The sequence below is a fragment of the Trichocoleus sp. AS-A1 genome (assembly GCF_039962015.1).
In the GTDB taxonomy this organism is placed as follows: Bacteria; Cyanobacteriota; Cyanobacteriia; order Cyanobacteriales; family FACHB-T130; genus FACHB-T130.
This window is the reverse complement of sequence record NZ_JAMPKG010000002.1, coordinates 115,344-173,014: the sequence shown is the minus strand read 5'-3', so window position 1 is coordinate 173,014 and position 57,671 is coordinate 115,344. Positions and strand designations below refer to the sequence as shown.

Below are 57,671 nucleotides of genomic sequence, written 5' to 3'. Positions count from 1 at the left end.
CATCAGTTTAGCAAATTATTATAAATATTGGCAGTGCTACACCAGTAATGATAGCCATCTCTATTAATTAACCCTTGCCCATGCAAATTTGCCCACCCTGTTCCTCTTCTCAAACTGCCAAAAATTGTCGCATTCGCAACGATAAACAACGGTTCAATTGTCATCAAAACCAGCGATCGCTCCGCAACTGATAGCACCCCACTCCACAACCAAAGTGCCGCAATAGCTAATCGCTTTAGCCATTAGTCTTCGATATCAAGCTTATTTACACCCACCCCTGTAATGATATGAACGGCAAGCTAGACGGCACAAGGCATCAGAGAAAGGTCAGTTCTGATCCTTCGGGTGGGAGCGCAACTCCCACCCGAATTTGCATTCTCGGTGGGGGCTTTGGCGGTCTTTACACTGCTTTGTACCTACGCCGTTTTTCCTTACTGAAATCAAATAAATGCGAAATTACTCTGGTTGAGCAAAAAGATCGCTTTCTTTTTACCCCCTTGCTGTACGAACTGGTGACAGACGAACTGCAAGCGTGGGAAATTGCTCCTTCTTATCAGAAGTTGTTAAAAAACACAGATATACGGTTCTGTCAAGAGATTATTCAGGAGGTTGATTTAAAAACGCGCCATGTAAAGCTTCAAGGGGGTGAAGTACTCGCTTATGACTACCTAGTTTTGGCAGTAGGGGGACAGACGCACTTGGGAGGCGTTCCCGGAGCTGACACTTATGCCCAAACCTTTCGCAGTTTGGCGGATGCGGAGCTTCTTAAACAACAGCTAGGGGAGTTTGAGATTTCCGACCGGGAACGAATGCAGATTGCGATCGCTGGCGCTGGTCCCAATGGCGTAGAACTAGCTTGCAAAATAGCCGACCGGCTACTGAAACGAGGGCAGGTGCTGCTGATTGACCGGGGCAATCAAATTCTTAAAACCTTTTCCGCTCATACTCAAGCTGCTGCTCGCCGTGCTTTATCCGCTCGTGGCGTGCGGGTGGAACTAGAGACGAGCATCAACCAGATTGAACCTGACCAAATCACCCTGGTTCGGGATGGTCAGACGGATACTTTGCCTGTAGATTTGGTCTTTTGGACGGCTGGAACCCAACAGATCAATTGGGTGCGCGAACTCGATTGCCAGCATAATCCCCAGGGACAACTGATTTCTTGCCCTACCTTACAATTAGTTGACTATCCAGAAGTGTTTGCCTTGGGGGATTTGGCGGAGATTTACAATCCCCGTGGCGCACGGGTGCCCGCAACCGCCCAAGCCGCTTTTCAACAGGCAGATTGTGCTGCCCGTAACATTTGGGCAGCGATCGCAGGCAGACGTTTACGGCGCTTCCGTTATTTGCATTTGGGAGAGATGGTGACGTTGGGAAAGGGTGCGGCTGCGGTCTCTAGCTTTGGTCTGAATCTAGAAGGACGCTTGGCATCTATTACCAGACAAGTCGTCTATCTCCAGCGACTGCCAACGGTGCCTCACCGCGTCCAAGTGGTGAGAAATTGGCTTCACCAAGCGATTCGGTGGGTTATTCTAACAGTCTGGAAGTTTCTGGCGGCGATCCAGCGGCAGTTAGTCAGGCTAGGGTTCAAGCGTTTGGGAAGGCGGTGATTAAAAGTGCATTTGGTTGTTTATCTTGACGATGCTTGGAGTTACCGCGATCGCTCACCATACCAAAATTGCCGCTAACCTAGCATCGTCGTGTTGTGCAATTGCCTTGCCTATGGTGGGAATCTGCCTGAGCTACCCTAGAGTTGTAGGCTTCGGCTTCTTACCCAAAGAAGCGGAAATTTTTCCAACCTTTACCTTGTCTTGCTCTAAAAGTATTTTGATTTGCCAAAACCGCAGCTGCCGCAAGCAGGGTGCAGCTAAAGTTTTGGCAGCTTTCCAGGCGTCTGAAGTTCCCGACGTCACTGTAACAGGGAGCCAATGTTTAGGACAATGTGGCAATGGCCCGATGGTATTGGTGATGCCAGAAGAAGTGTGGTACAACCAGGTTCATCCCGATGAAGTGCCAACAGTGATAGAACGACATTTGCGGGGCGGAAAACCTGTTGCAGCAATGCTTTATGGCAAATTTCACCAGCGTTCGTAGCGTATTGCCCCTAAACGTAGTCGTGTGTCACGAATGGCACCGCGACGAGTTCACCCTCGCTTTCTCCTACTTGTACTTTCAGCCCTTCACCACCGGCTTTGGTGCGGACGTAGCCGAGTCCAAAGGAACCTTGGTCGGTTTCAGTATAGCTGGTAAGTTTGCCGACTTTTTCTTCTCCGATAGAAATTACACTTCCTGGATCGGCGGGTGCGTTGAGTCGGACGCCCCAAAGGTGTTGTTTGACTCCTTTATAAGTGTTTAAACGGGCAATCGTCTCCTGTCCGATGTAACAGCCTTTTTCAAAGGAGATTGTTTGCCACAAGCCTGCTTCTAGCGGATTGTAATCCTCTGTTAGCTCAAGGTCAGGTGCGGGGCGTCCTTGTTCGATTCGCAGATGTTCCCAGACGCGATCGCTCATCGGGACTGCCCCAGATGCCGCTAGAGTATTCCACAGCGTTTCCTTATCAGCAGCGGAGAGGAGCAGAGTGTATCCTGGTGATGCCAAACCGCTGCCCACAGCTACCCGCACTTCGATATCCCCCACCGTCAATTGCTGATGAGAACCATCAGGTTGACCAATCATGGCACCCGCACCCAACTGTTCTAAGAGGGCATCACTCCCTGGCCCAATCAAGCTGAAGCTTGCAGTATTATCAGTTACATCGGTTAACTGCACCTTGTCGGCGAAAAAAATGTATTGGTCTAGCCATTTCATCAGCTTCTCGCGCCGATTGGGTGAAACCAGCAGCAGGACTGCATCTTCCATCACATAGGCGGTGGTTAAGTCAATCGTTCGCGCTGTTGATGTGACAAAAACCGTATCGCAGCCTTGTCCTGGCTTGAGTCGCTGGAAATCGTTTGTACTCTGGTTGTGCAAAAATCGGATGCGATCGCCTTCGGAAACTTGAATCCGTCCCCAATGAGAGCGATCGCATACAGCAACCCCCTCCCGCGCCGCTTGGATAGCTGCTGCACTCTTGTCGTCAAAATTGCCGTCAATTGCAGATGTAGGCATGGTGATTGTTGCTAATCGTTTCAATTTTTACCTAGCATTTCTGCTAGTTTCTCTGACTTGAAAATCTTATCAAATAAGACTAATCAGCTTCAATCCGGTATTCAATATGAAGCTAACATACTGTGCAAATCGCTCTGAGTAAGGATATCAGGCAATAGTTACTGCTGAAATTGGGATAATAACCAAGCACCCACTAAGCTTTGATTTTCTTGGCGACTGCGCTGCAAAGCTTCTACTAGCACCGAAATCGCTAATCCCGACAACACCTGAGACTCAGTAATTCTTTGACTTCCCCCAGCAGAGGTGATGGTAAAAGCAATAATTCTGATATTCACAACATCTACTACCCAATATTCCGCTACTCCTAAATCTTCGTATAGTAGACGTTTTTGCCCGATATCATCAGATAGTGAAGTATTCGCAATTTCAATCACTAAATCTGGCGCTGGATATTGGTCTAAGTTGATGATTGATGTTCCCCAAGGAATTATATCGACATTTTTGCCAATATAATAAGACACATCAGGTTGACTTTCTTGAACGCCTATTTTTCTATATGTACAGTTATCCCGTCCATGTATAGGAATGCCTTTGACGGTAGCGAACAGGTTAACGGCAAAGATAATAATAGTGTGATCGCTGGCGTGGTCAGAACCGATAGGTGATATTTCTATCCTCAATTGTCCATTTTGGTAATAGCCTTTCGCTTTTTCTAGTTGCGGATCTTCAATCGCCTGGATATATTCATCCCAAGTTGCTACAACCCAAGTTTCTGTCGGTATTTTTGTTTGTAGCTTACTCATAGTTAAGGCGTTTAGGGCGCGATCACTTCTACTGTGTAGTGTAATTTCTGGGAGAGTGAGCGTGCTTGGTTGTAGGGATGCGATCGCTTCTACTGTGTAGTGTAAGCTCTGAGAAAGCGATTGCGCTTGGTTGTGGGGATGCGATCGCTTCTACTATGTAGTGTAATTTCTGGGTGAGCGATCGCTATTTCTGGAGTTGATGCGGGAGCGATCGCCTACAGGAAACCATTAAAGATGCCTAAATCAAAACTAGGGTCTTAGTATTGCCCCAATTGCATCAATCCAATCATCCTGTCCTTTATATACATTTCTATAGGTTCTTAAAATTTGCGCCGCATTATAATTTCTGGTACCAACCCTATTGCCAGGACGGATAAATCTATTTATCCGCTCATGAATTCCATTGCTGCCAATCCTTCTGGTATGCTGCCCTCTAGTCAGGAGTACAGCAGGCATATCATTTTCATTCATCCCAAATAGACGAGCAAAACGCTTCTCTATTAAATGGTGAGCTTGAACTTTTTGCCCATTTAATTTCCAACTTATCCAAGCATGTCGTCGTGGATCATTCGCAAGCAAACCATAAGGGCCAATAATACTACCTCTGTTGGAACGATAAATTCCCTTTGATTGATCTAGCCATTGACCTCTACTTCTTGCAGGCACTCTACTCACCCATCTTGGCAAGGCTTTGGGAAGTCTTTTATCTAGCAAAGTCTTCGAGTCTTTAAGCGACTCGGATTCTGGATGGGTTGCGTTTGGAAGAATACTGGATTTAGCAACTCCTACTCCAGCGTCAAACAACAGACACGAAGCCGCTATAAGGATGACTGCACTAGAGCCAAAAATAGACTTTTTCATCACTATTTCCTCAAGCAAATTTAACTTGAACGGTGATATCTCGGCGGGGTTGACCGCCAGCTTCAACTATAAGCTGAACTTCACCACGCCCACCACGACCGGGTTGGATGAGGTCATAGCGAGAAGTAACTTCGCCTAAAAGTGTGCGGTAGCTTGTGAACCCTACACCATAACTTGCACCGATAGATGGATCGTTGTCTCCTTCCCACGTTCCCCAATCATCAAACTGCGATCGCACTGGCATAAGCGATCCTGCTACCTCACTAGGTGAAAGTCCTTGTTTCGCTAGAAATTGAGAAGCAACGTGAATTCCTGTCATCGTAGGACCGGAAATTTTAGCGGTGCTGATTTCACCCTGATATTCCTGAACAAAGCCAAACCCGACATTTGGCCCCCATTTATCTTGCTTTTGCTGACCCCAGAAAATAGTAGTTTCAGCTTGTGCAATTTGGGTTTTGTCTTGAGTAAATCGGCGTTCGATAAAATCTTTGTCAGCTAGTTGGATCTGTAGAAGTTCTTCTTCTGAAGGGCCAGATGCGCCGGATAATGCACGTCTAATTACTCTACCAGCACCAAAGCGTACCAAACTGCCAAAAACTCCACGAGCTGTTAATCCCCTAAGCAGAAAGCCTAAGATAAATGCTTCAGATGGTTTTGGGAAGAAAATACCAGAACTAGCTGCAAAAGAAGCCCCGCCTATAAGTGCAATGCGAGTAAACTTGCGTCGGTTAAGTATCATGACTATCTTCTGCTACCTGGAGATGAGGAAATAGGCTCAAGCAAGGCTTGAATTAACGAAACTCCAGTACTATAGCCATCATGATTGTCGGGAATTTCTATGGCGACACTGCTTGCTTTACTAACATCTAGCAACAACAAGGCTTTTTCACTCGGAGAAATCAACCGAGAAGCGGCTAGATTTCCATCAAGATACACTTTTACTTCTACAGGTTCATAACCCTGTAGAGTATCGTCACTACCAAATGCCAGACGCAGAGTTTTATACCTGGGTGCAGAGCCTGCGGGCCTAATTCGACAGCTAATTAATGAATTGTCCCGTATATAAAATATTTCTGTAAATACTTCTCTATTTATAGACACATCCCGTAAACTGCTACGTATCCTTACTCTCGGAACACAGCTACTTGAAAAGAGGAAAGTAGTGCGCTGTTGTGCTTGTGCTAGTTGCCCAGCTAATCCTGCAAAAGCTAGACATATTGTGCCAGATGCAGCAATTTTACGGAGCAACTTCATTTTATTCATGGTTACTGCGGCTCGTAAATTTTGGCTCAAGATACGGCATTGTATCTACGTGAGCCTAAAGTAACACTCAAAAATTGGTTTAAGTTCAGTAATATTACGTATTTTTAATATCTCCAGTTACAAATAGATTTATAGATTTGCTGATGCGCGATCGCGTCCTTTCCTCGCCTTTTAACGTGCGGACTTTTTAACTAGCGGGTAAGTCCGCAAACACCTTCTCCACTAGCTGTCGCGCTTTAGCGTCCAAGAGGTTCCAGTCTACATCGCCAGTGTCCTCTTCAATTAAGCTAGTATCAATTTCAATTTCCTGATTTTCGGGGTGAGCGCTCGCTCGATCGTAATTGCGAAAACAGACTTGATAACAAAGTTCCCATAAATCAACAGTAACTTGCTGATCTTGATGCTTCAAACAAAGGAGATAACCAGGGTAGGGATTAGGCATCGCCATTAAAGCTTGTTCTATCTCCGCAGCTTCCTCTGGAGAAGCAGATGCAAGCTGTTCTCTTAATAATGTAAAAGTGGTTTTAGTTTCCTCCGGTGTCCCTTCAGGCCAAATCAATACATCTTGGTAAGTTCCCTTCCAGTTTGATTGGTCTAGCTGTTTGCGAATCTGGTCGATGATTCGGATGAAAGCTGGTTGCATGAGCAATTCAGCTTGCTCCCAACTGGTAATATTTGTGAACTTTGGCATCATTCTTATCTTATAAAATTGAAAAAATGTGATAGAAAAAACTTAAGGTTGAGGTGAAGATGGTGACGAGACTGGAGTTTCTCGCTGTACAGTTTCGACTTGACTAACTTGAAAAATCAAGGTAAAAGGTTGACCCATCTTTTTGGCAACAAATTCTTCCAACAATCGCACTTGTTTAGGAGTTAAAACTTGCTCAGCGCGAACAGTAAGATAAACTTTAGGGGGGTTTGTTAACCAGTTGGACTCAGTTTTAACCAGTTCTACTCGCTGAAAAGTAATCGTATTCTTCAGTAGCGCCTGCTTCAAACTCGCTTCTAGTCGGGCTTGCCGGAGTAATTCTACAAAACTGATCCCTAAAGGAATCAAAAGAATCGCCGTCAAGGCAAGCGTCCAACTTAGGGCTTTCCTTGCTTTCGCTAGAGGGGTGTAGCCGGACAATAAAAAAGTCAGCATACAGGCAAGGGTAATCCCCAGCAAGTTCGTCATGTACAGCAGCGCTGCACCTTGACTCAGCGACCAATTCGCTTGGGCAATCCCCAACCCGATGACGCAAATCGGGGGCATCAGTGCGACAGCGATCGCAGTCCCCGCCAAAGTCCCAGAAATTTTGGGCTGCACTTTCGCAAAGCCACTAATGCCTCCAGCGACCACAGCAATTCCCAAATCGAGTAGAGTCGGTCTAGAGCGAGACAGCACTTCGCTGCCAAATTCTGGGAGTCCGACAAAGGAACCCAGAAGCATCGCTAAAACAATCGCCAGACACGTCCCCACGACGACCGCAACCAACCCTTTGCGAAACAGAATCACGTCGCCTTCTAAAGCGGCAAAGGCTAATCCGCGAATAGGGAACATCAACGGGGCAACGATCATCGCACCAATAATGACAGCCGCACTGTTAGTTAACAATCCCAAAGTAGCGATCGCGCAGGAACCAATAATCAACACGATGTAGTTCAAATCCATCGTAGATTCTTCCAACAGCCCCTCTCGCTGCACGCCTAACTCCTGCTGTGCCTTTCGTCGCCATCGCCGATATTTCGACCACTTCCAATGAATATTTTTTAGCAAATGAAAATAATACCCTAAAATTCTATCTGAAGCCTGATAAAAGCTCCGCTTGATGCTCAATATTCACAATGATCGCAATCCCTCCGCAAAATTTAGCTACTTCTCTGGGTGGAAATCAGCAGTGAATTATCGGTGTTTACAGGCAAGCTTCCTGAACCCTTCACACCCCAATCTGAAAAAATTAGTGAAATCTTTGACAAACTCTGCGGATTCGTTGGGTTTATCCGAGTGGTATTAATATTGAGCGTACATTCTTTTTTCGGCAGGTCGCACCATGATCGGGCGTTTATTAGACCAGCGTTACCAAGTTGTCCAAGCCTTAGGTGCCGGTGGATTCGGAAAAACCTACATCGCCAAAGACACCCGCCGTCCTGGTGCCCCAACTTGTGTTGTCAAGCACCTCAAGCCTGCTAGTAGCGACCCTCATTTTTTGGAAACGGCTAGACGGTTATTCACTAGCGAAGCCGAAACTCTAGAACAACTGGGAAATCACGACCAAATTCCTAGATTATTAGCCAACTTTGAAGAAAACCAAGAATTTTACTTGGTACAAGAGTTCATCGATGGGCATCCCCTCAGCGCCGAACTCTCACCCAGTTATCGTTGGGAAGAAGGTCAAGTCATCCAGATGCTGCAACAAGTCTTAAGCGTTTTGGAATTTGTCCACTACAACGGCGTCATCCACCGCGACATCAAACCAGACAACTTAATCCGACGCAACTCAGATAGCAAGCTAGTTTTAGTTGACTTTGGCGCAGTCAAGCTACTGCGAACTCAAACACTCATCAATCAAGCACAAGCCAGTGCCACCGTTGCCATTGGCACTCCCGGCTATATGCCAACCGAACAAGCGCAAGGGAGACCCCGCCCCAATAGCGATATTTATGCTTTGGGTATGATTGGCATCCAGGCGCTGACGGGGCTAATGCCACTGCAATTGCACGAAGATCCCCAGACAGGCGAGATTCTCTGGCAGCATCTAGTGGCGGTCAGTCCAGGGTTAGCAGGTGTTTTAACAAAAATGACCCGCTACCACTTCAAAGACCGCTATCAGTCAGCAACAGAAGCACTACAAAACTTGCAACAGCTAATCTATGGGGGTGGACAGCCAGGAGTGGGGGTTGGATATCCACCCATCGAGTACACATCCGCTCCGCCTCCGCCCCCAACTCCACCGTCTGAACAGAAAACCTTTGCAGTCGTTCCTCCACAACCAACAGCACAACCTACTCCAAAACCAATCAGTCACGAGTACAATCCTCCTGTTGTTGCTCCCTCGTCTAATAAATTTCCCCTAGCGATGGGGATCGGGGTAGCTATTTTGGTATTTGCGGTAGGGGGGGCTATTGCTCTTTATCAATCCCAACCCAAGAGTAATGGAGGGTCTAAGAGCAATCCGAATGAAGTGGTAGACAAAGTACAAGAGACTTGCAAAGTTTCGGATGGGCCATTAAATGTACGTTCTAGTCCTAACGCTTCGGTAGTAGGTAGCGTCAAACAAGGGACGATTTTATCTGTTACCGGCACTGCACGAAATGGTTGGGTGCCGATTAGTTCGCCGCTCAAGGGATGGGTATTTAGAAAATATATCGATTGTGGCTCATCGGCCTCAACGCCTACCAAGCCTTCTCCCACAACAACTCCCAAACCTTCTCCAGAAACGCCGAAACCTGTCGTCGATCGAGGACGGGAGATTATCGCACAAGCAACAGAAAAATTTCAGGCAGGAGATTTAGGCGGCGCGATCGCTCTCGTTAGATCCATTCCTGCTAACAGTCCTGCTTTCGGACAAGCGAGGGAAGCGCTACAAGAGTGGCCCCTGAATTGGTCAGTTGCAGAAGGGATATATAAGGATGCCCAAAGAGCTTTCGAGCAAGGTCGTTGGCAAGACGTTATTGCTGCTGCAAACGACCCTGGACTTCCCCAAATCCGGTATTGGCAAGATCGGTTACGCCAATTAGCTGCACAAGCCGAGCAAAAACAGAACGAACAAACACCGTCTCCCAGCCCCAGCGAAAGCCCCACCGAGAGTCCTAGTCCCACTGAAAGCCCTAGCCCGATTCAGAGTCCGAGTGAAAGCCCTAGCCCCACGGAGAGTCCGGCAACTGAGCCTTCCTTGTGACGACACTCAGATAAGTGCTAAGCGATCGCTTTCCGCTCAAATCGGGCACATTTCCCTACTTGCTCTCATCGGGAGGTGGAGGGAAAGGCACCAGCGCCGCTTGGAAGAAATAAACGCGACCGCAATATTGCGACCTGTTAGAACAGATCGTTTCTATCGCCACATTATTGACATTAGTAACATCAAATGACAAGGAATCTTTCTGCCCAGGAGCAATCGTGCGAGAATGCTTACGCTGTCCATCTAAATAAATATTGACCGTGGTGGGAGGACTACCGCTGTCGTTATCCCGCATTCCATATTCCAAATTCAGAGTTTGGAAGTAAGTGTCATAACCCTCCGGCATGATTCTACAGGTCATCGACACAAAAGCATTGCCTGGGGCCAGACTGAGACGGCTGGTGTAGACGGCTCTACCCACAGCAACATCTGACTTATAAGGACGCCAACGACCAGGGCCAGTACTCACGCATTTAGTCTCTGGGAGAGAGACCGTACGCCGTGCCTGTACAGCTTGATTGCCCAGAGTCGCCAAGACAAAGGACAGCAGCCCGCCAACAAGAAGTTGACTGATCAACTTGGTTTTTTGCATGGAGAGATCGCCAAGTTAAAAGGTAACAATCTTTACTAATGATACCGAATCCCCAGCCCCTGAATTAGCACCGACTCCAATAATAATCAGAATGGGAGCGCTTGAGTTAGAGAGAGCGCGATCGCAATGGGCTGACTGACAAATCAGATCGGACTAAAGGCGAAATCCCGGACTTCTTAGAAGTCCGGGATCTAAACCGCTGGCATCTCACCACTCAAATAAGACTGCAATATAAAATGCCTGCAACGCTCCAAACCCCTAAGAGATAGCGCTAGTGGGTGCTAAATACCCTAGCGGCAGCGGCAACACCAGCTCCGGGAGTAAAGCCTTCGTATCCGACTTCTCGCAGTGTCGCTTCCAGAGCAGCAACGGCAGCGAGGATATCGCGATCGCTCACAAAACCCAAGTGACCAATCCGGAAGATTTTTCCTTTGAGATGGTCTTGTCCGCCAGCCAGGACAATGTCGAACCGCTTTTTCATCACGCTACGGATTTGTTCTGAATCCACCCCAGTCGGTGCCACAGCGGTAATCGCCGGACTGCCTGCCCCTTCAGGCGCAAACAGCGGCAACGAGAGCGCATTCATCGCGTCGCGGGTGGCAGTCATCAGCCGCTGGTGACGGGCAAAAATCGACTCCAAACCCTCAGCTTTCATCATTTTCAGGGCAACGTGCAGCCCCACAAATAAGTTCACCGGAGGGGTAAAGGGAGTGGTGTTTTTGGCGGCATCTTTGCGGTACTTGCCCAAATCCAAGTAGTAGCGGGGCAACTTAGCCGTTTTGTAAGCTTCCCAAGCTTTCGGGCTGACAGAGACAAACGCGAGTCCTGGGGGAATCATGTAACCTTTTTGGGAGCCAGACCCCACCACATCAATGCCCCATTCATCAATCGGCAGATTCACCGCTCCCAAGCTGGTAACAGCGTCAACGATCATTAAAGCTTCACCGTGGGCTTTAACATGACGATTGATCGTTTCCAGGTCGTTGAGAACGCCAGTGGATGTCTCGCTATGGGTGACAATGACCGCTTTGATTTGTTTATCTGTATCGGCTTCGAGTTTTTCCCGGAATTGTTCTGGGTCGAGGGCTTGACCCCACTCAGCTTTTACCGTATCAACATTCAGACCAAAAGCTTGGCTAAGTTCTGCCCAGCGATCGCCAAATTTGCCATTACAGCCAACCAAAACGCGATCGCCTGGACTCAGGAAGTTAATGATGCCAGCTTCCATCGCCCCCGTGCCACTGGCAGTTAACATCAGCACGTCATTCTCGGTTTGGTGCAACCATTTCAGGTTTTGCGTCACCTCAGCCATCAGTTTGCTAAATTCACTGCTGCGGTGCCCAAATGGATGCTTGGCTAAGGCGAGTAATACCTGTTCCGGCACTGGTGTTGGGCCGGGAATCATCAACATTAACTTATCGTCCATCGATCTGTCCTTAAACTTGAAGAGCGCATACTCCAGAATCGCATATCTTTTCCAATCCATTCACCAATTAGCAATCAGCTTTTTAGCTTTTCGGAGTAATTGAGTAATCGATAGTCAGTAGTGGGTAATCGGTTTACAGTCTCTTTACGAGCTAGTACTGACAAGTAAGGAGTTAATAACTACTAAAACATTGACAAAAAGCCAAATCTTTACTCTAATTTCTCCGGTGGAATTTTCCTTAAAAAAGCGGGAAGGTCTACCTGTAAATGTTTGTTAGGTTGAGGGGACGGTAAAGGAGTTCGGTTGATTGGCTGAGGAATCTCAGCCGTCGTTGGGGGTTCTATTGCCATCAGCAGTTCTTCCAGATCCTCAGGGCTATCTGCTAGCACTCGTTGCAAGAAATCCTTCAGTTTTTGAGCGCTGCGAAGGCTAGCATTGCAACGGTCTTTCCAATACTGGATGGCGGCTTCGTACTCATTTGCTTGCTGGGCTTGCCTGAGAATTTGCTCTTGCAGCGTCGCAGTGTGAGTTTCTAATTCGGTTGTCTGGGCTTGATAGCGATCGCGCGACTCTGCCAAGTCGTGGCAAGCTTGTTGTAATCGAGCCTGAATTTTAGCTTGCTTGTCTAGCTGGTTTTCTAGGTCTTTAATCTGTCCGTGGAGAGCTTGAATGGTTGCATCCTGTTCACCAACCAAGTCTTCAGTCTCGGAAAGGTTTGCCAACAGTTGTTGCTGTTCTTCCAAAGTTTCGTTGGCTTCTTGGAGTTGATCTTCTAGCTGATTGATAACTGTAGCGCGATCGCTACATCGACTATAAAGCGCCTGCATTTGCTGCTCTTGCTCTAGCGCCTGCACCTCCAAACGCCTCACTACAGTTCGAGCTTCCAGAATTTGAAATTCTAGCTCCTGCACTCGTTGTTGCTGTGCTTCTAAGGCTGTTTGTCGGTTCGCTAGCTCTTGTTCCAGCAGCGTTTGACTGTTTTGGCTAGTCTGACGGCTCTGAGCTAGCTGCCTTCGCAAACGTCCTACTTCTCCTTGCTGCGCCTCAGCTAAAGTTTCAATCGTCGCTAACAATTCTTGAACCGTTTCCTCTTTGAGAACCGCTTGCGATTGATGATTCTCTAGCGCTTGCTGCTGCTCGAACAGCTGTTGCTTGAATTGATCGAGCGCCCGCTGTTGAAGATTCGCGGCTTCCTCTGTCGATGCTAGCTGAGTTTCTAAAAGATGTTGCTCGCTTAGTTGGAGCCTCAACTCACTGACACAAGCCTGGGATTCCTCCAACGCCTGCTCTAACTGATGAATGCGAGCTAACTGCTGCTGTTCTTGCGAAGGCGATCGCGCCAATTCCAGCGGTTCTGGAGGCTCCAGTTCACAGCATTGCCCTTGTGAGTCTTCTAACGAGGGTAATTTGCTGGGATGAGGCTGTGGAGTAGCAAGAGCATCCTTTGCCTCTGCGTCTGCTGAAGCTTCCTTTGAATTTAACCAAAAACGATCGGCTGAATCTGGTTCAGTCACTCCGAACCTCCCAGAAGTCAATAACGGTCTTGGAGCATCCAACAGCCATCTCGCATTTCCGAGTGATGAGTTAGCAGTTAGCAGTTCTCGGAGCGTTTATCACTGTTTATCACTTAAGTAAGTAGAAAGCATTGACCCTAATTTTAGGGCTTTCCGGCGATTTTTCTGTATTGAGGACGAAGCATCAGTGCCAGCATCTAGGCACAGAATTCAGGTATTTAACAATTCTGGCTTCGCCCCACACCCTTTCTAATCTCAATACCTTTTATACCTTGGGTTCTCGGTGTCCGGTGACAATATCTGGCGAAGGTGGTTGATCGAAGGCAATGTTATTCAGAGACCAACGGTAATCAATTGGTAAATTTGCTCGTTCGCAAGTTTGTTCGAGTTGCTTCTGTTGAGCCATTGCTTTGCGGAGAGTACCGATCAGCTGGTGAACTTGCTCCCGCACTGCCGGTTTTTGACTAACGGCGAACGAGGTGTGGCGTTCCAACACTTGCAGGAGTAATTCGTAGTGGATACGAGAGGGAAGAGGAATTGGCTCCATGAAACCTAATTTACCTATAGGGGTCAAGATATTGGGCAAGGATGAAGGCGGAAGGGGGAATGAAAAAGTTCTTTATTCAATCTTTCATCCTTCCTCCTCCCTCCTTTATCCTGCAAAAGGGTTTTCATTCTAGGAAAACAGCTTGGCGATGCCAACAGCAGGGTCGGACTGTTTCACCAAGGACTCACCAATCAGCACCGCATCAGCACCCGCTTGCACAACTAAGCGAAGGTCAGATGGCGTGTGCAGACCCGATTCGCTAACGACAGCGATCGCCCGATCGCGCAACTCGCTACCTCGCGCCGCTAAAATCTGGCAGGTTGTTTGCAAGTCTACGGAAAAATCTTCCAGATTGCGATTATTTATACCAACTAGGGTAACGCCTTCTAAGGATAATACTCGGTCTAATTCGTCCAGAGTATGCACCTCAATCAGCGGTGTCATCCCTAAAGCATTAGTAATTTTGACAAAGTATTGGAGGTCTTGATCGCTCAGAATTGCTGCAATCAAGAGAACGGCATCGGCTCCGTGGCGTCGGGCGAGATAAATTTGGTAAGGATAGATTAGAAAATCCTTACATAAAACGGGCAAGTCTAGGGCAGCGCGAACAGCCGTCAGATTTTCAAAACTCCCTTGAAAAAATTTTCGATCGGTCAAGACTGATAAACAGCTGGCTCCTCCTTGCTGGTAAGCAGTCGCGATCGCCACTGGGTCGAAATCTTCCCGAATCACACCTTTACTGGGAGAAGCCTTTTTGACTTCTGCAATCAAGGCAGGTTTTGTCTTCCCTTGCCGCAAAGCACCGATAAAATCACGAGGTGCAGGTGCAGACTGCACTTGACGCCGCAACTCCACTAAGGGCAGGCGTTCTCGCATCTGGTCAACTTCCGTTTCTTTTTGCCAGACAATTTCCTCCAGAATGTGGCGGGGTTTGGCATCAGGTACGGCAACCTGATAGCGTAAAGTGCTGATGGCAATCGATGGATTTGGAGGACGGCGGCGAATTTGCATATTTCCTAGTTTGGCACAATTATTCATGGGGAATGGGGGCTTAGTAGGGGTCATTTGTCAACGGTGATTCGTCATTCGTCACCAGCAATCGACGAATGACAAATCACGAATGACTCTTCTCCCTAATGAGAACCTACAGCCCGTTTGTAAGCTTCATCCAATACTTCTGAGAGGGTAGGATGTGCGTGGACAAAATATGCCAGAGTCTGGACAGAATTGCGTTGAGCGATCGCGTTTGCGGCTTCGTGAATCAAATCCGCTGCATGCATTCCGATGATGTGGACGCCCAGCACTTCGCCTGTATCTTTGCGGTAGATGACTTTTGCCATCCCGTCGGCTTCCCCTTCTGCGATCGCTTTCGAGTTTCCTTTGAAATAACTCTTCGCCACTGCAACTTCAAATCCCTCCTCTTTCCCCATTTCTTTCGCCGCCAGTTCCGTCTTGCCGACAAAGCTAATTTCTGGGTGAGTAAAGGCGGCGGCGGGGATGCTGTGATAATCGATCAAACGGTGACGCCCGCAGATATTCTCTACCGCCACAACGCCTTGAGCCGACGCCGCATGAGCCAGCTGCATCTTGCCCGTCGCATCTCCAATTGCCCACAGGTGGGGCACGGGTTCGCCACTTGACAAGACTGCCATCCGGTCATCGACGGGGATAAAGCCTCTATTTGTCTCAACGCCGATAGCATCCAGCCCCAAGTCCTTAGTATCCGGAATGCGACCTGTAGCAACCAAGCAAGCGTCTACTTCTAGCACGTCCACAACTTCTTTCGTTTTGGCGTCGGCTAGCTCAATGACCACGGGAGAACCCGGTTTAACACTCTTCGCCAACGTGCCTACTTTCGTTTCAATGTCACGCGGCTTAATCAGCACTCTTTCGGCAATCGTGGCAATGTCCCGGTCAAACCCAGGCATCAGCTGGGGTAACGCTTCAATCATGGTGACTTCAGCGCCTAATGCGGTGTAAACATCTGAAAATTCTAGACCAATGTAACCGCTGCCAATAATCGCAATCCAGGAAGGTAGCGACTCCAATCTCACGCCGTCATCGCTGGTAAAAACAGTTTTGCCATCAATTTCAATTCCTGGTGGAACCCAAGGAATTGACCCAGATGCAATGATAATGTCTTTTGCCGTAACGGTTTTTTCACCCGATCCCGTGCTGATGGTGACTTTTTGCGGTCCCGCAATTTTCCCCCGACCTTGGAGAATTTCAACGTCCAGCCGTTTCAAACTGTTTGTCAAATCGCCGCGAAGCTTGGAGACAAGGTTGTTCGCATGGTCTGCGATTGCTTGTCGGTCAAACTCAACGCCTGCAACTTGAATCCCCAGCGATTTCAGATGGTGGGCATTGCGTAACTCTCGCACTCGACCGGATGCTGCCAACAAAGCTTTAGAAGGAATGCAGCCCCGATTCACGCAGGTGCCGCCCATATCGGCTGCTTCCACAATGGCGGTTTTGAGACCGCAGGAAACGGCGTGTAGGGCAGCGCCATGTCCGCCGACACCGGCTCCAATAATCACTAAATCGTAATCAAATCCTTGAGTCACGTTACTCTCCCCTAGACGACGATGCCCTCCTCATTTTCAGCTTGACCAACGGTGAGCGCAAGTCCCCAATCGGTTGTGGAGTGAAAGAGTGCAAGTTGTTCTCCTTACAATTTTCTCTAAAAAAATTACGAATGAGTCATCCCTTCAGCGGCGTGTTATATCTTAGAAACTAAAAGAAATCCAGCGATCGCTCGAATTGAGCGATCGCTGTTAATTACTAGGGTGCCCTGCCATCAAAAGCAGTGTTTGTGGAACCAGCGTAATGAATCAGAGTGACCAAGACCATCGTCGCGCCGCTGATAAAGCATTTAGCGAATCGCTTGAGCAATTGCAGGATTTATTGGAATTGCCGGACAATCAGACGGCTCGATCCCAGTCAGACTCGGACAGCGGTAATCATCAAAAAGAATTGACTGAAGCAGATGAGCTAGAACAAGCCGCTGCTGACATTGAGGAATATATGCAGAAAAAGACTAAATCATCGGAGAATGAGTGATTGATTGGGAAAAGCGAAAAAAAGCCTAACCATTGTTGACCCATAACTACTGATTAGCGCCTACTTCCTAACTTTTGCCATTCTGACGCTTTACTTCGTACAACATCAAAGCAGCTGCTACAGCTACGTTTAGCGACTCGACTCCTGGACTCAGGGGGATGGTCACTTGCACCTGTGCCAGTGAAACTAACTCTGAAGACAATCCAGCACCTTCATTGCCCATCAAAATCAGCGTGGGACGGCGTAAGTCTACCTCCCAGTAGGTTAAAGTCGCACTAGGCACAGTTGCCACGACTTGCATTCCTCGTTCCCGACACTGAGAGATATCTGCGGTCAAATCGGAACTGATCCGCATCGGTAGCCGAAACCATTGTCCAGCAGAGGCTCGCAGCACCTTCGGATTGTCCAGATCCACGCTATCTTCACTGACACACAACCAATCCGCACCCGCAGCGGCGGCAGTACGAATCATCGTGCCGAGGTTGCCCGGATCTTGCACGGTTTCCAAAATTAGCCCCAAACCCGTAACTGGCAATGGGGACACCTGGCGGCTCATCCGGGGTGCCGTAGCGATGACACCATCGGGTTGAATCGTGGTAGCGATCGCTTTCAGAACTTCCTCGCTCACCACTTCAGCCCTTTGACATTGATTACAAGCTTGCTCCCACAATTGCTGGTGACGTTCTTCCCATTGGGGCGTACAGCATACGGTTTCTAAGGGATAATCAGCCGCACAAGCTTCCTCCAGCAAATGGGTTCCTTCCAACAAAAATATTTGCTGCTCCCGCCGTTCTTTCGAGCGGTGTAACTTACGAATTTGCTTGACCAGAGGATTCTGGAGACTCGTCAACATCAACAAGAATTAGGACTGAGGACTGAGGACTGTAGGACTGAGAAAGTGTCAAAAGCCAAGAAAGAACTTTTTCCCAATCTGGCAAAGGATTGAGTTCTGAGTGTTACTAAGTGACGAAATTCTTTATTAGCGTCTAACTACATTAGCGTCTGACTACCCTATCTCGATCGCCACTTTTTTCTACTCAGTCCTCAGTCCTGATACCTCAGTCCTAAAAATGCGGAACCCGGGACTTGAACCCGGAAGTCCTTGCGAACACTAGAACCTGAATCTAGCGCGTCTGCCAATTCCGCCAGTTCCGCTGACGTCTTGATTTATACCACCGATTTACTATCTTGCAACAAATCCTAGAATTTGTCAATACCTTTTATCCGGAAAAGCGAACCGATACAAGGTACAATGCTTCATCGACTGACAATGAAGCGGGATTGCTAATCTAGACATTTAAAATCTTTCCTGTAGAATCAAAACCAAATTTAAAAAAAAGCCACCCTATTCCGTGAAATTTGGAGGACAGACCTATTAACCCCCCTCTCAGCCTGACCGATACTTACTCTCTGCCCGAAGAAGACAAGTCCGTTTTGCACATTTGGGGTAGAGCTTCCTTGCAAGGGCACGTCAAGATTAGCGGCGCAAAGAACGCGGCACTAGCGATCATGGCAGGAGCCTTGCTGTGTCCTGAAGATTGCAGAATCCGTAACGTTCCCTCGCTTGTCGATGTCAAGCGTATGGGTCAAATTCTGTCGTCCCTAGACCTGAAGCTGGAATGGAATGGCGACATTCTCGACATCAACGCTAGCCACATTGGGCAATCAAAAGCGCCCTACGAGTTAGTTTCTCAGCTACGAGCTAGTTTCTTTATCGTTGGACCGATGCTGGCGCGGCTGGGTGTAGCAAAAGTGCCACTACCTGGCGGTTGTGCTATCGGTGCCAGACCCGTCGATCTTCACGTCCGAGGTTTGCGGGACATGGGGGCAGATGTCCAAATTGATCATGGGATGGTCAATGCCCATGTAACTGGCAGCAATCGAAGATTAAAGGGAGCCAAAATTTATCTGGACTATCCCAGTGTTGGTGCGACAGAGACACTGATGATGGCGGCAACCCTAGCAGAGGGAGAAACAATCCTAGAAAACGCCGCCCAAGAACCAGAAGTCGTGGATCTCGCTAATTTCTGCATTGCAATGGGAGCCAAGATTCGCGGTGCAGGTACCAATACAATTGTGATTTCTGGTGTTCCCAGCTTACATTCTGTAGATTACAGCATCATTCCCGACCGGATTGAGGCGGGGACATTGCTCGTTGCAGGAGCAATTACCCATTCAGAACTAAGTCTGTCCCCAATTATTCCAGACCATCTCACGGCTGTGATTGCCAAGCTGCGGGAAATTGGAGCGACGGTACTCGAAGAAGCGCCCGACTGCCTGCGGATTATCGGAGGACAAACACACACGGCAACAGATATTGAAACATTGCCATATCCTGGATTCCCCACGGATATGCAGGCACAATTTATGGCATTGCTGACCCTCAGTGAAGGGGACAGCGTGATTAGCGAAACGGTTTTTGAAAACCGATTGCGTCATGTGGCAGAGTTGAATCGCATGGGTGCAGATATTCGCGTGAAAGGCAATCATGCAATTGTGCGGGGTGTGCCAATGTTATCGGGGGCACCTGTACTAGCTACTGATTTGCGTGCTTCGGCGGCGTTGGTTTTGGCATCGCTGGCGGCAGAAGGAAAAACAATCATTCGAGGATTGCAGCATCTAGATCGGGGTTACGAAAAGCTGGAGGATAAACTACGGCAGCTGGGAGCTAAACTACAGCGGGTGCAGGATGATGACAGTTTGCCAGTTGAAAATTTGAAGGTTGAAGGTGACAGCCTGCCGGTTGAAGGTTTAAAGGTTGAAAGTTGAAGGAAGAATAATCGGTAATAGGTAGAGTGATGAGTGATGAGGTATTCATTCAAAACTCATAACTCAACACTCATAACAATTACCTTTTACCGAATTGTCTATTCCTTCACAATTTCTGTCAGCGCTGGTTTTAGGGTTGAATACTGATATTCAAATCTTTGGGACAAGGTGCGTTTTGGAAGAACTTGTTGCCCTTCCAAAACGACTTGGGCACCATCTCCTAAGAGACCTTCTAAAACAAAGCTGGGAACTGGTAGCCAGGAGGGTCGATTTAAAACTTCTCCCAAAGTTTGAGCCAATTCGTTCATCCGGACTGGATTCGGAGCTGTACCGTTTAGAACACCTTCAATTTCTGGGTGGCTGAGTGCAAATAGAATTAAATTCACTAAATCGTCCCGGTGAATCCAGGAGAACCACTGACGCCCTGAACCAATGGGGCCACCAGCAAACATTTTGAAGGGGGGAAGCATTTTGGCAAGTGCCCCTCCCATTCCTAAGACAATTCCAGTTCGCACAATTACTAGTCGCGTGCCACTGTCTTTGACTTTTTGGGCTTCTGTTTCCCATTCTTTACAGACAGTGCTGAGAAAATCATTACCGGCTGAGCTAGTTTCATCAAAGGCAGCCGTTTCGCTGGTGCCGTAGTAGCCAATTGCAGAAGAATTAACTAAGACAGCGGGCTTAGAATTCGCTTGATTAATCGCTTCTACAATTTTTTTCGTCCCTAGCTTTCGGCTATTTAGGATCGTCTGCTTTTGTTCTGGAGTCCAGCGTTTTTCCGCAATCGGTTCTCCCGATAGATTCACCACAGCATCGCATCCAGCAATGGACTGTTGCCAGGAGCCTGATTCAGTGGGTGTATATGCAATGATTTCGAGATTGGGATAGGTGTTGGCAGGAAAGACTTGCTTCGCTTTCGCAGGGTTACGACTGAAAACCAAGATTTGATTTCCTTGAGCGTGTAGTCGTTCTACCAGACGAGAGCCGACAAATCCAGTTGCTCCTGTAATGGCTACTTTCATGCTTCTCTGGTTGCCTCGCTATCGGGGGTTTTTTTCGTGTCGCTGTAAGCCATACCATTGACCTCAGCATAGCGATTCATAAACCGCATAAATCTCTCCCAGTGGTCTTCTCGCTGAATTTCAAATTCGCAGTCCAACCGCTGAAAATCATCCCCTTCTGGTCCGCTGAAAACAAATTTTACAGAAGAAGGCTCAACGCTTATTTCACCTTCTTCATCCGTTAATCGCAGCCCATTAGAAAACTTATTTTTAAAGCTGTTGAATTTTTCTATGGCTTTCAGCTCGTTAAATGTCATCAATACCGTGCGGACTCCAGAACTGCGATTCCGCCGTAAGCTGACGTTACCGATTTCTTCAGGAATCCCTTCAAAAAATTGAATTAAGGGTGTATTAGAAGTCATGCACAAAATTAATGAAACTCATAAAGTAGTATACAAAAGTCAAATGCCCTCCGAGCGCTGACTCGGTGAGCTAGAGAGTTTAGAGGCGATCGCCTAAAATATTTTTGACAAGTTGTCGGTAAATGCGTCCTAAAACCGACATCCAAGGTAGGGAGATTTTTAACTCAACTTTTCCCTAACCAGATTCTGAGCAAGTAGCTTTAAATTTATTAATTACAGGGGTTGACTCCCCAAACTCGTCTTAGAAGCTCGAAGGAGCCTTGAAGATGGCTCTCCTTCACTCTATAGGGAAGGGGCTGGAGGTTGGGTCTGTATTGGACTCAACTGCAAACCGTTATCGTTGCTCAATCTTCGTCTTTCCTGTTCATCCTCCCATTCTTAACCATCCAAACACATCCCCTACCGTTAGCCGCAGTTCTGTTAACAAGTCTGGAACAGGTAGCACGTCGAATGCTTCCGGCAACAATTCCGGTTGCTGTCCGCGAGGATAAACTAGCACGGAGCGTTCGTCTGGATCGAGTAGCCAGCCTAATTTGCTACCGTGTTTGAGGCAGTGCAGGATATTTCCGGTTACTTTGGTTTGACTTTGTTCTGGAGAGAGAACTTCAATTGTCCAATCTGGAGCAGCCTGAAATACATTGGCAATATCCCCATTTTCATCAAGAGGGATTCTATCCCAAGCAAACACCGCCACATCTGGCACGATTGACCGTCCGCCGAAGGTACACCGCAATTCCGGAAAAGCTAGGGCAATTCGCTTAGCCTCGACCACCTCATTAATAACAGTGACTAGCTTTCCCTGTAACTTGCTGTGCTTCCCTTGCGGCATTGGCTTTTGGATGCTTTGACCCTTGATGTATTCGCTGGCTGGCTTAGTTTCTGGCAGCTTCAGAAACTCCTCTAGAGTCAAGGTTTGAGGAGGTGTATGTACCATAAGCGCTCGCATAAATGCCGCTACTATTACCCTACTCGTGCAGTTTCACTCCTCGAATTGACAAATCCAACAACTCTACCGGATGCATGATCGGAATTGCCTTCTCTTGAAGTTCTAAATGCTTGCTAATTTGGATCGTACAGCCAGGATTTGCAGAAGCAATTAGTTCAGCACCCGTATTCAGAAGATTTTCAACTTTTTGCTTACCCAATTCTCCAGCAACTTCAGGTTGCAGCATATTGTAAACCCCAGCACTGCCACAACATAACGCTGCATCAATCGGTTCCCGAAGTTGAACGCCTGGAATTTGTCGCAATAATTGGCGCGGTTGTACGCTAATTTTTTGCCCGTGTAATAAATGACAGGCATCTTGATAAACCAAAGTCAATGGTTGATCGGAAATTGGGGAAAGTTTCGCCGTTATTCCGGCTTCGTATAGAAACTCTTGAGCGTCTTTTACTTTAGCGGCAAATTTTACAGCTTTCTCTCGATAATCGGAGTCATCTTGTAGCAGGTGTCCGTATTCTTTTAGAGTATGACCGCAACCAGCAGCATTGATGATGATGGCATCAACGTTTGTACCTTCAAAACTATCAATCATTTGGCGCGCGATCGCTTTTGCTTGTTCTTCCTGTCCTTGGTGATGTGGCAATGCAGCACAACACCCCTGAGCCTTTGGAATCACGACTTCACAGCCATTGGCAGTTAATACCCGTACCGTTGCTTCATTGACCTTTGAGAAGAATAGACGTTGCACGCAGCCCAAAATAACGCCCACTCGATAGCGTTTCTCACCCTCAGCCGAAATCACCTCTGGTAGGGTATCTACAAAGGTTCTGGGAGTAATTTCTTGCAGATTTGATTCCATCGCTGCTAAGCGGGGAGAAAGGCGTTGGAGTAATCCAGTCGAACGAACTAATTTCTGCAAGCCTAATTTCTGATAGACCATCAGAGGCGCTAGCAAAACCCGCAACCGATTAGGATAAGGAAATAGGGAAAAAATTAGTTTTCGATACAACTTGTCTGGCAAACTGCGCGAATAATTGCGTTCAATTTGGGGACGCATGGCAGTAATTAACTTGTCATACTGCACGCCAGAAGGACAGGTTGTGACACAGGCAAGACATCCTAAACAAGAGTCAAAATGCTGTACTGTTGCAGTATTTAGAGAAATCTCACCTTTATTGATAGCATCCATGAGATAAATTCTGCCTCTAGGAGAATCCATCTCTTTGCCAATCACCCGATAGCTGGGACAAGTAGATAGACAAAAACCGCAGTGAACGCAGCTATCAATTAACTTGGGATTGGGGGGATGATCGTTATCAAATCCGTTAATATTAATCGGGTTTGAGTCATCTAAATTTGTTAAAGAATTTTCTGATGTTTGCATGGATGAGTGTAATCTTCCCTACTTTTTAGACGGTGTTTTCTGCGATGAAAGCGCTTTGTTCACATTCCACCGATAAACCGACTTGGACTTAAAATATTTTCTGGATCAAATTGCGTTTTGATTTTCTGCATTAAATCCAGGGCGTTGCCGGTATAACCCCAGACATCTAGTTGCTGCTTCAAGAAAATCGGCGCTTCTAGAATTGTCAGAAACCCGCCGTGAGATTCACAGAGCGATCGCATCTGTTGTAAAAACGCGATCGCTGTTGTTTCTACAACGTCACTATTGCACCGCAATAGTCCCAACCCACTTCCAGCATGGATCAGACACATCACCGATGGGACGTGGATTTGCAGATGAGCCAAAATGGTCGCGGCGGCAGTTGGTAATACTCCTATTTTGCAAGCGATCGCTGCCTCTGTGTGGGATGCCCACATTTGTTCTTGTAACTTCTGCCATAACTCAGCCTCATCGGCATCTGAATACAAGACACCCTGTAAACCGAGATGTTGCCCCACTTCCAACCATCGAGCGCACTGTTCCTTCACGCTCGGCGATACACTTTGAAAGCGAGCGATCGCACCAATGCCCTCCCCTAACCCTAAACTAGCCACAATTTGAGTGGATAGCAGGTCAACAGCCGTGGGCGTTAAGGCTGAAGCGAGCAAAGTTTTGGTGGCTGCGGCAATTTTTTCGGCTGTGCCAGTCAGCACTACGGTTGCAGATGCCTCAGGCAGGGGATAAACCCGAAACGTCACTTGACTGATAATCCCTAACGTTCCAAAAGAGCCGGTAAATAGCTTCATCATGTCGTAACCGGCAACATTTTTTACCACCCGACCCCCAGCTTTGGCAATCTGACCATCGCTGCGGACGAAAGAAAGACCCAGTAGCATATCCCTCACCCCACCATAGCGTTGTCGCAAAGAACCGCCCCCCGCAGTCGCAACAATACCACCAACCGTGGCGTCTTTTGGATAGGCTGGATCGAGGGCGAAAAATTGACCTTGTTGCGCTAGAATCTTTTGCAGTTCGGCAAATTTCATGCCTGCTTCGACCGTAACGGTTAAATCGCCAACCGCATGAGCGATTAAGCGATTCAGACGTTCGGTACTGACAACCAAATTGACCCCATCGACTAATCCGCCCCAACCTAGTTTGCTAGCGCTGCCACAGGGTAAGATGCCCCACCGATGCTGGTAGGCATAAGCCATAACCTGAGCGAGTTCTTCCTCGGTGCGGGGAGAAACAATGCAATCAAGGGTCGTTCCTGGTGCAATTGCTTGAGAGATTTGTGCTTTTCGAGTGGCTTCTATCTGTTCCCACGGCACAATACCAGAGCTGGGGAGGAGACTTTCAAGTTTTTGGGCTACGCTATTCATTGCTTAAAAAAACATCTGTGCGATCGCACTCAGGTGGACATGAACACTAGCAAAACATAAGCACGGTACGCAAGTAACACTCAGTTCTCGACGTAACATCATTTAATTATTTAGTTATAAATTTATTTCTTTATATCTCAAGATAGATGCAGCACTTCATACTGGTATTTGTGGGGTCTATTTCTCTCTTTAGACAGGTTTAATTGAATGGTTCGACGAAAGAATATACCGGCATTACAGCAAGCAAGAAGGGCAGGGACAACCCGATCTTACGATAGGGAAAGCTTGCTAAATCGAATTACAACCCGAATTCGCCAATCTTTAGAGCTACAAGAGATTTTGGCGACAACAGCGCGGGAAATTCGCTCATTTTTAGACATGGATCGGGTCAAAATTTACCGATTTCACCCAGATGCCAGTGGCGAAGTAATTGCCGAATCTATAAATGGCGATTGTTTACCCTCTATGATGGGGCTGCGGTTTCCAGCGGAGGACATTCCGCCCAATGCTCGTGAGTTGTTTGTCAAAGTCCGCCAGCGAGTCATTGTCGATGTCATTTCTAGGCAGAAAACTCAAGAACAGTTAGATTGTCTATCAACCGGCAAAAATTTAGTAACTAGAGACATCCGCTATTCCCCAGTCGATCCTTGCCACGTCGAATATCTGACGACGATGGGGGTGAGTGCTTCTCTCGCCGTGCCAATCCTACATCAAAACAGCTTGTGGGGGTTGTTGGTGTGTCACCACGCATCCCGGCGCAAATTTAGCGAACAAGAATTACAAATTGTTCAACTGCTCGTGGATCAGGTGTCGATTGCGATCGCGCAGTCCAATCTTCTTCAAACCGCACGCGAACAAGCTCAGCATGAATCAACAATCAACCAAATTAGTAGTCTACTCCACTCTCCGCTAAAAATTTCAGAAATTCGGCAGACCGTTTTAGAAGAAACCGTTAGCGCCTTACACGGTGCTGCTGGCAGATTGTACATTACAGCAGATACAACAGGTCAGCCTGCTCAACTTTATACGACTGGCGAGCAGCCACTCCAAGCTTGGATTGAAGAAACTCCCTTTTGGCAACAAATTATCTCCGGGAAACCGAACAGCGTCGGTATCCCAGACAGTCCTTCTGAAAACAAATCCAAAGATAACCATCAAGATTTCAGTCATCAGAATCTCATTAATCACGCTTCTGACTCTTGGTTTTTACAGTCGGAATTTAATCCTCAAAATCATTTCCTTGAGTCTTCGCATAACAGCTACGGAGTAGCTAGGGAAATATCAAATTTTAAAAGTCAAAATTTTCTCTACACCATCCCCGATTTATATCAAGAACCACAACTAAAATATGCAGTCCCTGCTTTTGAGACAACGCCTATTCGCTCTATTCTGATCGTGCCTCTCAGTTATCATCAGCAATGCGTGGGGTGTCTTACCATCTTCCGGCATGAGATGAATACAGAAACCCTATGGGCAGGTCGTCAGAATCCCGACGAACGGAATGTCCGCCCCCGCCAGTCATTTGAAGCATGGCGAGAAATCACCCAAGGACAGGCTAAAGAGTGGACACAAGAAGAACTCAAGCTGGCTCAATCGGTGGGAATCCACCTCTACATGGCAGTAATGCAAAGGCGAGTAGAGGATACAATCCGACATCAGGCGTCTCATGACCTCTTAACGGGTTTGCCCAACCGGCTGTTATTCAATGACCGGCTCTCTCTAGCGCTGGCAAGCACTCATCTGAATTGCGGCGATATGCTGGCAGTGGTGTTTCTCGACCTGGATGGCTTCAAAACGATTAACGACACGCTCGGTCATGCCGTAGGCGATCTACTGCTGCAATGTGCGGCTCGACGCCTCACAGATTGCCTGCGAGAAACCGACATTGTTGCCCGTTGGGGTGGGGATGAATTCACCATTATGCTCTCCCCCATCACTTGTTTGGACGATGTTACCAAGATTGCGACAAGAATTCTGGGTGCCCTAAACGTTCCTTTTCATTTTGAAGATGTAGAGACTTATCACGATACCTCTTTACACATCAAAGCGAGTTTGGGGATTGCTTTAGCTCCTTATGATGGGGAAGACGCAGAAACGCTGTTAAAAAACGCCGATGCTGCGATGTACAGAGCCAAGCAACAAGGGCGCAATAATTATCAGCTATATACACCAGCCCTAGGGGCAAAAGCACTGGAACGGCTGAAATTAGAAAACCGACTTTACAAAGCCTTAGAGCGTGAGGAATTTCTGTTGCACTACCAGCCGCAGGTAGACTTAAAAACAGGTCAAATCGTGGGCATGGAAGCGCTGATTCGCTGGCAATCTCCCGAACTAGGCTTAATTCCTCCTTATCAATTTATTCCTCTGGCAGAAGAAACGGGTTTGATCTCTCCGATTGGAGAATGGGTTTTGCGGACAGCTTGCAGGCAAAATCGTCTTTGGCAATCACTTGGAGTGCCGCCAATCCGGATTGCCGTGAATCTTTCAGGTCGTCAAGTTCAGCAACCCACTTTAGTAAAAGTTGTTGAGCAAATTCTAGCTGAAACTGAGTTGGAACCTCGTTATCTGGAACTCGAAATTACTGAGAGCATTGCAATGCAAGATGTGGAATGGACAATTTCTGTGTTGCAGAAGTTGCAGGAACTGGAAATTCACATTTCAATGGATGATTTTGGGACGGGTTATTCTTCACTGAGCTATCTAAAACACTTTCCGCTCAATACGCTAAAAATTGACCGCTCATTTATTCGCGATCTCATGACGAATACTCATGATGCTGCGATTATTAAGGCAGTCATGGCACTGGGTCACGGACTCAATTTAAAAGTGATTGCTGAGGGTGTTGAAACAGTAGAACAATTGGATTTTTTGTACTCAGTTCAGTGTGATGGTTTGCAGGGTTATCTGTTTAGTCCCCCGGTTCCGGCGGAAGCGGCAACAGAGATCCTTAAATCTAAAAGGTTAAAAAATCAAAGTTAGAGATTCTCAGTTTGTAGGACGGGGCGATGCTCTCAATGATTTTGGTGTACTCTAACGCGAAGAGCTGCGTCTAGCAGTATCCCTTGACGCGATCGCGTCCCTCTTTTTTCGCTTGATATAGCGCTTCATCGGCTGCTGCAATCAGTGCTGCCGGTGAAGACGTTAAACTGGGAACTATGCTGGCAACACCCAGACTCAGCGTGACGTAGGGGCTAACTGGAGAGTGGACGTGGACAATCTCTAAGCTTTTCACCATTGAGCGGATCGACTCGGCGATGTAACTGGCACCCGCAGAGGGAGTGTTGGGCAAAATTAAGGCAAACTCCTCGCCTCCATAACGAGCAACTAAATCGTTTGAGCGCTTCAGCATCAACCGAATCGCACCAGCAACCTGTCGCAAACAGCTATCTCCAGCTTGATGACCGTAGGTATCGTTGTAAATTTTAAAACAGTCGATATCGCAGAAAATTAGCGATATTGGCGCTTGTTCTCGTCCCAGCCGCCGCCACTCTTGGGCAAGATATTCGTCAAACCTGCGCCGATTTGCCACCTGAGTTAAGCCATCCAGAGAAGCGATGCACTGCAACTCCCGGTTGGCTTCCTCCAGCTGTTTGAAGAGGGAAGACTGCTGAATTGCGATCGCTAACCCGACGGACAATTGTTGCAACAACTTAATTTCATAAGGCTCCCAGTGACGAGATCCAGAGCATTGATGGACGCAGAGTATGCCCCACAAATGAATTTTGGCGGCTGGATTGGATAAAGAGGGACGGAGTGGGGCGGGACTGTTGCTATTCGATTCATTATTCGCTTCTCGGTTACCTCCCTGTTCCCGAATCAAGATTGGCACCATCAAATTTGCCCGAATTCCTGCCCCTGCGAGTAACTTCACGTAACTCGCAGGCAGATCCGCTTGGTAAATATCATCCACCGCTGACACATACCCGGTGGTTTGAAATTTTTGGATATATTCCGCCTCAAAGCAGGGGTCATACAGCGAGACATCCAGAATCGATTCACAACCGGGTGCGACAGATTCGACAACAAAGCAGGCACCGCGAGCATCGAGCCGATAAAGAGCAACTCGTTCGGCTGGCAGAAAGTTTCGCACCTCTGCAACCGCTGTGTTAAGGATTTCGTTTAAATGCAACGATTGGCGGATGCGCCCTTGTATTCTTCCCAGCAAGCGCTCTCGCTCAATAGAAGAGCGTAATGCCTCCTCAGTTCGCGTCCGTTCTGTAATGTCAAGAAAACTCCAAACCCTGCCAATGATTTGTTCGCCGAGTCGGTACGGTGTGGAGTAGCGCTCAAAGATTTTCCCATTTTTTAATTCCAGAATGTCGTATGCCTTAGCTTCTGGTTGCCTGGAAAGTTCCCAAACCAGCTTTAGAAAGGCTTCCGGCTCTTTCAACTGGTCTTTAAGAAAGAGGATTTGTTCGTTAGCGCGAGGCGAGCCGATTAGGTCTTCGGGAACCTCCCACATCTGAAGAAACTTCTGATTGTAGCTGACAATATCTCCTTCTAGGCTGACTGCAACAATGCCGTCAGCAGTTGATTCAAGCGTGGCGCGCAGCAGAGAAAGCGATTTCTCAACTTTTTCCTCTGCGGTTTTACGCTCTGTAATCTCAATGTAAGCGATCGCAACGCCATAATCTTTGAGAGGAATGGGAATTGCAGTGACGTTAAGCCAGGTGATTTCATCCTGGTCATTTACAATCCCGATTTCTCGATTTTCAATCACTTGATTTTCTTTTAACGCCCGAACGCTAGCAAATTCTTCCGGTGGCATCGAGCTACCATCCGGTCGAACGATTCGCCATTCTTTGCTGTCGCACCTTCTATTTTTATGGTTTTCAATAGATAACTTTAGAATTCTTTCTGAAGCTTGGTTGGCTTCAACAATATTGCCGTTATTATCGGTAATGGAAATGCCAATTGGGAAGCATTGAAAAAGAATTTTATATTTTTCTTGACTTTCTCTTAACTCAGCTTCTGCTTGCTGGCGTTGGCTAATATCGCACGAAACAGCGATGATTTCTTGCACTGCTCCCGTATCCGGATGGCGGATAGTTCGGAGCGTAGTTTTAAACCAAATGTAATAACCTTGCCGATGACGAATTCGGTAGCTAACTGTGTTGATTTCTTGAAAATTTAGTTGAGTTGGATGTTCTCTTAAAGCAACCGTGTCATTCTGAGCAAATTCCTCTATCAGGACTAAATCTTGCGGGTGGCAAAATTCAAGCACCGAGCGTCCCAGAAGTTCATCCGGCTTATATCCCAGTAAAATACTGCATACAGGTGAAACGTAGAGGTAAACACCTTCCGGAGTATGAGTGGAAATCATGTCGGTGCAGTCTGATGCCAGCAATCGGTCACGAGTTTCCCGCTTAGACAATTCTAAGTTTGAATAGCCGAACAAGTTTTCCGGTTTTGGGTTATGGCGATCGCTAACGACTGGCATCAGACTGGTTGGCGTCATGATTCCGACCAGTTGACCGGATTCATCCTCTACAATCAACAGATGGCGAATCTGATGGTGGTAAAATAGTCGGCTGATGGTTTGAATATCTTGTACTTGGGATTCGTTCAGGGTAATCAGCGGCTGGTTCATTAGTGCAGCGATCGCTACACCTTTAATGTCTCTACCTAGAGCCGTGACTCGAACCAAATCCCGTTCTGTAAAAATCCCGATGGGGGTTTGTTTCGCTAGTTGTGTTGGTTTTTCCGCTGTTACCTGCTCATTTACCACGATGACACAGCTAGCCCGCGCCCGACTCATCAATGCGATCGCTTCTGTGGCTAGCGTGTCAGGAGTTACCGTCAGAGGGTTGCGATCAATTGCTTGATGGAGTGGTAAAGCGTAAGGGTGGAGCATAGAGAACACATCATTAGTTTCTTTAATAGAATTAACCATTCTTATTAATTATTTTAAATTTTAATTGAACGAAGCGGAACCGTTTGCTGGGTAATGTGGTAGGCAGTAAGCATAGATGTGGCGATTGAATCGCATCTGAGTAAACGACTAGGGCTTTACAGATAGCTTTTTAAGCAATGAAACAATTGTATTTTGTAATAAAAAAACCAGCTAGCTAAAAATTCTCACCAAATAAAGGGTTGAAGGCATTAACATTCTTTATCAACTTTCCTGCCAAACCCGGACAAGACAGCAATTAACTTATAAAAAAAATCTGAAATCTGCTGCCAAGGGTGCCTTAAAACAGAATGGTATTTCCTCAAAGGTTAACCCGATCCGTCGCATTGCCAACGCTAGTTAGTCAAAAATCTTCGCTCTATCACTGAAAAGCTAGCTATGTTCGTGCCTACGAACCCCTTTGCCTCATGTCTCTTAGAGAATTAATTCCAGCAGCCAGCACAAAAAATCAACCGATCTAGAACAATCCTATTTGAGTTGTGAGATGCTAGCGGTTCAAATCCCCAGCTTCTCCCTCAAACTCAGAAATCTCGCCTTTGTCGAATCCTTAAGGACCGCTTTAATTAAGTTTAGATATTTCTTTCTTGAAACAGGTCGAAAAGTATTCGCTGGCTTTTATCCTCAACAATCAAAAATTTTATCAAATCTCCCTTTTAACCTTATTTTTTTCGCCTTAGCATAATTTTCAAAAAACTTTGTATTTATTGGAACAAAATACTCGTAAGGCTAAACGCATACAACCTTTCACGAAGTAAACTATAAAAAGTTATAATTAATAAAATTATTTTTTTAGTTTACTAAACTTATTAATATATTGTGGTTGTTGTCTTGTTTGAAAAAACGATCTAGTTTAAACAGAGGTACTCAGGCCTGGGCTTGGCAAATTAAACGAAGGCGCGTTGCTGAATGCCGACAGCTAAACACATATCCAAATCTAGAAAATTTAAAAATCCTAAAATGTTTGACTTTCTTAATCCAATCCTAGGGCGTCATCCAGAACGCAACAAAGCCAACGTTGAAATTTATACTTGGCAAACTTGCCCCTTTTGCATCAGAGCCAAGATGTTGCTCTGGTGGAAGGGCGTCAACTTTACTGAGTATAAAATTGATGGTGATGAAGCAGCCAGAGCGAAGATGGCTGAACGTGCCAACGGGCGTCGAAGCGTGCCGCAGATTTTCATCAATGAGCAGCACATTGGTGGGAGCGATGACCTCTATCAACTGAATACAGGAGGACAATTAGACCCCCTACTGGCTCAACCCGCCGTTCAAGGCTAGAATCAGCCAATACAGGTGAATTTCGTTTGTATAGTCGGTACGGGCACAAGCGCATGGCTATTGAAATTCCGCCACCGGAAATTGAGGACTCTGCTTACCTAGTTCACCGACAATGGATGATTCAAGCGCTGGAACTTGCCGAGAAGGCGGGTGATGCTGGAGAAGTACCAGTGGGAGCAGTAATTGTTAGTGCAGATAATAACTTGATTGCAGAGGGTGAAAATCGCAAAGAACGTGACAAAGACCCGACTGCCCACGCCGAAATTTTAGCTCTTAGAGCTGCTGGGCAAGCAATGCAGGACTGGCACCTTAACGAATGCACGCTCTACGTCACCTTAGAACCTTGCCCCATGTGCGCTGGTGCGATCGCGCTAGCACGTCTGCGACTTCTCGTTTACGGTGTGGACGATCCAAAAACTGGCGCGATTCGTACCGTTGCCAATATTCCAGATAGCGCTTGCTCTAACCACCGCTTGCCGGTCATAAGTGGTATCTTAGAGTCTGCCTGCCGCCAACATCTGCAATCTTGGTTTGCCCAGCGGCGCTTAAAAAGTCAAAAGTAAAAAGGCAAAAGGCAAAACAAAAAAATTGCTCTTATTTATGTTTACTTTTACTCTGCTAATGACAGCATGAGAACTGTCCTTCTACTAGAAGACAGATGCCGTAATCATACATAAGCTGGAATTATGGATGCTGTGAGAAGTTTTATTCGTGATGACTCAGCCCGACCCCTCTGAACAAACGATAGAGACACCAAAACCTGTCAAGGTAGTTCCTGTTACTTCCCGTGTTTTACCTTGGCTAGCTTCCTTAGGCTATAAGGTGACAAAATATCTTGTCATTCCCTTTTACTTTGGTAAAGCCGAAGTCACCGGACAAGAAAATATCCCCGCTACCGGGCCGGTGATCCTAGCTCCTACCCATCGCTCTCGCTGGGATGCGTTTGTCGTGCCTCATGCGGCTGGACAACCTGTGACGGGTCGTGACCTGCGGTTTATGGTGTCAGCGGATGAAATGAAAGGGTGGCAAGGCTGGTTTATCAGCCGCATGGGAGGGTTCCCAGTAGATACCCGAAATCCGGGAGTTGGCACTTTTCGTCATGGCGTCGAAGTTCTCCGCCAGGGAGAAGTGCTAGTCATCTTCCCGGAAGGCGGCATCTACCAGGATACGCAAGTTCACCCCCTCAAGACGGGTTTGGCGCGCATTGCCTTGCAAGTGGAATCCAGCCAACCAGAATTGGATGTCAAAATTGTGCCGATTAGCGTCCGTTACGGCAGCCCGGTGCCGCATTGGGGATGCGGTATCAAAGTTAACATTGGTGAGCCGATCTCAGTCGCGAATTATTGCAGCAATACGCCAAAACAAAGTGCGAAAAAACTAACCGCCGATTTAGAAGCGGCGCTTAAACAGATAGATGGATGCGAAGTAGAAGAGGCGGATACGCTCTCTACTGCTCCCCCTTTAAATGAAGTATCGGGCGCTCAGTCATCGTTTTAACCTTTCTATAGAAATTCTCATTCATTCGCAAACAAGAGCTTTTAGGGAATCAGTAATGGGAGACGGCTCATTACTCACGACCATTACCGCTATTTCTATCTATCCAGCAACATACTCTGATTGCCGATAAAAGACTGAGTAGGGGCACTGCTGTGCCCCTACTCAGATGCCCAAGGTTAATTCCCAGCTGTTCAAAGTTCCTGTATCCATCTGGGCATAATCCACGACCCACAACTGCCAGATGCCTGCTACGGGTTTGTTGAGAAGTTGCTGGAGTGCGGGTGTATTTTGCAGCGTGTAGGTGGCTTGCAATTGAGTTGTAGAACCCAGAGTGCGACCTTGCAACAGCACCGTAATTCCGTTAGGACTCCTCACGCTAACTTCGATATCCCCCAAAAACTGGTGTTGAATGTTGACGCTGACTTGGATATCTCGTAAAGGACTGGCGTAAGTTACGTTAATTGCGCTGGTAACGCCTTGGGAGGTGTAGTCGGGAATGGGGACGAGGTTGTCATTGCGTCCGTGCAAGGCTTGGGAGGCTTGGGAGGGTTGGACGCGCTGCTGCTGGGCAGCTTGAACAGCTTTAAAAGCGTTGACTTTGCCATAGCCGAACCACTGCGAGAAACCGTTTGCATCGTAACTGCCCAATCGAAAAGTCAATTGGGGGTCGGGGTCGGGGTCAACGACTTTGTCAGCGGTTTGTTGCAGAATTTGCCTAACTTCTGTTGCAGTTAAATCGGGATTAGCTGACAGAATGAGGGCAGCGACGCCTGCGACCACGGGACAAGCACTAGAGGTGCCGCCAAAGTCACTGGTGAAGTTGCTGCTGTCGTAGCCAGCGGCTCCGAGTCGGTCAGTGGTAAAGATGCCCAATCCAGGCAGCAATGCTCTGACTTCGGGGGCGGTACTGACATAGCCGGTTTGTTCAAACCACATTCCCGGCGGGGCATTGTTGCTGGGGGCACAGACAGAGACGTTGGTTCCCCAGTTACTGTAGACAGATTTTTTGTTGAGGCTGGTACAAGCAGAAACTGCGATCGCATCTGGATGAACGGTGAAACCGCCTAGCCACTGGGTAGGGCCTTTTAACAGGTTATTAGGCCATCCCTGCTCGTTAATCGTGCCACTGATGGGACGATTTGCATTCCCGGCAGCAAAGACGATGACACATCCTTTACCGTCTCGTCCTTGGGTCGCGGCACGAGTTAGGGCGGCGCGTTGCCGCAGGGACAGGGGAAAGTAGACGGCTGCTGGCCCCCAGCTACAGGAAATGACCGCAGCACCGTTGTTGGTAGCCCAGTCAAAGAGTTGTTCGATGGTTTCGTCATCTAGATAGCCGGTGGTGCGGAGGGGCATCAGGGCACAGCCTGGGGCGACTCCTACAATGCCGGTGCCGGTTTCTTCTGCGACTGCAACCCCAGCACAGGCGGTTCCGTGGTTTTCATTGTCGTCTCCAGGTAGCGGCAAGAAGTCTTGTTCTTTGAAGTCTTTAGGAGCAACAATTTTGCCGGTTCCCTGAAAATCTGGGTGGTTGAGGTCAAAGCCATCATCTGCCACTGCGACAACGATGGAACGGATGCCTTTGGTGATATCCCAGGCTTTCTCAACTGAAATGTGAGAACCGGCTGCTATCTGAGATCCGCCAAGGTTGTTGAGATACCATTGCTTGGGATAGAGGGAATCTTTGGGTCGGTAGTGCTTTTCTTGTCGAACAACGATATTGGGTTCGGCGGTAAGTACCTCTTTTCGCCCCATTAAGCGGTTGGCAATTTTAATGGGATTTTCCCGTGCTTGCGGACTGACCTCGAAGACGAAGGTGTTGGGAATACCGCTAACGGGTCGCAGCAATTGTAAGCCAAATAAGGATGCGATCGCTCTTTGGGTTTCTTCATCCACCGATGGGGCAAACTGAATAGTCACCTGCTCCGTTAGGTAAACTAACGTTTGCGGATTCTCTTTAAGTTTATAGACATGACTTGCAAAGGCGACATCCTCAGATTCTCTTGCCGCCTGCATGGCTTCGTCTCGCTGGGATGGGTCAACAATGAATTCTTGTAGGGGAGGAGTCATCCCGCTTCTACCGGGGATTTCCTGGTGTGCTTGGGCGGGAATCGTTTGCGCCAACTCCTCAGATGCAGCGTCGGGGGTAGTGGGGCGAACCGTGAAGCGATCGCTCACTTTCTCCAATGCCAGTTCTTCACCCCCCCGCTGTAAAATACGACCGACGCTTTCTTCTGGCACACTAGCCGCAGATTGGTCATTGCTCATTGGTAAACAGCTAAGTTTTAATTTTTTATTTTTATTCTCTATAGCAATTCTATTCTTTTTGTAACATCATAGTTTCTCTTGATTCTTCCTTTCTGTTTTATCAATATTGTATTTTTAATCCCAATGAAATTTTTAGATTTCTTGACAATTATTGCAAATTACTTTATTGTCTGCTAACAAGTTTTACTAAAATCAAAAAATCGGTAGTTCAACTAAAAAACAGGTGATTTTAGATTCGCTTTCCACTTTAATTGTTCCTCCTAAATAAGCTACCATTTTTTGAACCAATGCCAGTCCTAGACCAGTTCCGCCATGCTTCCACGGGTCATTACTTGGAATGCGGTAGAACTTATCAAAGATTCGGGGAATTTCATCTGTAGGAATTTCGATTCCAGAATTAGTCACTTCGAGCTGAAGCTTTTCTGATTTAGCATGGACAGCTACCTTAATTTTTTCTCCTTGCGGAGTATATTTACAAGCATTATTCAGCAGCTCGGTGAGGATGCGTGCTAAACAGAATGGATCGGAGATTAGAATCGGCAGTTCTTCGGGAATCTCTACTTGTAAGATTTGCTTGTGTTTGTGGGTTCGCTGTTCAAAAGGTTCTACGATATGGGGAATCCAGTCTTGTAGATGAATCGCTGTTTTTTCTAAAGGATGCGCCTCTGCATTGAGTTGCTGTAAGTGGAGTAGATCGTTAATCAGATTAATCTCTCGGTCACACTCATTATTTAACAGCTCAAAATAGCAATAACCTGGGTGTCTCTCCGCACTTTTATTAGCGATTTCATCCCGCCAATTGCAGGTTTCTTCCATAATCACTTCCAACATCTGAATTGCCATTTTCATGTTGGATACGGGGGTGCGTAACTCATGAGAAACCGTACTCAAAAAATCATCTTTGAGAAAATTGAGTTTTTCTAATTCCTCAACTTGAGCCAGCGAAGCTTGGTAAAGTCGGGCTTGGCGAATTGCGATCGCGCATTGATTAGCAACCTGCTGTAATAAGCGAATCTCTAGTTCGTTAAAAATATATTCCCGATCGTTTAATAACCACAGATCGCCCAAAACCCCTTGGTCATCAAAAATCGGACAAGCTAAAACTGAAAATTCACCGGAAACCGGCTGAATTGGGTTAGGGCCTATTTTGCAAAATTGTAAATGCTTTCCTTGCAATAGTTGGGAGTAAATCGCCGGATTACTTGCCATTTGGATTTCGCTTCTCTCAGATGAAGGCATGGAAAGCGTGTACTCATAGCAAACCGTGGAAGTAGCCCTATTAATGTCATACAACGCCGTATCGCAGTATGTAACTCCCAGCACTTGTGCTAATTCTTGCACGGCTGTTTGCAAAATTTGGCTCTCATCAAGGCTGTCACGCACTTTATCAGTAATTCGTTTGAGCATCGCTTCAAATTTGAGAGCTTGCTGCAACTGGCTGGTGCGTTCCTGTACCTGGTGTTCGAGGTTTGTGTTGAGCCGCTGCACCTGTTGGTAAAGTTCAGATTGTTGAATCGCGATCGCTACCTGAATTGCCAACGAACTGAGGAAATCAATCTCCCACGGTTGCCAGTGCCGAGGTTGCGAACAGTGATGAGCAATCAACAGCCCCCATAACTGAGTGCTATCCGTGCTAAGGGCTATTTGGGAACTGAGCGAAGATTCCTCCCGGCTCTCCGGATCCCTTTCCTCAGCCCTGTTTTGCAGGATGGGCACCACCAAATTAGCTTTGACTTGAAACTGAGACATTAAATCGATGTAACACTGTTTCAAGCCAGCGTTGTAAATATCCTCCGTAGCTCGGATACGACCCTGTTTGTAGGGCTTGACATAGTTTTCAGCAAAGCACGGATCTACAATGGTTTTCCCTAAGATAGGAGTCCAGCGCTCATCTACAGATTCCACCTCCACCATGCCACTCCAATCTGGATTGAAGCGATAAATTACCACTCGATCGGTCTGAAGAAATTGCCGCACCTCGCTGGCTGTAGTATTAAGAATTTCCTCTAGATTCAGAGATTGGCGGATGCGCTCCAGCATCGCTCCCATTAGCCGTTGTCGCTGATTTTGCTGCCGTAATTCTTCCGCTGCTCGACTCGCTTGCAGGAGACGACGCATCCGTTGGCGCAGCACTGCCCAGTGAACCGGCTTAGTCACGTAATCGGTAGCACCTGCCTCAAACGCCTGATTGACAGATTCTCGGTCATCAAGACTGGTAATGATTAAAACAGGTGTGCGATCGCCTTGAGGAAGTGATTTTAACTGGCGACAACAACTAAAGCCATCCAGAATCGGCATCAACGCATCTAGCAACACAATATCTGGATGTAGGCTGATGTAAGCAGCTAATCCTTCCTCTCCATCACTTGCCTCTGCCACTGTGTAGCCTTCGTGTTCAATCATGGCGCGCAGCTGCATCCGCGTGAATTTGTCGTCGTCAACAATCAGAACAAGGTAGGAATCTGGTTCGGTGCAAGTAATATTCATTGCTGACTTGATTGTGCTTCCATCTGCAAAGCCGTTTTCACTTTTTCATACTCTGTTTCAATCTGTACAACAATTTTGGATGCACCCGCAATTTCTCCAGTCCGGCTCATCGCTTCTAGCTGTTTACACAAAGTAGCCAGTTGTACTGCCCCAAGAGCGGCACTGCTGGCTTTCAAAGTATGAGATGCTTGCCTGAGCGCGATCGCATCTTGGTTACTCACTGCTGTCTCCATTGCTTGCAGCAGTTTGGGAGCATCTTCTAAATAGCAATGAATCAATTGAGTTAATAAATTTGAGGCTTTCCCTCCCACTGTTTTAGCAAATGCTTCCAGGATCTTCGCATCAATAGGAGTACTGAATGATAATGTTACATCGCTACCCTGTCCGCACTCAGTATTCAGTGAAGTAGTGGCTTCGCCCTCTCTTTTTTTGACTTCCCCAATCCCCGACTTCCCTGCACCTTTGTACCCCTGCACCTCAGTGCCCCTGTACCTCAGCAAAGCCTGAACTAACTCTTCCTTGCGGAGCGGCTTGCTGATATAGTCGTCCATGCCAGCTTCCAGACACGTTTCGCGATCGCCTTGCATGACATTCGCCGTCATGGCAATAATCCAAGGTTTTGCGCTCCCATCGGTTGCCAATTCTTTTTGGCAGATGTTACGACTCGTCTCTAAACCGTCCATTTCTGGCATCTGCACATCCAGCAGCAGCAGATCGTAGGGTTGACCCCGCAAAGATTCCAGCACTTCTAACCCATTGTTAACAACATCGGCTCGATACCCCAACTGTTGAAGTATGTGCAAAGCAACCTTCTGGTTCACCCGATTGTCTTCGGCGACAAGAATTCGGAGGGGAAGACTTTCGGCAAAGGGGAGCTGAAACTCAGGGAAAGTAAAGGGTGCGCGATGCACCTTAATCGGCTCTCGTACCAACAGATCGCTCAAGGTATTGTAAAGCTGAGATTGTTTAATCGGCTTATTCAGGAAGGTTGCAAATTTTACTCGATCTAACTGTTTCCCCCCCGGTTCCTTGCCAAACGTTGTCAACATCACCACGGGTAATGCTTGAGCGTTCGGTAAGGAGCGAATTTCTGTCACTAGGCTCAAGGCGTCCATCCCTAAAATTTGCCTATCGAGAATCACCATATCAAAACGCTCGCCTTGCCGAAGCCAGTTTAACGCCTGGGCACCCGATTCAGTTGCCTTCGGCATCATTCCCCAAGATTGCGTTTGCAAAATCAAAATCTGGCGGCTAGTAACGTTGGCATCCACAATTAATAGCCGTTTTCCAGCTAACTGCGGCTGGACAGCATCGAGTTCAACAAGTGGACAGCCAGGAAAATCTCGGACGACGATCGTGAAATAAAAGGTGGAGCCGCGTCCCACTTCGCTTTCAACCCACATTTGACCCGCCATCATTTCACTCAAGCGTTTGCTAATCACCAGTCCCAAGCCGGTTCCCCCATATTGACGGGCGGTAGAGGCATCAACCTGGCTAAACGACTTAAATAAACGATTGATTCGGTCTGAAGGAATCCCAATTCCGGTATCTTTGACGGAAAATTGGATTTCGTAATAGGTTTTAGGGAATGAATCAGGGGCAATGGATGATTGGTTTTCTTGCCGGTGACTAATTGCTGACTCCTGATTAACCATTACTTCTGTTGCTGTTACAGAAACCACGACTTCTCCAGCAGAAGTAAATTTAATTGCATTACTTAGCAAGTTCACCAGAATTTGGCGCAGTCTGATTTCATCTCCTAGCACGATGCTAGGTGTTCCTGTCTCAATTCGGTAAGCAAGTTCTAAGCCTTTTTCAAAAGCATGGGGAGCGAGTAAATCTAAGGCAGCTTCAATGCAATCTAACAAGTTTAAAGGTTGTTCTTCTAATTCCAGCTTGCCAGACTCGATTTTTGAAAAGTCGAGAATGTCATTAATAATTTTCAGTAATGAATCGCCACTGCTACTGATAATCTCGACAAACTTTCGTTGTTGGAACGTTAGTTCTGTATCCAATAGCAAGCTTGCCATTCCAATGACTCCGTTCATCGGAGTGCGGATTTCATGGCTCATCATCGCCAGAAATTCGCTTTTAGATCGCGTTGCTTCCAGTGCTGCCATCCGTAGGGCAACTTCAGCTTGTACGGCTTTTTGAGCGGAGAGTCGCAGTTCCAATTCATCAATGACGATGGCGGCTAAGTCTTTGAGAGTTGCCTTTTCTGCTTCGGTCACTTGACGGGGTTGAGAGTCGATTACACAAATAGTGCCTAAGTTGAAACCATCGCGTGTCTGCAAGGGAGCCGCCGCGTAAAAGCGAAGTCCAAATTCCCCAGATACTAAGGAATTTGCTAATGTCCGGGGGTCTACTTCGGCATCCAGAACGGTGTAAACGTCTTCTTGCAAAATCGCACTGGCACACAGTCCAGGTTCGCGTTCAATTTGCTGAACTTCTAGCCCATGATGGGATTTAAACCAGATCCGGTCGTGGTCAACGATGCTAATAATGGAAATCGGGACATTAAAAAACCGGGCAGCTAGAGCTGTAATTCGGTCGAAGGCTCCATCTGGAGGTGTGTCAAGAATGTCGTAGCGACGCACTGCGGCGAGTCGGTCAGCTTCGTTATCGGGAATCATTGTTATATCAACTATCAATGGATTGTCTGGCTGACATACCTGGAGGTAGACACCACTTTCATCCTTCTCTACATTCTTGCGGTTATGTCAATTTATAATTTTTGTTTTTAGAATTGCTCGGAAACTAGCAACCCAGCCCATGCTAATTCCTGTTTGAGGGCTTTGAGTTGCTGTTGCTCCACAAGTAGCGCGTCTGAGCCTAGCGTTAAATTGCAGGGGGGTTGGAATGTTGCGCGAGTAGAGATCGCTTTAAAAACGACTGCATTGGGACACCACAGTACAACTACTTTAACAAGTTCTACGGTTGTTACTTTCCCTTTCTCTACCTAGGGGAGTACAAGATGAATAAGATGTGTTTCCGGGTATACAACTGTCAGTAACAGAACCGCGATCGCTATTTTGTTGTGTCAACTGAATCTGAAGCCAAGTTCGGCAATGCTTTGTTAAAGTTGGTTACAGATTGCCGAAATAGCCACTCGTTTTGAAAAACTATCCAATGACTATTAGCAAAAACTTCTACATTTCCAAAGAAGATTACCTAGAGGGAGAGCGAGTCAGTCCTATCAAACATGAGTATAGGCGAGGGCAAGTTTATGCAATGGTAGGGGCAAAGAAGCCTCATATTATTATTGCTGGCAACTTAGTTACTTTGTTCAATAATCACCTTGAACACGCCCCCTGCATTGTTCTTTCTTCAGATATTAAAGTCAGGCTTGAGTCAGCAGACTGCTATTACTATCCCGATGTTGCAGTAACTTGCGATGAGCGGGATACAAACTCTACAGATGACTTCATCCTCTATCCCATTTTGGTCATTGAAGTGCTATCTCCCTCAACAGCAGCTTTTGACAGAGGAGAGAAATTTGCTGACTATCAAACGTCGCCATCTTTACGAGAATATGTGTTAATTCATCAATCTCAGATGAGCGTCGAGTGTTTTCGCCTTTCCGATTCAGGCGATTGGTTTTCTCAAATCTACCGCCAAGGAGATGAAGTTTACTTTGCAAGTATCGATTTTCGCTGCGATATTGCCTCTATCTATCGAAAAGTCCCTGGACTTCAGAATGTTGATGCGTGAATATGAGAGCGATCGCTCTTTTGTCATGCCAACAGCCTCTGAAACTAAGTTCCGCAATGTCTATTGAAGTTGATTTACAGCTTCCCGAAATCGAAATATATATTGCATTCTCCTGCTACTCTGCGTCTTGCCAGCCTTCAATAGTAGCCACCAAAATATTAACCAATGGGTGGTCAATTACCTCTTTGAACGCCTCAGTCCCTCCTACCTTAAGGGCGTTAATAACTCGTGCTTTGAGTGGTGGGTTTCTCTCGATTCGATCAGCCGCCTCAGCTACAACCGCCATTTTTTCGGCATTTGTTGAGGTTGGGTAGGTCTGCGACAGTTGCTCTAAGAGTTGCTGAATCTCTGCTGCTGCCTCTACAAGGTTTTGTCTCTGCTCTGGTGCATAATTGTATTGTTTATTGATAGACTGCTGGCGACTGCCACTTTGAGCCGTGTCAACCTGACTACCAATCTGGGCACCGCGTTGATCATACTTAGATTTGTAAGCTTCTGACATAGATTCACTCGTTGCTACAGCTGTCGCTTCAATATTGATGGATCTGCTAGCCAACAGCTTAGCAATTTCCTCTAGACCAGCACAGTGCCGACGAGAGTCTGCTAGTTGTTGATTCCGAGCTTTGAGCTGGGCTTTTAGCTCATACTCCCGTTTCAGGTACTTCTCTATTTCTGCCTTATCCGCAGTGGCTGGGATATTTACCCGGATGATAAAGGCATCATTCTTGTTCTCAAAAGATTGTATCGATATCTCATCACTGCCACTCACAATTCTGAGCTTTAAGAATGAAGCGAGGAATGCTTGCCAATCAACTCCATCCAGAAATACTAAGTCAACCGTCTTCAGAGCCTTTTGGAATAGTTTAGTAAACTCTCTTGGTGCAAAGTCTCGGCTAATAGGACGACGTTCCTGTTGATTATTCTGTAGATAAACATAGTCACAGATAACATTGTTAAGATTTGTATTACTATTAATATGCCAATCTTCTAAACAAATTCCAGTAAACTTTGCGGAAGTGAAGTTTGTTGATAAAGCTTGGGTTCTAGTAAGATTTGCTCTTCTAAGGTCAGTTCTACTTAAATTGGCACCCATGAGGTTAGCCTCACTAAGATCAGCTTCTTTCAAACTAACTCCAAAGAGACTAGCATCACTCAGGTCAAACCCCCTGAGGTTAGCCTCACTAAGGTCAGCCCTACCGAGGTTAAACTTGAAGACAAAATTGCTTGGATGACCCTTCGACAGATGAATACACTCACTATTAAATTTAACCCTAGCAAACTTAGTTCTATTTAACTGTGTTCCAGTAAAATCGGTAAAATCGATACCAGCTCCACTCAGATTAGCATTGCTCAGATTAGCTTTAGTTAGATTGGTTCCATTAATGAGTGCCCCACTCAGGTCAGCATTGCTTAGATTAGCTTTAGTCAGGTCAGCATCGTTTAGGTTAGCTCCACTAAGGTTCGCCCCGCTCAAGTTTGCTCCTCTAAAATCAATCTCACTAAGATTCGCTCTACTTAAGTTAGCGCCCTCAAGGTTAATTTTATTTAAATTAGTTGGTAAAGATTTAGCGTCACGAGTAGAGACATAAGAATTAGAATTCCCGACATTAATTCCTCTGAATTTAGCTTCCCGTATATACCATATGTGAACAATGTTTCCACTAAAGTCAGCTATTATGTCAGAGTTTTCATTTTTCCACTTATTCCAAACTTCTACTCCTTGTTTAACTAGAGCAAGATGTTCCTCATTAGCCATATATCATATGTCTCCGAGCTTTATCATCAGTTGCAGCATAACCTACCTTGTTATATATAGACAAGAATTGGAATTTATTATTTGATGTTATGCAAGATTGAATACCAGGATTTTGTGTTTATAATAAAGTTGAGGATTGATGCAGTTCAAGGACAAAAACAATACTTGTTAAGGTCATTAACAAGTATTATCCTATCCAGGAAAATGTTTTGTTTTTCAGATAATGTTTTAATTGTGCCAAGCGATCGCATCCTTTCTCTCTAACTCTACCTTTCCAAAGCCGAAGCAGCATGGGAAGCGCTCGCTCCTGTCTTAGTCAGGGTAGTTAGTCCTACAGCAATACTTAATCAGTTATACATATTTCTGCCCGTCTTATTGAGCAGTTGTTTTGATTAAGTTGAGGCTATAGTCATACAAGTGTAAAAATACTTTTGAGCATGACCACGCAAACCTGTCCCATTTGTCATACTGGGGTGACTCCTTCTCTTCGATACCCGGAATACATTTGTAGTGACTGTCGCAGTAAAGCGACAGATATTAATGGCAGAAAACTGCATTTTTACAATAGTTCCATGTCAGGTGGATACATCGCATATTATGCAGACAGCAACGACGAAGAAGAATACAAAAGCCACTTCTGCTATATAGATGGAATCAAATGCAGAGCTGACGAAGGAAGGGTTGGGGGTATAGTGATTGAAGTATATTTGGGCTAAGAACCTAGTTGCAAAAATCACCGCCTCACACCTTTTCCTTTTGTGGCGATGTGATGCCGCGCTTAGTCAAATTTTCTTCGAGTTCTCTAATGAATTCAAAGTCTTCCTCCGGCAAAGGCTGACTTCCACCCCCTAAGAAACCCTCACCGATAGAAGACTTCTTCTTCAGGAAGGTGAACGCCCGCCGGAACTGATCGGGAGTTGCCTCAATCGGCGCATCAAAGTGGCAGGGAATAATTCGCTGGAAATTCCAGCTTGCCACCTCGTCCGCCCAATCAAGGACTGCTTGAGGCGCTTGGGTGAAAATGAACGATTGCAGAATCGGTGCCACGAACGGGCGACCACCCCCTCGCAGCGCCTCAAAGGACTGCTGCCACTGAGCCTTCCATTTAAAGGGAAACCAACCGAAATACGCCTTCTTTGACCGATCTGGTGCTTTCAGAGCATCGCGCAAAGCCTGCCCCTGCTCGCTCATTTCCAAGGCACTGGGACGTAGATACAAAGCAAACAGCGTAATGCGCTGCCATCCCTTGCGACGATTCTCCTCAGTATCTTCAACCCGTTCCAAGGCGCTATCTCTGGCGTGGAACAGCAAAGGATATGGGTCAACTTGGACAATCTCTGGCGGAGACTCTGGCACCGAAAGTACCGAATCTGTCAGCAGCAGCGTGCGCGATCGCTTGTGCAATAAAGCCACTTCTTCAAAGGACCCTCGCCCCAGGTCGATGCTCAGCACTGCATAATTAAAGTCCTCAGCAAAGGGCGCATCCTTGCTATTCTCCGGAAGTACGTGAGTGCGTTTGCTAGGGAAACCAAGCCAACTCAACGGCAGATTCACCGGAAAGCTCCATTGGTTCTCAGTCACAAACACCTGTGCTACAGGAAAGCGTCTGGCGAACGGACCCACGAAGACCTTGTGTTCTAAGCCTGAAGCAGTTGGCAGGATGATGTACTTAACATCGCCGTATTTCGCTTCCAACTCCTGAACCAGCCGGATACACTCTTTGGTCGCTGCAACTGGGGCATAGACGAGAAGACCTCCTTCTGAGAGCTTAACGACGGTCATGCGAATCGGTACGACAGTGTAGAGGATGCCCTGCATCTGGTCAAAAGTCCAGATCGTGTCCTTCACGACTTCTTTGCGGATTGTCCGCCGCCGACTGTATGGGTAGAGTGGTACAGCCAGCCAGAAAGGCCATGACCAATCCCCAGGTTTGATACTCAAACTATCTTGTCCCTGCCCAAACAATGCCTTCAATAGGTGTATCTGGTGTGCCTTTTTTAGCGGTTCTATCCACTCCACGACCCCTTCCCCTTCTTCATGAATGCTGACGCCCGTGTTTGCCGAATTTCTAGCTGCTGGAGGAAAGCAAATTTTTGACTCAATAACTTATTTTTATCTAAAATCCAGACCCGCATGACAATTAGACTTTAAACAAACGCTCGTTTTCTACCCTATTAGGATCAATCCTTCCCAGATAAAGCAGACCTAACCCCCTCACAAGGGTAGGTTTTTTAGAGGATCAAGGAGTGGGAAAGTGGAGGAGTGGGAGAAAGCCGATTTTTCCGTTGATGATTCATCCCCTTGCCCCCTTGTCTATAAAAAAGGTTCGCAGCAAATTACCCCGACTTTGCCACCGTGAGGACAACAACGCGGCTGTCTACATTGAGAACTTGGACTCCTGGGAATAAAGTAGTCATCGGCACCTTCCAATGGGAGTGACCGCAAATGACTAACAACTCGTTCGCTGTGGCAAGTTCAGCGCGAATTGACTGATTTCCGATGAGTTTCGCGTCTGGATCGTTGGGACCTTCGTGCAAAATTAGGATATCTGGTAACTCCTTGAGCAGTTGGCGAATAGCTTGATGAAAATCCTTTTCTGAACGACGCCAAAGTTTAGTCGGTTTGCCGATAATCCCTGAGATGCCTGCGATGCGGAATCCATCAACCACAGCGATTTCACCATCTAAATAGCGGATACCTCGCCCCTTTTTAAAGGTTTTAATGTCCTCTGGCGTGTTTCCCAAAATGTCATGGTTTCCTGCAACTCCAGCAACCCAGCGAAAACGACGACTGAAAGATTGCCAGACTTCGCGGACATCTCCCTCACCCCCACGCTTATCGCTTCGTGCGTAAAGATCGCCTGCCAAGATAATGCCTGTTTTCTGTGGGGATGGAATTCGTCCCAGGTTCGCTAAAGTTTCTAATTCTTCCGCGACACGATGACCGAGAAGGCGTCCATCTGTGGGATTGATACCCTGTAAATCACTAGCGATGATGATGGCGTCTAAGCCAGGTGGAAGTGAGTCAGCTTCTGCCGATAAAATCGGTAAAACTTGCTCAACCACATGGAGATGACCTGCCGCAGCAGCGGTAATAAAGGGGATTTCATGAATGGGTTGGTCGGAAATAGAAGCAATCCGCATAGGGCTTAAGGGTAGCGTTTGCCTTGAAAAGACGTTGTCATCTTGACGCCAGTTCAACTGCGAAATTGCTGCTATTCCTGGCATTGACCGATTGGAAGCAAGATGTAGGTTTATATCAAACCTACATTATTTAAACGTTTTATAAAAGCAGGGCGTCTACTGTAATTGCTCGTAAATTTGGTTTAGGCGCGTCCGAAAAGCTAGCTTTTTGTTTTTATTGAGTGCTAAATCTTGGCAGCTTCAAAAGTAACTTCACTGCCTCATCATAAGCTTGCGCCTGGGAATTTTCTAGCGGCCGTTCGACATCTTTCCAAGCATCGGCGTCCCGTTTAGCTAACGTCTCTAACGCTTTGATATGTCTCACCCCGGCTTCTTGCTTTTCCCTAATCGTTTCCTGTTTCTCTTGCTCTTCTGCCGCTTTAAATAACTGCTTGATAGTCTTTTGTGGCTGGCTTCCGAGTTGAGCCACAAGAATTAGTTCAGATAATTTATTTTTAATTTTAAGGGAAAGGTTCGCTTCTTCTTGAGCAAGCCGCAGCAAAAAGATAATAGAAGATGCGATCGCTATCGCTGCATCAACACGTTCAATATCCTGTTCGTGTACAAGATATTGAGTGAGGTGCTGGGAAATCGCTACAGATTGACGCCGATCGCGCGATCGCTCCATCACCTGCATTTAAACCAAAAAGAGCGGATCGACCCTTAGCGGAACTCCTAGCGCCAGATGAACGGGTGACGGTGGTTTCAACCAGCAGGGACAAGATGCAAGTTGACGGGACAAGGCTACAAATCCAATTGAAATCCTTGACTCCGCCCAAATTCGCAGTCCTTTATCAGATTAGATGGAATTGCTCTAGGGATATTTGAGCTTTTGCGCGGAAAATCTCCACCCTTATTTTTTATATTATTAAAGAATATTCGGAAACTTTTTTATAGTTTTGTCAATCTAAACAGGGCATGACTTTGGGAATTTATCAGCGGCTGGTCTTAAACTTGGTGAGTCCGACAATGTTAAGATACCCAAAGTTTGTCATCGTTCTGTTTTCAGCCCCCCAATAGGGTTATTTTATGGTATCTTCTGGAACTGCTCGACGCCTCGGTTTTACCTGCCTTGCTGGCCTACCTTTGACAGTGTCTTTGGCTCTGCTACAACCCGTGCAGGCTCAGAACCAAATGCCTGCTTTACCAGAAGACACCAGTCAAACACAACCAGACTTAACCGATCCCAACAATCTGCGCCCGATCGATCCGGACAGTGGCTTATTGAGTATGGCAGGAGGGAACCGTTTACTGAGTGAGGCAGATAGTGCTGTATCTTCGCAAAACTATACTCTAGCCGCCAAGAAGCTCCAAGAGGCTCGTCAGGTTTTCAACCAGTTGTCCAATTTTTATCAACAACTGGGTTCTAGTTTTTCGGGAATTGATAATCGAGTTTACGAGAGCCAACGCCGCAAGGCTGTAGAAGCTGCTCAACTTCGAGATCGGGCAACTTATCAGCTAGCGCTGGTACATCGCGCGCAAAATCAGCCAGATTTGGCAGTACCTTTGTTAATACAGATTGTTCGCAGTCAGCAGCCGACACGGGATCTCGGCAAGAAAGCTTATCAGCAGCTGCTAGAAATTGGATTTATCGATTCTCCTGATTCTGCACCGGCTAATTCTTCGAGCGATCGCTCCAATTCATCTTCCTCTGCACCTAAACGGTAGATTAGAATTAGCAACTTGAAGTGATACGGGAGTTTAAATGGTTAGCCCAGATCAGGTAGAGGCGATGATCAAAGCCAAAATGCCAGATGCCCAGATTCAAGTTCAGGATCTGACTGGCGGTGGCGACCATTACCAAGTGACAGTGGTTTCGTCGCAGTTTGAAGGCAAAAGGCTTGTACAACAGCACCAACTGGTTTACGGTGCAGTGCAGCAAGCGATGGCTACAGAAGCGATTCATGCTCTAGCACTGAAAACCTATACTCCCCAAGATTGGGAGGCTGCTACCAAGCGAGGTTGAACCTGAATAAAAATTGCGTTCTCGCGCACTGGCATTACACTAGAAAATAGAGGCATTCCAAGCAGAACTATGACGCCAGAACTAAAAGAGCGGATTGACAGCTTGCTCAAAGAGCATAAGATTGTGGTCTTTATGAAGGGCAATAAGCTGATGCCCCAGTGTGGTTTTTCTAACAATGTGGTACAAATTCTGAATACTTTGGGCGTACCCTACCACACGATTGATATTTTGGACGACTGGGAAATCCGGCAGGGAATTAAGGAATATTCTAATTGGCCTACCATTCCCCAAGTTTACGTTGATGGTCAGTTTGTTGGCGGCTCAGACATTCTGATTGAACTGTATCAAAAGGGCGAATTGCAGGAAATGGTTGAAGTTGCCTTAGCTTCCTAAAGCTTTGGGATACGAACTGAAAATTCCCTCCTGGTTCTTCAAATTAAGAATCTAGGAGGGAATTTTTACTGGGTTTAGGATAACTTGCGACTAAATTTAAAAGCTCATTCAAAAGCTGTGCAGCCTAAATCATCCTAAATAAAATTATTGACTGGACTAGGACGTAAACGATACTAAGGGCGATCGCTCTTTTTTCAAATTTTTCCTTATCGGCTGTATAAAAATTCCGAAGCTGCTGAACTTCAAAGATAAACAGCACCCGGAAGATCGCTGTTGTCTACCCAAACCCGATCCCTGTGGGCAATTTAACCACATTATCCACAGGCAACGATGGCAAGGCTGATGCTGATAGCCTCAGCTTGACCAAAGCAGCTAACCCGAACTAATAATAGTCCGATTTAGGTTGAGTCTGGGTCATGTCAAAGTTGGATGGATCGTAAATGTAACGGGTAACTTCTTCTTCTAAGCGGTGGATGAGAAAGGGTTCCAGAACGTTAGAATGACGCATAGCTGCGAGATAGCCATCTAAAAACAGCCGCAAATCATCGAAACGATAACCCCGATTCCACATTTCGACGAGGGCGTCGGTGAGTCTTTGGTAGTAGCGGATGGTTTGAGAGTCCTGTAGCATGGTCGGAAGTATCAGGTTTGAATTAGAAGTATAAGGGGTGAAGTCGCAAGAAGGAAACTTTCGCTCTAAGCGGTTAGCTTTGATTCTGGCAACTCATTAAGGGCGCTAGGCGCTAGAAAACGCAAGCGTACTTCGGGTTTGCTTCAGTTAAGGCTAGTGTCTTAACCAGAACTACAGCGGTTTGGAGTTGCGGTGCGGAAACCGAAAACGAATGCACCCCAGTTTGGTGATGAGAGAACGCTTGGTTGTGTTCCTTGAAAATTAAGGGAATAACACCAAAACTCATCCCGCCGAGAGCAGCGAGTTGCGCGATCGCTCTCACTTTAGTTTCATCGTAGAAAACTTGCTCCCCAACGTCATGCCCCTGCCGAGCGATTTGTGCCATCTTTTCTAGCAAGCACTTGAATTTAGTCGTTAGCTGGTTTAAACCGCCGGTTGACAAAGACTGTCTCTGTAATAAGCAGAATTTTAAGCTTTTGTCAATAAAATTCCGGTTTTTTAACCACATTTCCGATTACCAGGATAGAGGTGCCTGTTGTCCCGTGCCTGGTATATCCAAAACGCGATTTGTCTCATGCCTTGTGCCTCACGCATGCCTTGTGCCTCACTCAGTGGTTTTCTAGTAGGAAAGACATCCTGCTTGCTTTAGCTAGGTATACTAATTTGGTCATCGGAAGCTTTTGGCATGGCATTGTTCAGTAAACTTGACTAAACGTTACCCTTCGTTAACTTTCATTTTACTGACTGCTTGGTGAAATGGCAGCTTTGACTTCAGACTCGCCCTAAATCTGTAATATTTCTTTTAAAGTATTAAAAATATAAAACAAAAGTTTGACTTTTAATAGAATTTTTTTAACTTTTAACTTTTAATTTTTAATTGTATAGCCTAGACCCCTCGTAGCCCTGGTTACAGAATCCTGACATAAGCTTTGTTAAGCTAAATCTCACCAGCTTGAAGGGAAGCATGCCACCGTGGGATCGATTTGCATTCAGATCATCGAGGGGAACCCGCACCTGCGATCGCTACTGGGCTGGCACTTACAGCAAGCAAGCTACTGGGTGTGTCAATCCGCTGGCGTTCATCAAGGTAGAGAAACGTTTTATACTCGCCAACCTGCACTCGTAATCCTTGATTCCGACCTGCCAGATGGCGATGGAATTGAATTTTGCCGATGGCTTCATCAACAGGGACAGGTACTCATCTTGATGCTGTCCGCCCGCAGTATGGAAGCCGATATTGTCGCTGGGTTAAAAGCGGGAGCCGACGATTATTTGACCAAGCCATTTGGGATGCAAGAATTTATGGCGCGGGTTGAGGCGCTAGTTCGCCGCGTTCGGGTCACAGCTGCACCGATGTCCCTAGATTATGGCGACCTAAAAATAGACTTAGTGCAACGCCGCGTCCGCTTCAAAGAAGAATTCATTGACCTGACGCCCCAAGAGTTCAGCCTGCTTTACGTTCTGGCACAGGCTGGAGGAGTAGCGCTGAGCCGTTCCGAACTACTGCGCCGCGCTTGGCCTGACGCTATCGATAATCCACGCACCATTGATACTCACGTCCTCTCCCTACGCAAGAAAATTGAAACCGATCCTCGACAACCCAGCATGATTCAAACTGTCCGCAACGTGGGCTATCGGTTCAATCCAGAGATTCTTAAGGGGGTGGAACCAGTTGCCTCAATCATTGATAACGATTCCAAACCGCTCCCTGCTCATGCTACCCCTAGCATGGTAGGAGGACAGAATCGCCACCGCTAAGCTCGGATGTGGATAGATTATTGCCACCCGCTTCAAATCCAAGGCACTTCAGTTGTTGGGTAAATTTTCGGGCGAGGTTCCAGTATCCCCTGACTCTGGCGGATCGCTTCTTGACGACGAGCGATCGCCCACTGGCGTTGTCGCCACATCAAAAAGCCAGTGATAAATAGAACGGTGGGTGTCAAGCCAACGAACACATACAAAATCCGCATTCCTAGCCCACCATAAATCCCAATGTGCAAAGTAAACAGCTCATTCATAATCCGGGTTCCTAAAGGTACTGTCAGCGCATTTTCCACCCGCAAGACCTTCCCGCTGTACTGGTCGAGATAGACACGGCTACGACCATCTGGGCGGATTTCCTGGGGCAATTTCTTCGTGACCCTGACGATTCCATCCGGTTTACTAGCAAGAGAAATGAAGGTGGTTTTGCCTTCTGGCAACGCCGCATCAGCTTTGGGCAAAATTTCTTTGAGTGTCAAAGGTGACTTGCCCACTTGAGGTGTGGACGTTAAGGGAGTAGGTTGTGGCGTCTGTGTTAGCCAGTAGACTGCTGGCTCTGTTTCCGCGTGAAAAATCATTGCGGCTCCTGTGGAAGCAATCAGGAGCAGAAACACAGCAGACACGATACCCCCGACCTTATGGAGGTCATAGTTGACCAGCTGCCAGGGAGCTTGCCACCTGATCTGGAAGCCGGAAAGGAGCCTTCTCCAACCAGACCATAAAATCATCCCAGAGACGCTCAGCAGCAACAGCAACAAGCCACAAATCCCAACGACTTTCTCGCCAACCTTGCCAGCGAGGAGAGAGAAGTGGATATCATACACGAAAGTCATCAACGTACGTCCCCACTGTTGTGTGCCAAGGATGGCTCCAGTGTAGGGGTTGACATAAGCGTAGATAAACTCCTCCTTCTTTGATTCCATCCCCACCGTGTATACCGAGTCTGGCTTTCGCGGCAGATCGATATAAGACAGCGTCAAGTCTGGATAGGCTGAGCGGACGATCTGTAAAGCTGAATCTGGGGATATGCGATCGCACAGGCTCTCGGAAGCAAGTTCACCCTGCGGGACAACCTGATGTAAATGGGAATTGAGAGCGCGATCGATCTCTTCGTGAAAGACTAAAGCGCTTCCCGTCAATCCGATTACAAGTATCAGAAGACCGAATATTACACCCACATAGCGGTGCAGTATCAATGCAAGTTTGCGTAATTTCATCAGCAAGACTTCCTTTGAATTTTGTCTTCTGGCTTCCTCAGGGCGGGTTTAATCTAATACTTTTCAGTAAGGCTAGTTCCTCTCAAATAGAGCTGAACAAATAGAGAAACATAGTCCCCCTCAAAAAAGGGGGTTGGGAGGATCTCTGAGCGATGAAACTTACTCATCGAAAAGTATTGAGCTTTAACCAGAATGGCGTTGAGGATACCAGATTAACCGCTTAGCCAGAGCCTAAAACATCAAAATTCCACCCCAAATGTCCCCAACAAAGTTAAAGGCGCTCCGGGGTAAACTAAGAAGCCCTGAGAATCGTAATATTTGATATCAAAGAGATTCTTGATATTCAGAGCAGCGCGGTAATTGTTCCGCCGATAGAAGATAGCGGCATCAGTTCTCAAATACGAAGGGATTTCGATGGTATTTGGAAGCTCCGCTTCCCGCGCCCCCACGAAATATACTCCAGCTCCAAAACCTAACCCTTGCAAAGCACCTCTTTGGAATTCATAGGTCATCCACAAGCTAGCGCTATTATTTGGCGCGTTAACCAATTCGTCCCCTTCAGGAATGCTCTCATCTTTGCTAACAAAAGCATCCATATGGGCATAAGATGCAATAACATTCCAACCGGGTCTAATTTCTCCCCTCACGTCCAATTCGATGCCTCGGCTCTTAACTTCTCCCGCTGCAATTGAGAAATCACTATCATTGGGATCTGCCGTGGCAACGTTTGTTTTCGTTATCTGGTAAGCTGCCAGCGTTGTGGACAATCTGCCATCTAAGAATTCACCTTTAATTCCGGCTTCGTATTGAGTACCTCTTTCAGGCTCTATTAGCTGTCCGTTCGACGTAAAAGCAAAAATATTTGGTCGAAAAGAGCGGCTGTAACTGGCATAGAGTGAAATCGGTTCTATCGGCTGATAAACAATTCCAACACGGGGTGAAAAGGCTTCAAAGTAACGGCTGGATTTTTCAGCTTCGCTTCCATTCAAAGCGTCTGAAACATCTTCGATGTCAAGATCGACCGAATCAAATCGACCGCCAATCAGTAATTTCAGATTTGGCAACAATGTTATCTGGTCTTGTACATAGATACCTAACGTATTAGTGTTTTCTTCTCTGCCAAAGGCGTCACCGAAACTGTTTGGACGAGGAAACCCGTAAACTGGATTGTAAATATCAATTGAAGGGAAATTTGCTCTGCGTAATGTGTAGCCATTTCTAATTTTACTTAACTCAAGCCCAATGAGAAGTTGATGATTAATCGAGCCAGTATTAAATTTGCCTACCAAGTCTGTTTGCAGAGAATAATCTTCTCTGTTTTCATCAGAGTCATTATATCTTCGCCGTAAGGTGCGTCCATCTCCCTCTAATTGGAAGGTACGTGCTTGGACATTTTTACGCTCTGTATCAACGATTTGAGCTGAAAAAGCATTCCGGAGCCGCCAATTTTCGCTAAAACGGTGATCCAGAACATAACTAGCTTTATGGCTTCTATGGTTGTAACTGTCGTTGGGTTCTCCTAAATAACGACTAATGGGAAGATCAAACATCGCAGTTAGCGGTGGAAAGGCTCGGTCGAAAGTTCGATCGAGATCCAGGTACTCATACTCCAGGGTTAAGGTAGTTTTATCGGTAATCTTGAAGCTTAAGACAGGTGCAACCACGAAAAGCTCGCTGTCTACGAAATCTCTAAAACTACCTGAATTCTCATAGGCAACATTCAATCGATACAATACATTTTTGTCAGGATCGAGGGGGCCAGAAATATCTATCGATGGGCGATAGAAGTCGTAACTTCCAGCCGTAAATGAAGCGGCATAATAAGGTTCGCTCAGCGGTTGCTTGGTGATGTAATTCACGACACCACCCGGTTCAATCTGACCATAAAGCACCGAAGCTGGCCCTTTGAGAACTTCGACTCGTTCGATGTTGGCGACATCCGTTAATGAGTAAAAACCGCCATCGCTGAAACCATTTCTCAGGTTACTGGAGATGGCAAATCCCCGGATGGTGTAGTTATCAGTAGCGCCTCCATAACCCTCGCTTCTCACAACGCCACTGACGTTGCGTGCGGCTTCTGTGATTCTTACGACTTGTTGATCCTCAATCACCTGTCGAGGGACAACCTGAATCGACTGAGGAACGTCGCGCAAGGGTGTATCGGTTCGCGTGGCGGTTGTGGCGTCGATGACTCTATATCCGCCTTCTTGCTGACCCGTCACTACTATTTCAATTTCTTCTGGCTCTTCAACTGAAGCATCTGCATCTGGTTGGGTTTCGTCACCAGGTTCAGCCTCTGAAGGGGTCTGGGGCGACTCAGAAGGCTCAAAGTCAGCCGTCTCTGGCGTTTGGCTAGGAGGGGAAGCCTCTGCTGTTTCGGAGGCGGTTGTTAAGCTGAGTACCATTCCTTGCGGACTCGGCACGACTTCTGCGACTGGCAGTTCTGCGACGCCTTTGATCGTTACCCGAACACTGTTGCCATACAAGCGGTTTACGGTTAAAGAAGTTATGCCGAAAGCTGGGTTGTCCTGAGTAAACGTATCCCCTTCTGGAAGGCTTAGCTGGGCGTTAAGCAGGTCAATGAGCAGGGTTTGGTCATAGCTGGATGTGACCACTTGGGGCGCTGCTCCATTTGTCGTCTGCAAAATCACTTGCAAGCCGTCGGGTGTTGAGTTGAGTTGCACACCTGTTACTACGACATCAGCCCGTACTGGCTGAGCCACTGTCATGACAACTGAGCCTGCGAGCAACAAGCCAGGAAGTAATTGCTGTAGTTTCATTCCGTTTCCACACACCTAATTTATGCACCCAGGTCTTGGTTAACAAGCCTGATTTTATTGCAAGTAATTATCATTAGTGTGGTTAAGATAAAACGACGCCTGTGCAAAAGTCAAGTGAAAAAATTTAGAGGCATCGCCTACGAGAAAGATTGACAAATGGCTAGTTTTGGGCATTTGTTCTTCAGTAATTGGCTCAAGCTTAACTTCTTTAAACATTGGTTAAAGAAGTTAAGCAAGCGAATAATTGACAAAACCTTATAAAAGTGTTTTCTCTAATTAAGAAAGTTATTCAAGAAAGGCGAATTTAATCCACCAGCAGGCTGGTATAGAGTGGAGAACGATTGCTTTTCGCCTTGTTAATCGATCCGATGGCTACAAAATATTGAGTCTTAGAGAAATCACGAGGGCGATCGCAGCCAATCTCTACACGCGCCAACTCTACACGCGCCAACTCTACACGCGAAACTAGAGTGTCTGAAAAATCAGCGAAAAAACCCTAACACACTTAGTGACTCCTGAAGCGCGACTCCTGAAGCGGCGGCGCAGGTCAAAAATCTATCACATCAAATTCAAAAAAACGCTGAGAGGCTGAGCGTCGCTCAGCCTCTCGGTTCAGGCTATGGCTGAAGTTTTTTGATCAGCGCCAGTGCTTCTTTGGACTCATCTGGCTTGCCTTGCGTAGCGAAGAGTTCAGAGGCTTTCTGAAGGTCTTCAATCGCTTTATTATCTTCCTCTAGCTGAGCATAAGCGATTCCTCGCTGATAGTAAGCTTCTGCTTGATCGGGCTTTAGTTTGATAACTTCGCTGTAATCAGCGATCGCTCCGGCGTCGTCTTCTAACTCAGTTCGAGCTAGTCCTCGATTCAAATAAGCTTCATCATCCTTGGGATCGAGTTGCAACACTTTGCTGTAATCAGCGATCGCTTTCTCGTAGTCCTCTAGCTCAACAAGAGCTACGGCTCGGTTATAGTAAGCTTCCGTATCATTGGGATTTACTTCTAGCACCTTCGATAACAGATCGACGGCTGCCTTGTAGTCTCCCGCATCAAGTTTGTCCAAACCCTGTTGGAGCAGCGCCTCAGGATTCCCTTGGAGGCGGGGACTGCTGGGAGCAGGCGGTTTAATTTGAGGACTAGTAGACGCAGGCGGTTTAATTTGAGGACTGGTAGGCGCAGACGGTTTAATTTGGGGACTAGTAGGAGCGGGGGATGGTTTGATTTGAGGACTGGTAGGAGTGGGGGATGGTTTAGTTTGGGCACGAACTACAGGGTTCACTCCACCCACTCCGATAACAACTCCTAGAATTGCGATCGCTGTCTTGATGTTCATAAATCTACTTAGTGACGAGTGATTGGGTATTCAACAATCAGTTCAAGAGTCTATACCCACTCTGGTTGAGAGGCAATTATTCATTGTTCGTAGTAGCTGAACCCGATGATTCTGCTGAGGAAGGTGCAGCTCTCCGCCGCCGCGCCCGTGGAGCTTGTTGTGCCTGACTTGCTGAACCGGCTTCCAGACGCCGCTGCCGCCGCGCCCGTGGGGCTTGCCGTGACGGTCTAGAGGTCGAACTAGAGGCAGATTCCACCCGCCGCCGCCGTGCCCGTGGGGCTTGCTGGGACGGACTGGCAGCCGCAGATTCGACCCGCCGCCGAGAACGACGCGGCGTTTCTGAGGTACTCCTGGAAGAAGATGCTGTTTCCAGACGCCGTCGCCGACTAATCCGGCGTGTTTCCGAGGCACTTGTGGAAGAAGATGCTGTTTCTAAACGCCGCCGACTAATCCGGCGTGTTTCCGAGGCACTCGTGGAAGAAGATGCTGTTTCCAGACGCCTCCGCCGAGAACGACGCGGCGTTTCCGAGGCACTTGTGGAAGAAGAT

Annotated in this window: 48 protein-coding genes and 1 tRNA gene (1 of these 49 only partly in view); 14 read left to right on the top strand and 35 right to left on the bottom strand. The window is 47.0% G+C overall.

All coding sequences use genetic code 11. The features are described from left to right. Window positions 1–2: 2 nt before the first annotated feature. Window positions 3–197 carry a hypothetical protein gene (locus NC994_RS02425; RefSeq protein WP_190440953.1) on the bottom strand — a complete coding sequence of 65 codons (195 nt, stop codon included), beginning with the start codon at window positions 195–197 and terminating at the stop codon, window positions 3–5. Between the two features lie 90 nt (window positions 198–287). Here NC994_RS02425 and NC994_RS02420 point away from each other — a divergent pair, with 90 nt between their 5' ends. Both NC994_RS02420 and NC994_RS02415 read left to right on the top strand, forming a co-directional pair. Continuing rightward, complete coding sequence (locus tag NC994_RS02420) at window positions 288–1,610, top strand: NAD(P)/FAD-dependent oxidoreductase (protein ID WP_190440950.1); 1,323 nt, start codon at window positions 288–290, stop codon at window positions 1,608–1,610. Window positions 1,611–1,806: 196 nt separating this feature from the next. Further along, complete coding sequence (locus NC994_RS02415) at window positions 1,807–2,094, top strand: (2Fe-2S) ferredoxin domain-containing protein (RefSeq protein WP_190415734.1); 288 nt, start codon at window positions 1,807–1,809, stop codon at window positions 2,092–2,094. 10 nt (window positions 2,095–2,104) lie between these two features. Here NC994_RS02415 and NC994_RS02410 read toward each other — a convergent pair whose 3' ends face one another. From NC994_RS02410 to NC994_RS02380, 7 genes are all read right to left on the bottom strand, one after another. Then, the gene (locus NC994_RS02410) at window positions 2,105–3,109 is read right to left on the bottom strand and encodes a folate-binding protein YgfZ (RefSeq protein ID WP_190440947.1); all 1,005 of its coding nucleotides are present in this window, start codon (window positions 3,107–3,109) and stop codon (window positions 2,105–2,107) included. 158 nt (window positions 3,110–3,267) lie between these two features. Then, window positions 3,268–3,912 (bottom strand): Uma2 family endonuclease, encoded by a 645-nt coding sequence (locus NC994_RS02405; RefSeq protein WP_190440944.1) that lies wholly within the window; start codon window positions 3,910–3,912, stop codon window positions 3,268–3,270. Between the two features lie 249 nt (window positions 3,913–4,161). Beyond that, the gene (locus NC994_RS02400; RefSeq protein WP_190440941.1) at window positions 4,162–4,773 is read right to left on the bottom strand and encodes a hypothetical protein; all 612 of its coding nucleotides are present in this window, start codon (window positions 4,771–4,773) and stop codon (window positions 4,162–4,164) included. Between the two features lie 10 nt (window positions 4,774–4,783). Continuing rightward, a complete protein-coding gene (locus NC994_RS02395) occupies window positions 4,784–5,512 on the bottom strand; it encodes a Tat pathway signal protein (RefSeq protein ID WP_190440939.1) in 729 nt (242 codons plus the stop codon). 2 nt (window positions 5,513–5,514) lie between these two features. Continuing rightward, the gene (locus NC994_RS02390) at window positions 5,515–6,036 is read right to left on the bottom strand and encodes a hypothetical protein (RefSeq protein ID WP_190440937.1); all 522 of its coding nucleotides are present in this window, start codon (window positions 6,034–6,036) and stop codon (window positions 5,515–5,517) included. Window positions 6,037–6,223: 187 nt separating this feature from the next. Then, window positions 6,224–6,730 (bottom strand): hypothetical protein, encoded by a 507-nt coding sequence (locus NC994_RS02385; RefSeq protein WP_190440932.1) that lies wholly within the window; start codon window positions 6,728–6,730, stop codon window positions 6,224–6,226. A gap of 39 nt (window positions 6,731–6,769) precedes the next feature. Then, on the bottom strand, window positions 6,770–7,795 hold the full coding sequence (locus tag NC994_RS02380; protein WP_242032608.1) for a DUF389 domain-containing protein: 1,026 nt from the start codon (window positions 7,793–7,795) through the stop codon (window positions 6,770–6,772). A 274-nt stretch (window positions 7,796–8,069) separates the two neighbouring features. On the opposite strand from NC994_RS02380, the gene NC994_RS02375 reads away from it, so the two are divergent. Next, window positions 8,070–9,917, top strand: coding sequence for a serine/threonine protein kinase (locus NC994_RS02375; RefSeq protein WP_190440927.1), 1,848 nt, complete (start codon window positions 8,070–8,072; stop codon window positions 9,915–9,917). A gap of 55 nt (window positions 9,918–9,972) precedes the next feature. On the opposite strand, the gene NC994_RS02370 is transcribed toward NC994_RS02375, so the two are convergent. The 6 genes from NC994_RS02370 to lpdA form a co-directional block, all read right to left on the bottom strand. Continuing rightward, the gene (locus NC994_RS02370; RefSeq protein WP_190440924.1) at window positions 9,973–10,509 is read right to left on the bottom strand and encodes a hypothetical protein; all 537 of its coding nucleotides are present in this window, start codon (window positions 10,507–10,509) and stop codon (window positions 9,973–9,975) included. A gap of 271 nt (window positions 10,510–10,780) precedes the next feature. Next, window positions 10,781–11,935, bottom strand: coding sequence for an alanine--glyoxylate aminotransferase family protein (locus NC994_RS02365; protein WP_190440922.1), 1,155 nt, complete (start codon window positions 11,933–11,935; stop codon window positions 10,781–10,783). A 209-nt stretch (window positions 11,936–12,144) separates the two neighbouring features. Then, the gene (locus NC994_RS02360; protein WP_190440919.1) at window positions 12,145–13,449 is read right to left on the bottom strand and encodes a hypothetical protein; all 1,305 of its coding nucleotides are present in this window, start codon (window positions 13,447–13,449) and stop codon (window positions 12,145–12,147) included. A gap of 265 nt (window positions 13,450–13,714) precedes the next feature. Beyond that, window positions 13,715–13,996: a DUF5340 domain-containing protein gene (locus NC994_RS02355; RefSeq protein WP_190415523.1), complete on the bottom strand. Its 282-nt coding sequence runs from the start codon at window positions 13,994–13,996 to the stop codon at window positions 13,715–13,717. 129 nt (window positions 13,997–14,125) lie between these two features. Continuing rightward, window positions 14,126–15,007 carry an indole-3-glycerol phosphate synthase TrpC gene (gene trpC / locus NC994_RS02350; RefSeq protein ID WP_190441282.1) on the bottom strand — a complete coding sequence of 294 codons (882 nt, stop codon included), beginning with the start codon at window positions 15,005–15,007 and terminating at the stop codon, window positions 14,126–14,128. A gap of 122 nt (window positions 15,008–15,129) precedes the next feature. After that, window positions 15,130–16,560, bottom strand: a complete 1,431-nt coding sequence (gene lpdA, locus NC994_RS02345) for a dihydrolipoyl dehydrogenase (RefSeq protein ID WP_190415525.1) — start codon at window positions 16,558–16,560, stop codon at window positions 15,130–15,132. 262 nt (window positions 16,561–16,822) lie between these two features. On the opposite strand from lpdA, the gene NC994_RS02340 reads away from it, so the two are divergent. Further along, window positions 16,823–17,056 carry a hypothetical protein gene (locus tag NC994_RS02340; RefSeq protein WP_190440917.1) on the top strand — a complete coding sequence of 78 codons (234 nt, stop codon included), beginning with the start codon at window positions 16,823–16,825 and terminating at the stop codon, window positions 17,054–17,056. Window positions 17,057–17,123: 67 nt separating this feature from the next. Here NC994_RS02340 and NC994_RS02335 read toward each other — a convergent pair whose 3' ends face one another. Both NC994_RS02335 and NC994_RS02330 read right to left on the bottom strand, forming a co-directional pair. Further along, a complete protein-coding gene (locus NC994_RS02335) occupies window positions 17,124–17,909 on the bottom strand; it encodes an RNA methyltransferase (RefSeq protein ID WP_190440915.1) in 786 nt (261 codons plus the stop codon). Window positions 17,910–18,127: 218 nt separating this feature from the next. Beyond that, window positions 18,128–18,211: transfer RNA gene (locus NC994_RS02330), tRNA-Leu, on the bottom strand. Between the two features lie 204 nt (window positions 18,212–18,415). On the opposite strand from NC994_RS02330, the gene murA reads away from it, so the two are divergent. Then, complete coding sequence (gene murA / locus NC994_RS02325; RefSeq protein ID WP_190415530.1) at window positions 18,416–19,825, top strand: UDP-N-acetylglucosamine 1-carboxyvinyltransferase; 1,410 nt, start codon at window positions 18,416–18,418, stop codon at window positions 19,823–19,825. 98 nt (window positions 19,826–19,923) lie between these two features. On the opposite strand, the gene NC994_RS02320 is transcribed toward murA, so the two are convergent. The 5 genes from NC994_RS02320 to NC994_RS02300 all read right to left on the bottom strand — a co-directional run bounded on the left by NC994_RS02320 (window position 19,924) and on the right by NC994_RS02300 (window position 24,957). After that, window positions 19,924–20,847, bottom strand: a complete 924-nt coding sequence (locus tag NC994_RS02320) for a TIGR01777 family oxidoreductase (RefSeq protein ID WP_190440913.1) — start codon at window positions 20,845–20,847, stop codon at window positions 19,924–19,926. Beyond that, window positions 20,844–21,248 (bottom strand): photosystem II reaction center protein Psb28, encoded by a 405-nt coding sequence (psb28, locus tag NC994_RS02315; protein ID WP_190415533.1) that lies wholly within the window; start codon window positions 21,246–21,248, stop codon window positions 20,844–20,846. Before psb28 ends, NC994_RS02320 begins: the two co-directional genes overlap by 4 nt. Window positions 21,249–21,612: 364 nt before the next feature. Beyond that, complete coding sequence (locus NC994_RS02310; RefSeq protein ID WP_190440911.1) at window positions 21,613–22,182, bottom strand: Uma2 family endonuclease; 570 nt, start codon at window positions 22,180–22,182, stop codon at window positions 21,613–21,615. A gap of 31 nt (window positions 22,183–22,213) precedes the next feature. Next, window positions 22,214–23,575 (bottom strand): (Fe-S)-binding protein, encoded by a 1,362-nt coding sequence (locus tag NC994_RS02305; RefSeq protein WP_190440908.1) that lies wholly within the window; start codon window positions 23,573–23,575, stop codon window positions 22,214–22,216. 59 nt (window positions 23,576–23,634) lie between these two features. Then, entirely contained in the window at window positions 23,635–24,957 is a 1,323-nt protein-coding gene (locus tag NC994_RS02300) for an FAD-binding oxidoreductase (RefSeq protein ID WP_190415539.1), read from the bottom strand. Window positions 24,958–25,164: 207 nt separating this feature from the next. Here NC994_RS02300 and NC994_RS02295 point away from each other — a divergent pair, with 207 nt between their 5' ends. Beyond that, a complete protein-coding gene (locus NC994_RS02295) occupies window positions 25,165–27,936 on the top strand; it encodes an EAL domain-containing protein (RefSeq protein ID WP_190440906.1) in 2,772 nt (923 codons plus the stop codon). A 70-nt stretch (window positions 27,937–28,006) separates the two neighbouring features. Here the strand turns inward: NC994_RS02295 and NC994_RS02290 are convergent, their stop codons facing one another. Continuing rightward, window positions 28,007–30,850, bottom strand: a complete 2,844-nt coding sequence (locus NC994_RS02290) for a diguanylate cyclase (protein WP_190440904.1) — start codon at window positions 30,848–30,850, stop codon at window positions 28,007–28,009. A gap of 975 nt (window positions 30,851–31,825) precedes the next feature. Between NC994_RS02290 and grxC the strand changes: the two genes are divergently transcribed. The 3 genes from grxC (at window position 31,826) to NC994_RS02275 (ending at window position 33,643) form a co-directional block, all read left to right on the top strand. Further along, the gene (gene grxC / locus NC994_RS02285; RefSeq protein WP_190415551.1) at window positions 31,826–32,146 is read left to right on the top strand and encodes a glutaredoxin 3; all 321 of its coding nucleotides are present in this window, start codon (window positions 31,826–31,828) and stop codon (window positions 32,144–32,146) included. A 53-nt stretch (window positions 32,147–32,199) separates the two neighbouring features. Continuing rightward, window positions 32,200–32,709, top strand: coding sequence for a tRNA adenosine(34) deaminase TadA (gene tadA / locus NC994_RS02280; protein ID WP_190415552.1), 510 nt, complete (start codon window positions 32,200–32,202; stop codon window positions 32,707–32,709). A gap of 151 nt (window positions 32,710–32,860) precedes the next feature. Then, a complete protein-coding gene (locus tag NC994_RS02275) occupies window positions 32,861–33,643 on the top strand; it encodes a 1-acyl-sn-glycerol-3-phosphate acyltransferase (protein WP_190415554.1) in 783 nt (260 codons plus the stop codon). Between the two features lie 162 nt (window positions 33,644–33,805). On the opposite strand, the gene NC994_RS02270 is transcribed toward NC994_RS02275, so the two are convergent. The 3 genes from NC994_RS02270 to NC994_RS02260 form a co-directional block, all read right to left on the bottom strand. Further along, window positions 33,806–35,911: a S8 family serine peptidase gene (locus NC994_RS02270; protein WP_190440894.1), complete on the bottom strand. Its 2,106-nt coding sequence runs from the start codon at window positions 35,909–35,911 to the stop codon at window positions 33,806–33,808. Between the two features lie 192 nt (window positions 35,912–36,103). Continuing rightward, window positions 36,104–38,398: a GAF domain-containing protein gene (locus NC994_RS02265; protein ID WP_190440891.1), complete on the bottom strand. Its 2,295-nt coding sequence runs from the start codon at window positions 38,396–38,398 to the stop codon at window positions 36,104–36,106. After that, complete coding sequence (locus NC994_RS02260) at window positions 38,395–41,031, bottom strand: response regulator (protein ID WP_190440875.1); 2,637 nt, start codon at window positions 41,029–41,031, stop codon at window positions 38,395–38,397. The genes NC994_RS02265 and NC994_RS02260 overlap by 4 nt, the downstream gene beginning before the upstream one ends. A 496-nt stretch (window positions 41,032–41,527) precedes the next feature. Here NC994_RS02260 and NC994_RS02255 point away from each other — a divergent pair, with 496 nt between their 5' ends. After that, window positions 41,528–42,109, top strand: coding sequence for a Uma2 family endonuclease (locus tag NC994_RS02255; protein ID WP_190440872.1), 582 nt, complete (start codon window positions 41,528–41,530; stop codon window positions 42,107–42,109). A 115-nt stretch (window positions 42,110–42,224) separates the two neighbouring features. Here the strand turns inward: NC994_RS02255 and NC994_RS02250 are convergent, their stop codons facing one another. The 4 genes from NC994_RS02250 to NC994_RS02235 all read right to left on the bottom strand — a co-directional run bounded on the left by NC994_RS02250 (window position 42,225) and on the right by NC994_RS02235 (window position 47,684). Further along, the gene (locus NC994_RS02250; RefSeq protein ID WP_190440869.1) at window positions 42,225–43,865 is read right to left on the bottom strand and encodes a pentapeptide repeat-containing protein; all 1,641 of its coding nucleotides are present in this window, start codon (window positions 43,863–43,865) and stop codon (window positions 42,225–42,227) included. Between the two features lie 741 nt (window positions 43,866–44,606). After that, on the bottom strand, window positions 44,607–45,839 hold the full coding sequence (locus NC994_RS02245) for a DUF4336 domain-containing protein (RefSeq protein WP_347276607.1): 1,233 nt from the start codon (window positions 45,837–45,839) through the stop codon (window positions 44,607–44,609). Between the two features lie 362 nt (window positions 45,840–46,201). Continuing rightward, window positions 46,202–47,092, bottom strand: a complete 891-nt coding sequence (locus tag NC994_RS02240; RefSeq protein WP_242030633.1) for a metallophosphoesterase — start codon at window positions 47,090–47,092, stop codon at window positions 46,202–46,204. Between the two features lie 130 nt (window positions 47,093–47,222). Then, complete coding sequence (locus tag NC994_RS02235) at window positions 47,223–47,684, bottom strand: hypothetical protein (RefSeq protein WP_190440862.1); 462 nt, start codon at window positions 47,682–47,684, stop codon at window positions 47,223–47,225. 392 nt (window positions 47,685–48,076) lie between these two features. Here NC994_RS02235 and NC994_RS02230 point away from each other — a divergent pair, with 392 nt between their 5' ends. The 3 genes from NC994_RS02230 (at window position 48,077) to grxD (ending at window position 49,406) form a co-directional block, all read left to right on the top strand. Next, window positions 48,077–48,715: a hypothetical protein gene (locus tag NC994_RS02230; protein WP_199292123.1), complete on the top strand. Its 639-nt coding sequence runs from the start codon at window positions 48,077–48,079 to the stop codon at window positions 48,713–48,715. Window positions 48,716–48,752: 37 nt separating this feature from the next. Further along, window positions 48,753–49,013, top strand: a complete 261-nt coding sequence (locus NC994_RS02225) for a BolA family transcriptional regulator (protein ID WP_190415578.1) — start codon at window positions 48,753–48,755, stop codon at window positions 49,011–49,013. Between the two features lie 69 nt (window positions 49,014–49,082). After that, window positions 49,083–49,406, top strand: a complete 324-nt coding sequence (gene grxD, locus NC994_RS02220; protein ID WP_190415580.1) for a Grx4 family monothiol glutaredoxin — start codon at window positions 49,083–49,085, stop codon at window positions 49,404–49,406. Between the two features lie 382 nt (window positions 49,407–49,788). On the opposite strand, the gene NC994_RS02215 is transcribed toward grxD, so the two are convergent. Continuing rightward, entirely contained in the window at window positions 49,789–50,037 is a 249-nt protein-coding gene (locus NC994_RS02215; RefSeq protein ID WP_190415582.1) for a DUF6761 family protein, read from the bottom strand. A gap of 112 nt (window positions 50,038–50,149) precedes the next feature. Beyond that, on the bottom strand, window positions 50,150–50,422 hold the full coding sequence (locus NC994_RS02210; RefSeq protein ID WP_190668501.1) for a hypothetical protein: 273 nt from the start codon (window positions 50,420–50,422) through the stop codon (window positions 50,150–50,152). A 587-nt stretch (window positions 50,423–51,009) separates the two neighbouring features. On the opposite strand from NC994_RS02210, the gene NC994_RS02205 reads away from it, so the two are divergent. Continuing rightward, window positions 51,010–51,795: a winged helix-turn-helix domain-containing protein gene (locus NC994_RS02205; protein ID WP_190440853.1), complete on the top strand. Its 786-nt coding sequence runs from the start codon at window positions 51,010–51,012 to the stop codon at window positions 51,793–51,795. A gap of 32 nt (window positions 51,796–51,827) precedes the next feature. On the opposite strand, the gene NC994_RS02200 is transcribed toward NC994_RS02205, so the two are convergent. The 4 genes from NC994_RS02200 to NC994_RS02185 all read right to left on the bottom strand — a co-directional run. Continuing rightward, window positions 51,828–53,015: a PepSY-associated TM helix domain-containing protein gene (locus NC994_RS02200; RefSeq protein WP_190440851.1), complete on the bottom strand. Its 1,188-nt coding sequence runs from the start codon at window positions 53,013–53,015 to the stop codon at window positions 51,828–51,830. Window positions 53,016–53,254: 239 nt separating this feature from the next. Beyond that, window positions 53,255–55,795 carry a TonB-dependent siderophore receptor gene (locus NC994_RS02195; protein WP_190440848.1) on the bottom strand — a complete coding sequence of 847 codons (2,541 nt, stop codon included), beginning with the start codon at window positions 55,793–55,795 and terminating at the stop codon, window positions 53,255–53,257. Window positions 55,796–56,412: 617 nt separating this feature from the next. Further along, window positions 56,413–57,123, bottom strand: a complete 711-nt coding sequence (locus NC994_RS02190) for a tetratricopeptide repeat protein (protein WP_190415592.1) — start codon at window positions 57,121–57,123, stop codon at window positions 56,413–56,415. Between the two features lie 76 nt (window positions 57,124–57,199). After that, window positions 57,200–57,671: the 3' end of an energy transducer TonB gene (locus tag NC994_RS02185; RefSeq protein ID WP_190440845.1), read on the bottom strand. 1,739 nt of this gene lie beyond the right edge of the window; the window shows 472 of its 2,211 coding nt (coding positions 1,740–2,211); its start codon lies beyond the right edge, outside the window — the gene reads right to left on this strand; the stop codon is at window positions 57,200–57,202.

Bases quoted from the DNA above. Each gene is read 5' to 3' on its own strand.
- NC994_RS02420 (WP_190440950.1), top strand. From the start codon at position 288: ATGAACGGCAAGCTAGACGGCACAAGGCATCAGAGAAAGGTCAGTTCT.
- NC994_RS02410 (WP_190440947.1), bottom strand. From the start codon at position 3,109: ATGCCTACATCTGCAATTGACGGCAATTTTGACGACAAGAGTGCAGCA.
- NC994_RS02405 (WP_190440944.1), bottom strand. From the start codon at position 3,912: ATGAGTAAGCTACAAACAAAAATACCGACAGAAACTTGGGTTGTAGCA.
- NC994_RS02400 (WP_190440941.1), bottom strand. From the start codon at position 4,773: ATGAAAAAGTCTATTTTTGGCTCTAGTGCAGTCATCCTTATAGCGGCT.
- NC994_RS02395 (WP_190440939.1), bottom strand. From the start codon at position 5,512: ATGATACTTAACCGACGCAAGTTTACTCGCATTGCACTTATAGGCGGG.
- NC994_RS02390 (WP_190440937.1), bottom strand. From the start codon at position 6,036: ATGAATAAAATGAAGTTGCTCCGTAAAATTGCTGCATCTGGCACAATA.
- NC994_RS02385 (WP_190440932.1), bottom strand. From the start codon at position 6,730: ATGATGCCAAAGTTCACAAATATTACCAGTTGGGAGCAAGCTGAATTG.
- NC994_RS02375 (WP_190440927.1), top strand. From the start codon at position 8,070: ATGATCGGGCGTTTATTAGACCAGCGTTACCAAGTTGTCCAAGCCTTA.
- NC994_RS02370 (WP_190440924.1), bottom strand. From the start codon at position 10,509: ATGCAAAAAACCAAGTTGATCAGTCAACTTCTTGTTGGCGGGCTGCTG.
- NC994_RS02365 (WP_190440922.1), bottom strand. From the start codon at position 11,935: ATGGACGATAAGTTAATGTTGATGATTCCCGGCCCAACACCAGTGCCG.
- NC994_RS02355 (WP_190415523.1), bottom strand. From the start codon at position 13,996: ATGGAGCCAATTCCTCTTCCCTCTCGTATCCACTACGAATTACTCCTG.
- trpC (WP_190441282.1), bottom strand. From the start codon at position 15,007: ATGCAAATTCGCCGCCGTCCTCCAAATCCATCGATTGCCATCAGCACT.
- NC994_RS02340 (WP_190440917.1), top strand. From the start codon at position 16,823: ATGAATCAGAGTGACCAAGACCATCGTCGCGCCGCTGATAAAGCATTT.
- NC994_RS02335 (WP_190440915.1), bottom strand. From the start codon at position 17,909: ATGTTGACGAGTCTCCAGAATCCTCTGGTCAAGCAAATTCGTAAGTTA.
- NC994_RS02320 (WP_190440913.1), bottom strand. From the start codon at position 20,847: ATGAAAGTAGCCATTACAGGAGCAACTGGATTTGTCGGCTCTCGTCTG.
- psb28 (WP_190415533.1), bottom strand. From the start codon at position 21,248: ATGACTTCTAATACACCCTTAATTCAATTTTTTGAAGGGATTCCTGAA.
- NC994_RS02310 (WP_190440911.1), bottom strand. From the start codon at position 22,182: ATGGTACATACACCTCCTCAAACCTTGACTCTAGAGGAGTTTCTGAAG.
- NC994_RS02305 (WP_190440908.1), bottom strand. From the start codon at position 23,575: ATGCAAACATCAGAAAATTCTTTAACAAATTTAGATGACTCAAACCCG.
- NC994_RS02300 (WP_190415539.1), bottom strand. From the start codon at position 24,957: ATGAATAGCGTAGCCCAAAAACTTGAAAGTCTCCTCCCCAGCTCTGGT.
- NC994_RS02295 (WP_190440906.1), top strand. From the start codon at position 25,165: ATGGTTCGACGAAAGAATATACCGGCATTACAGCAAGCAAGAAGGGCA.
- NC994_RS02290 (WP_190440904.1), bottom strand. From the start codon at position 30,850: ATGGTTAATTCTATTAAAGAAACTAATGATGTGTTCTCTATGCTCCAC.
- grxC (WP_190415551.1), top strand. From the start codon at position 31,826: ATGTTTGACTTTCTTAATCCAATCCTAGGGCGTCATCCAGAACGCAAC.
- tadA (WP_190415552.1), top strand. From the start codon at position 32,200: ATGGCTATTGAAATTCCGCCACCGGAAATTGAGGACTCTGCTTACCTA.
- NC994_RS02275 (WP_190415554.1), top strand. From the start codon at position 32,861: ATGACTCAGCCCGACCCCTCTGAACAAACGATAGAGACACCAAAACCT.
- NC994_RS02270 (WP_190440894.1), bottom strand. From the start codon at position 35,911: ATGAGCAATGACCAATCTGCGGCTAGTGTGCCAGAAGAAAGCGTCGGT.
- NC994_RS02265 (WP_190440891.1), bottom strand. From the start codon at position 38,398: ATGAATATTACTTGCACCGAACCAGATTCCTACCTTGTTCTGATTGTT.
- NC994_RS02260 (WP_190440875.1), bottom strand. From the start codon at position 41,031: ATGATTCCCGATAACGAAGCTGACCGACTCGCCGCAGTGCGTCGCTAC.
- NC994_RS02255 (WP_190440872.1), top strand. From the start codon at position 41,528: ATGACTATTAGCAAAAACTTCTACATTTCCAAAGAAGATTACCTAGAG.
- NC994_RS02250 (WP_190440869.1), bottom strand. From the start codon at position 43,865: ATGGCTAATGAGGAACATCTTGCTCTAGTTAAACAAGGAGTAGAAGTT.
- NC994_RS02240 (WP_242030633.1), bottom strand. From the start codon at position 47,092: ATGCCAGGAATAGCAGCAATTTCGCAGTTGAACTGGCGTCAAGATGAC.
- NC994_RS02235 (WP_190440862.1), bottom strand. From the start codon at position 47,684: ATGCAGGTGATGGAGCGATCGCGCGATCGGCGTCAATCTGTAGCGATT.
- NC994_RS02230 (WP_199292123.1), top strand. From the start codon at position 48,077: ATGGTATCTTCTGGAACTGCTCGACGCCTCGGTTTTACCTGCCTTGCT.
- NC994_RS02225 (WP_190415578.1), top strand. From the start codon at position 48,753: ATGGTTAGCCCAGATCAGGTAGAGGCGATGATCAAAGCCAAAATGCCA.
- grxD (WP_190415580.1), top strand. From the start codon at position 49,083: ATGACGCCAGAACTAAAAGAGCGGATTGACAGCTTGCTCAAAGAGCAT.
- NC994_RS02215 (WP_190415582.1), bottom strand. From the start codon at position 50,037: ATGCTACAGGACTCTCAAACCATCCGCTACTACCAAAGACTCACCGAC.
- NC994_RS02210 (WP_190668501.1), bottom strand. From the start codon at position 50,422: ATGGCACAAATCGCTCGGCAGGGGCATGACGTTGGGGAGCAAGTTTTC.
- NC994_RS02200 (WP_190440851.1), bottom strand. From the start codon at position 53,015: ATGAAATTACGCAAACTTGCATTGATACTGCACCGCTATGTGGGTGTA.
- NC994_RS02195 (WP_190440848.1), bottom strand. From the start codon at position 55,795: ATGAAACTACAGCAATTACTTCCTGGCTTGTTGCTCGCAGGCTCAGTT.
- NC994_RS02190 (WP_190415592.1), bottom strand. From the start codon at position 57,123: ATGAACATCAAGACAGCGATCGCAATTCTAGGAGTTGTTATCGGAGTG.